This is a genomic window from Novosphingobium sp. NFX11, assembly GCF_057376415.1.
Map to the genome: position 1 here is coordinate 1,192,939 of NZ_CP080384.1, position 56,589 is coordinate 1,249,527.

Below are 56,589 nucleotides of genomic sequence, written 5' to 3' on the forward strand. Positions count from 1 at the left end.
GACGCGATCGACAAAGCCGAGGATCGCCAGCGCTTCCGCGACGCGATGGACAAAATCGGCCTCAACTCGGCGCGTTCGGGCGTGGCGCATACCTTGGACGAGGCTTTCGCGGTGCTTGAGCGCACCGGTCTGCCCTCGATCATCCGCCCCAGCTTCACGATGGGTGGCACCGGCGGCGGCATCGCCTACAACAAGGCCGAGTTCGAGGCGATCGTGCGCTCGGGTCTCGATGCCTCGCCGACCACCGAAGTGCTGATCGAGGAATCGCTGCTCGGCTGGAAGGAATACGAGATGGAGGTCGTGCGCGACCGCCATGACAACTGCATCATCATCTGCTCGATTGAGAACGTCGATCCGATGGGCGTCCACACGGGCGACTCGATCACCGTCGCCCCGGCGCTGACGCTGACCGACAAGGAATACCAGATCATGCGCAACGCCTCGATCGAGGTGCTGCGCGAGATCGGCGTCGAGACTGGCGGTTCCAACGTCCAGTTCGCGGTGAACCCCAAGGACGGCCGCCTGATCGTCATCGAGATGAACCCGCGCGTGTCGCGTTCCTCGGCGCTGGCCTCGAAGGCCACCGGCTTCCCGATCGCGCGCGTCGCCGCCAAGCTGGCGGTCGGCTACACGCTCGACGAGATCATGAACGAGATCACCGGCGCGACGCCCGCCGCGTTCGAGCCGACCATCGACTACGTCGTCACCAAGATCCCGCGCTTCGCCTTCGAGAAGTTCAAGGGCGCCAAGAACGACCTCACCACCGCGATGAAGTCGGTCGGCGAAGTCATGGCGATCGGCCGCAACATCAAGGAATCGATGCAGAAGGCCCTGCGCGGCCTCGAAACCGGCCTTGACGGCTTCAACCGCGTGCCCGCGCTGGAAGGCGCTGGCCGTGACGTCATCACCGCCGCTCTTTCGCGCGCCACGCCGGAACGCCTGCTGCACGCCGCGCAGGCGTTCCGCGAAGGCTTCACCGTGGACGAGATCCACGCGATCGCCCACTACGACAAGTGGTTCCTGCGCCACATCGAGGAGATCATCGCCGAGGAAACCAAGATCCTCGCCGAAGGTCTGCCCAACGATGCGGCGGGCATGCGCAAGCTCAAGGCCATGGGCTTCTCCGACAAGCGCCTTGCCACGCTGGCGGTGCGTTCGGTCGGCGTCGCGGGCGGTCTGGGCGAGACCCAGGCCAAGCGCTCGGGCCTGCTGCATGACGCGCTGCGCGCCATGGCGGGTGCCACCAGCGAGAAGGAAGTGCGCCAGCTTCGCCGCAAGCTGGGCGTCGTCCCCGTTTTCAAGCGCATCGACAGCTGCGCCGCCGAGTTCGAGGCGGTGACGCCCTACATGTACTCGACCTACGAGGCCCCGATCTTCGGCGAGCCCGAGGACGAGGCCATGCCGTCCGACCGCAAGAAGATCGTGATCCTCGGCGGCGGTCCGAACCGGATCGGGCAGGGCATCGAGTTCGACTACTGCTGCGTCCACGCCTGCTTCGCCTTGTCCGAAGCCGGGTACGAGACCATCATGGTCAACTGCAACCCCGAGACGGTTTCGACCGACTACGACACCTCGGACCGTCTCTACTTCGAGCCGCTGACTGCCGAGGACGTGCTGGAAATCCTGCGCGTGGAACAGCAGAGCGGCGAACTCGTCGGCGTGCTGGTGCAGTTCGGCGGCCAGACCCCGCTCAAGCTGGCGCAGGCGCTGGAAGACGAGGGCATTCCGATCCTGGGCACCTCGCCCGACGCGATCGACCTTGCCGAAGACCGCGAGCGGTTCTCGGCGCTCGTCGACAAGCTGGGCCTCAAGCAGCCCGCCAACGGCATCGCCCGCAGCCGCGACGAGGCGGTGAACGTCGCCAATCGCATCGGCTACCCGGTGCTGATGCGCCCCAGCTACGTGCTGGGCGGCCGCGCGATGGAGATCGTCGACAGCGAGCAGCAGCTCGACGACTACATCACCACCGCCGTGCAGGTCTCGGGCGACAGCCCGGTCCTCATCGACCAGTACCTGCGCGACGCCATCGAGTGCGACGTCGATGCCCTGTGCGACGGCGAGCGCGTCGTCGTGGCAGGCGTCATGCAGCACATCGAGGAAGCGGGCATCCACTCGGGCGACAGCGCCTGTACCCTGCCGCCTTACAGCCTGCCGCCCGAGATCATCGCCGAGATGGAGCGTCAGGCCGAAAAGCTGGCGTTCGGCCTCAACGTCAAGGGCCTGATGAACATCCAGTTCGCGGTGAAGGACGGCGAGGTCTACCTCATCGAGGTCAACCCGCGGGCCTCGCGCACGGTGCCGTTCGTCGCCAAGGCGCTGGGCCAGCCGGTCGCCAAGATCGCTGCGCGCGTCATGGCGGGCGAGAAGCTGGACACCTTCCCGCCGTTCAAGCGCGACCTGCCGTACATGGCGGTCAAGGAAGCCGTGTTCCCCTTCAACCGCTTCCCCGGCGTCGATCCGGTGCTCAGCCCCGAGATGAAGTCCACCGGCGAAGTCATGGGAATCGATAGCGATTTTGCCCGCGCCTTCGGCAAGGCGCAGCTTGGCGCCGGCATGAAGCTGCCGGTGGAGGGCACCGTGTTCGTCTCGGTCAAGGACAGCGACAAGCCGGTGATCCTGCCTGCGGTGAAGACGCTGATCGAGCAGGGCTTCCGCATCCTTGCCACCAGTGGCACGCAGAAGTACCTGGCCGAAGCGGGCCTGCAGGTCGATCTCGTCAACAAGGTAGCCGAGGGCCGTCCGCATATCGTCGACAAGATCGTCGATGGCGAGATCGCGCTGATCTTCAACACCACCGAAGGCTGGCAAAGCCTGGTGGACTCCCAGTCGATCCGCGCCTCGGCGCTGACCGGCAAGGTTTCGATCTTCACCACGGCGGCGGCCAGTGTCGCTGCGGCGGAGGCGATCGCGACAATTCGCGGGAGCAAACTTGAAGTGCGATCGTTGCAGGACTACTATAGCTGAAATCGATTTGCCTTCCCCCACATCGCAGCAGATCGGCCCCGCCCGCCTAGGGCGGGGACAGGAAATTAGTCGCAAGACCTTTGGGGGAAGGCCGCAGGAGGAAATGAATTAGAATGGCAAGTGTCGAAAAGCTGCCGATGCTCGCGGAAGGTTACGAGCGGATGACCGCGGACCTCAAGGCGCTGCGCGATGAGCGTCCGCTCATCGTCGACGCCATCGAGGAAGCGCGTGCCCACGGCGATCTTTCGGAAAACGCCGAGTACCACGCCGCCAAGGAGCGCCAGGGCCAGGTCGAGGCGACCATCGCCGACCTCGAGGATAAGATCACGCGCGCGCAGATCATCGATCCCGCGACGTTGTCGGGCGACAAGATCATCTTTGGCGCCACCATCACCCTTCTCGACGATGATGAGAAGCCGGTGAAGTACCAGATCGTCGGCCCTTACGAAGCGGACGCGAAGGTCGGCCGCATCAGCTACAACTCGCCGCTCGGCAAGGCGCTGATCGGCCGCAAGGTCGAGGAAGAGATCGAAGTGACCGTCCCCTCGGGTGACAAGTTCTACTTGGTGCAGAAGATCGAATTCATCTGATCCTCTCCGCTTCAGGATAAAGAAAAAGGCCGGCGTTTCCGCCGGCCTTTTTCGTTTCCGCTGCTCAGGCTGCCGGCAGTTCCGGCTCGAGCAGGCGATGAAGATGCACGATCACGTACTTCATCTCGGCATCGTCGACGGTGCGCTGCGCTGCCGATTTCCAGGCATTCTGGGCCTCGGCGAAATCGGGATAGACACCGACAAGGTCGAGAGCCTTGAGGTCGGTGAATTCGAGGCTGCGCGGATCCTTGACCCGGCCGCCCATTACAAGGTGAAGCTTCTGCATGGGAGAGTGCCGCTTTCCTGCTGGTTGGGAGATAAGCGGCCTATAATTTTGGAGAGGTCAAGGAGCAAGTGCACAAGACGCACCTTGATCGCGCAGTAAGCGAAAAGGTGCGCCGTTAGCTGAAATTCACGAGCCGTTTACGATCTGACACGCTTCTTGAGGTCTTCGGCCATGTGCAGCACCTTAGTCGAGCGGACAGCCGCTGCGTCTCCAAGGCGGTTGGCGGTGTCGGCAGCCGCATCGCCAAGCCTGCTGGCTCGGCGGGCAGTCGCACGGCCGAGGGCACTTGCGGCGCCTACTGCAGCCAGGCCGTACTTTTCGAGATTGAGAATGGCCAGATCGCCGGCCTTTTCAGCGCTGTCCGCGAACTTCGAGGCCTGCTTGCGCGCATCGATGCCGATGTCGTGCGCCTTGTCGCCCGCCTTGCGGCCGAGTACGACGCTGGCGGTGCCGGCTGCCTCCGCGAGGTCCAGCGTGCGCGCGACGATCCGCCTGCTGACGCGGCGCGGCAGGAGGGCGCTCACCGCGACGCCGACGGCGACACCGCCTGCGACGGTCAGTACCGGGTGCCTCTTGACGAAGGCGATGACTTTGTCAGACGGCGTAGGCTCGGCGATCTTCGCGGGCAGGGCGACGACGTTTGCGCCTTTACCGGCAGCGATCGGGGTGGACGACTCGGTCTTGCTCACCTGGCGTTCCTTCTTTGGTCAAGAGACCCGGTCGCGCACGCTGTCCAACAGGCGCTGCGCCAGGTCGATAATGGGATTACGCAAAAACCAAAGCACGAGCGCTGCCAAGGTTCCGCCGATTGCGGCGGGATGCTCCTCGACCACGGCAACGGCCTCATCGAACATCAGCTTCGCCTGATCGAGCGCTTCATCAGCGATCCGGCCGCCGATCCCGCGCTCGTCCATGTCGGCCTTGAAGGCCTGGTAATGTCCGTCGAACTTCGCCTTCGCGGCGTCGCGCGCGGCCCGGTCCGCCAGAACCTGCGCTGCCTGATTGCCCATTCGAGCCCCCGTTTTAGATCAATGGTCCTGAGAACCGCCCGCGATACGCAGCATTCGGCGCAGCCGTGCGTGCGCACTCCAGGCCCCGAATGCGGCAAGCGCAAGCAATACCAGCGTGACGACCGCCATCGCGCCCCACAATCCGAGCAGCGGCCCGAGGGCAATCACCGTGCCGACCACGAAGGCCATCGCGGCAAAGAACACCAGCACCGCCGCCACCACGAGCAGCATGACGATAGTGCGCGTTTCCGACCCGACATATGCAGCGCGCGACTTTTGAAACGCGAGTTCAGCCTGCGCAAAAACCTTCGCTTCATCCGCCAACTGACGCAGATCCTGCGCCAGCGACAGATTCTCGTAATCCTCGGCCGCAGGGGCGAGGGTGGGTGTGGTGTCCTGCATTCTCTCAGGAGGTCAGCTCAGGCGCCGAAGCGCCTTCACTTGCCCCTGAACAGGCGGGAAAGCACGAAGCCGGTCGCGGCCGCGATGCCGAGTGCCTGCCACGGGCTGTTGCGCACGAACGTCTTGGCATCCTCGCCAATATCTTCGATCGACTTCTCGTCCAGCTTGGCTCCGGCGTCGGCCAGCGACTTCGATGCGCTGCGGGCGTAATCGCCGTACTTCACGCCGACCTTCTCGTCGATCAGGGCGGCATTGTCGTCGATCAGCTTGGAGACGCCGACGATCGCCTGACTGGCCTTGGCCTTGCCTTCCTCGGCATAGCCGGCGGCCTTGATCTTGGCATCGGCCGCGAAGGCGCTGGCCTTGTCCTTGGCTTCACCGCTGCGGGTCTTGCATTCGCTCGACACTTCACCGGCGAAAGCCTGTGCACCGGCCTTGGCTTCCTCGACCGCCTTGGAGAAGTGATTCTTGGCGCTTTCGGTGCCGTTTCCGGCGGAGATGGTGGGTTCGACCATGCGATTATCCTTCCTTGTCTATCCTTGGCGCGAATTGGCATCATAAGCCATGTGCGGACAGAGTAACACAACTTGTCGTTCCTTGCTGCAACGCAACTTGTCACGCGAAGTTCCCCTGCTAAGACCGCCTCCGGACGGATGGCGCGTAATGCGCCCGCTTGAGGAGAACCGCAGACATGACCGCGATCATCGACATTCACGGACGGGAAATCCTGGACAGCCGCGGCAACCCCACCGTGGAGGTGGACGTCCTGCTGGAAGACGGCAGCTTCGGCCGCGCGGCAGTGCCCTCGGGCGCATCGACCGGCGCCCACGAAGCGGTGGAACTGCGTGACGGCGACAAGAGCCGTTATCTCGGCAAGGGCGTGCTCAAGGCCGTGGATTCGGTCAACGGTGAGATCGCCGAGGCGCTCGTCGGGCTCGACGCCGAAGACCAGCGCGACCTCGACCTCGCCATGATCGAACTCGACGGCACGCCGAACAAGGCGCGCCTCGGTGCCAACGCCATCCTCGGCGTCAGCATGGCCGCCGCGAAGGCCGCCGCCAATGCGCGCGGCCTGCCGCTCTACTCCTACGTCGGCGGCGTTTCGGCGCATGTCCTGCCGGTGCCGATGATGAACATCATCAATGGCGGCGAGCATGCCGACAACCCGATCGACTTCCAGGAATTCATGGTCATGCCGGTCGGCGCCTCGTCGCTGGCGGAAGCCGCGCGCTGGGGTGCGGAAATCTTCCACACGCTCAAGAAGGGCCTGCACGAGAAGGGCCTCGCCACCGCCGTGGGCGACGAGGGCGGCTTCGCGCCGAACCTTGCCAGCACCCGCGATGCGCTGGACTTCATCATGGCCTCGATCGAGAAGGCAGGCTTCAAGCCGGGCACCGACATCAAGCTCGCGCTCGACTGCGCCTCGACCGAGTTCTTCAAGAACGGCAAGTACGAGATCAGCGGCGAGGGCCTGAGCCTGTCGCCGGTGGCCTTCGCGGACTACCTTGCCGACCTTACCGAAGCCTATCCGATCATCTCGATCGAGGACGGCATGAGCGAGGACGACTTCGAGGGCTGGAAGGCGCTGACCGACAAGATCGGCCACAAGGTGCAGCTGGTGGGCGACGACCTGTTCGTCACCAATCCTGCGCGCCTGACCATGGGCATCGAGAAGGGCCTGGCGAACTCGCTGCTCGTCAAGGTCAACCAGATCGGCACCCTGACCGAGACGCTCGAAGCCGTCTCGATCGCCAACCGCAACGGCTACACCGCCGTCATGTCGCACCGCTCGGGCGAGACCGAGGACGCGACCATCGCCGACCTCGCCGTCGCCACCAATTGCGGCCAGATCAAGACCGGCTCGCTGGCCCGTTCGGACCGGCTCGCCAAGTACAACCAGCTCATCCGCATCGAGGAAGAACTGGGCAAGGCTGCGCGCTATGCGGGCCTGAGCGCGTTCGGTCGCCTGAGCGCCTGAACCTGAAGTGTCGCGGGTGATCGGCGCCGGGGAAATGGCGCCGATCACCCGCTTCCTCCGCACGGCGACCAGCCTGTCCCCCATGGGGCGAAGAGGTGGCTGGAGGCCGATCGCCTCAGCGTGCGGCGACGCTGTCCCTTGCGGTATCGTCGATCAACACGACGGAGCGGGATGCGGAGGCGAAGTATTCGAGCATCGCGGCATAGCCCCGCGCGCTCAGTTTGACGTAGACCCGGCGCGCGTCCCCGGGATCGGCCTCCCGTACGAGGTGCCCCTGCTTTTCGAGAATCGCGATCCAGCGCAGCGCCGTCGTCGAAGGGACGGCGGAGCCGATGCATGCGCTCGTCACCGAGACGCGGCGGCGCTCCTTGGCAGCGATGAACAGATCGAGCAGTATATCCCAGGCGGGTTCGCCGAACAGTTCTTCCGAGCGGAAAATCTTGGTGCGCCGCCGCCGGTCGTCGTAAGTCTGGCGGGCGAGTTCCACCCAGATCGGGTGATCCTGACTCGCCGTGCCCTTGGGTTCACGGGCTTCCCCGGTGATGGCGAGGCTTTCCAGTATCGCCGAGGGACTCTCTCCGATCTCCAGTTCCCGCGCCATTGCCAGAAGTTCATTGGCGATTCCGATCAGCCGGATCGCTTTCGCCCGATTGCGCATCAACTGGTCCGTGTTCTCCATCGAATAGGATCGCCTGATGCGGGCCGCGCGACTTCCTTCGCGAAAGTCATCGCGGCAATTGTGCCCATCGTTGCGAGAAAAGCAGCAGCGCTCAGCAGGTTATGATCTGCAGTCGCCGCTGTGTTGCTTGATCCGCCACGGACAAATCATAGGCAAACTTCCGAGGAAACGTCTCGCGCAGCTTAATCCGTATCGGACGCTTTACGCGGAATGCCGAATTCCCGGCATAAGGATTCGATGGCAGCTTCGAGGTGGGCGGCAGCGACCATTGCACCGATCTCTTCCAGTTGGCCGAGGTGCATCTCCAGATCGGCGGCCAGCGACTTCGCGATTGCGTCCTTGTTCACCCAAGCGTTCTCCAGCGGGAGGAACCAGTGCGTTCTCCCGGACCCGATACCACGAGCCATGGTTTGCGACCCGCCGGTTTGCCCGGCGTCAGTTGTTTCAGGTTATACATCCGTTTTCGAGCAAAATCGGAGCGACCTGCTCACGAACTACACGACGGACGATAATTGAAAACCGCGAATTCGATGATGTCCTGTAAGTGAACATTATAAAATTGGCGATTAACCGCAGGAGAATTGCGCTGATATGAATGATTTTGAAAGGACTTAAGTGTAATTACTTATTCAATCGGTCACGCGATGCCCTCGGATTATCCGTCGCAGGCATCGCGTGACGATTGGTTTTCAGGCGCCGAAGCGGCCCTTGAGGTCGTAAAGGGCGATAGCTGCCTTGGCTGCCTCGCCGCCCTTGTCCTTCTGTGCTGCATCGGCGCGGACGAGGGCCTGTTCTTCGTTCTCGACAGTCAAAATGCCGTTGCCGATGGCGATGCCGTCCATGGTCAGCGCCATGATGCCGCGGGCCGATTCGCCGGCGACGATCTCGAAGTGATAGGTTTCCCCGCGGATGACGACGCCGATAGCGACGTAACCGTCATAGTCCCCGGTGGCATCGGCCAGCGAGATGGCGGCGGGAATTTCCAGCGCGCCCGGCACCGTGATGACTTCGGCTTGATGGCCTGCTGCCTTGAGCGCGGCCTTGGCGCCCGCGATCAGCATGTCGTTGAGATGGTCGTAGAAACGCGCCTCGATGATGAGGAAACGGGCCATGTCAGTTCGATCCTTCGCTGGTCGGGGCGATGATGGGCCGCTCGCCGACGATGTTGAGTCCGTATCCTTCGAGCGCAACCAGCGAATGGTGCGTGTTGGTCAGCAGGACCATGTCGTGAATGCCCAGTTCCGCCAGGATCTGCGCGCCCACGCCGTAGTCCCTCAATTCCTCGAGGTCCGGGGTGCCGCCATTGCGGAACTCCTGCTTGATGTCCATCACGCGCGACATCAACTTGTTCATCGGACGGTTGATGACCACGATCACGCCCGAACCCTCCTCGCCGATCATTTCCATCGAGCGATGCAGGAGGTCGCCGCGATCGCCGGTGTCCTCGCCGAAGATGTCGGCGAAGAAGGATAGCGTGTGCATGCGCACAAGGGTCGGCTTCGACGGGTCAATGCGACCCTTGACAAGCGCCACGGTCTCATCGCCGGTCGCGCGGTTGAAGTACGAGCGGGCCACCCAGTCGCCGCCATGGCGCGAGTGGAAGCTGATCTCGTTACGCTTCTCGATCATGCGGTCGTGCTTGCGGCGATAGGCGATGAGGTCGCGGATCGTGCCGATCTTCAGGTCGTGCAGGCGTGCGAAGCCGATGAGGTCGTCCATGCGGGCCATGGTGCCGTCCTCCTTCATGATCTCGCAGATCACGCCGGAAGGGTTGAGCCCGGCGAGGCGCGAAATATCGACCGCCGCCTCGGTGTGCCCGGTGCGGACGAGCACGCCGCCGTCGCGGGCGCGCAGCGGGAAGACGTGGCCGGGCGTGACGATGTCGTCGCGCGTCTTAGTGCCGTCGATGGCAACCGAGATGGTGCGCGCACGGTCGCCTGCCGAGATACCGGTGGTAACGCCTTCGCGCGCCTCGATCGAGATGGTGAAGGCGGTCTCATGACGCGTGCCGTTATGGCTGCTCATCAGGTTGAGGCCGAGTTCGTCGACGCGCTGGCTGGTGATCGCGAGGCAGATCAGGCCGCGTCCATGCGTCGCCATGAAGTTGATCGCGGCCGGAGTCGCCATCTGCGCGGGGATGATGAGGTCGCCCTCGTTCTCGCGGTCCTCATCGTCGACGAGGATGAACATGCGGCCGTTGCGGGCCTCGTCGATGATTTCCTCGATCGGTACGAGCACTTCGCGCTCGTCGTTCGAGAAAAGGACGCGCTCCAGCTTGCCAAGGGTTTCGGCAGTGGGGTTCCAGTCATCCTCGGTGCAATCGCGCAGCGTATTGGCGTGGAGGCCGGCGGCGCGCGCCAGGCTGGACTTGCTCATTCCGCCCTCGGTTACGAGCTTGCGGACCTTGTCGATCACATCGGTAGCCATTGTGGTGTTCAATCTCACATTTCAGTGTGATCGAAATAGGCGCGCCTCACATTCGGATCAAGAGCCTTTGAATTGCGGTGGCCGCTTTGCGAGAAAAGCGGCGACGGCTTCCTCGTGGTCGGCCGTGGCGTGGGCGGCGGCCTGCATGGCCGAGGCCATCTCCAGCAGCGTGGCAAGGTCCGCACGGCGGCCTTCCCAAAGCAGTCGCTTGGTCATCCGTACCGCGTGCGGTGGATTGGCAGCGATGCGGCGGGCGAGGGCGCGGGCGGCGTCGAGAAGTTCGGCATCGGGCACCACGCGGCTGACAAGGCCGCAAGCCAGCGCCTCGGCGGCGTCGATCAGATCGCCGGTGAGCGCCATCTCGGCGGCTTTCGACCAGCCGATCACACGCGGCAACAACCATGAGCCGCCGTCGCCAGCAATGAGGCCAAGCTTGACGAAGCTCTCCGCGAACTTCGCGCTCTCGCCGGCGATGCGCAAGTCGCACATGCAGGTGAGGTCGCAGCCCGCGCCCATGGCAGCACCGTTGACGGCGGCTATGATCGGCACTTCCAGCGCCGCGAAGGCGAGCGGGAGCCGCTGGATGCCGCGCTTGTAGGAAAGACGCGTGGCGGCGGGAGACCCGGCGTTGAGGGTGCCGCCGGGCTTCATCTCGTTGATGTTGCCGCCGGAGGAAAAGCCCTTGCCCGCGCCGGTCAGGATGGCGACACGGGCCTGCGGGTCCGTCTCGAGCCGGGCGAGGGCGGCGAGCAGGGCCTCGATGACCTCGGCGTCGGAGATCGGGTTGCGCAGTTCGGGGCGGTTGAGCGTGAGGAGGACGATGCCCTCCTCGTCGATTTCGTACAGCACCGCATCGCTCATCGCCTGTCTTCTTCCGTCCTGTCGCGTCGAAAGCTCAACCTAAAGACCGGCAGCGGTCCCGGATCAAGTCCGGGACGACGACGAGCCATGCATCCTGCTTATGCATCCTGCTTTCGGGCCATCATCTTCGTGATATCGACCTGACCAGTGGCCAAGCCGCCCATGAAGCCGCCGTCCACCGGCAGCACGACGCCATTGACCACGCCTGCGAGGTCGGAGTTGATCAGGACCAGCGGCCCCGCCTGTTCTTCCGGCGTGGTGTAGCGGCCGAGCGGCTCGGCGGCGGCATCGACGACTTCCTTGCCCGAGACGGCGTGGAAGGTCGCCATCATCGGCGTCTGCGTGGGCGAGGGGAGCGAGCAGTTGATGCGGATGCCCTGCTTGATCAGGCGGGCACCCATGAACTGCGTCCAGACGATGACGGCTTCCTTCGAGAACGCATAGCCCTCGCCGACCTGGTCCATGTTCGCCTCGCACCAGTCGAGACCGGCCTGGAAGCCCTGCGTCGCCAGCAGTTGCATGTGGACCGGGATACGGCGGCTCCAGCCGAGGCCGCCCGTCGAGGCGATCGAGACGATCGCGCCCTTGTTCCCCATCAGCGGTACGACCTGCTCGGTCAGGTGACGGGTGCCGAGGAAATTGACCTTCATCGTGTCCATGGACGGAAAACCACCGCCGCCCGGGAGCCCTGCGCAGTTGAACAGCGCGTCGATCTTGCCTCCTACGCCGCTGACGGCGGCCTCGAGGCTGGCCGGATCGCGCAGATCGATCTGCGTGAACGAGGCCATCGGCACGGCGCTTTCCTTGAAGTCGAAGCCGTGGACCTCGGCGCCGAGCGATACCAGCAGCTTCGCGGCGGCCTCGCCCATGCCGGAGAAGCAGCCGCTGACGATTACGCGCTTGCCCTTGTAGCCCAGAACATCACTCATTGGTCGTTCCTTCCTCTCACGGGCGTGGTGCTGGCCGGGGCCGGACCTGCCGTTTCCTTTGCCCGTAGCTATGCGCTGTCGGCGGGTGGGTTCAACCGCCCCGGCGGGTCATCGCGCACACGATGGCAGCCCCTACCTCGCCATCGGCCGCACGTCTTGCTAGGCGTCTTACGAGAACAAACGGCAAAGGCGGCAAGAGTGGCATCGAAAGCGGTGAGAGGGCGAAGGCCAAGCCATCCGGACCGGCGCGAGGAAATCCTTGCAGCGGCCGCTCGCCGCTTTGCCGAGTTCGGCTTCGAGGCGACCACCGTGCGGCAGATTGCCGACGACGTGAACATCCTGTCGGGCAGCCTCTATCACCATTTCGCCACGAAGGAGGAAATGCTCGATTCCATAGTTCGCGATGCGGTTCTCGACCAGAGGGGACGGGCACTGCGCATCGCGGCGCTCGATATCGACGCTGAAGTGCGCTTCGTCACCCTCATTGCAGAGGAACTTGCGGCTCTGGCGGATCGCCTCGAGGCTTATGCCATCATTTTCAGCGAGCGAAAATTCTTCCGTCGCAGCCCGGATTTTCTCTACCTCATGAAAGCCCGCAAGGAAGCGTTCGAAGCCTGGCGCTTCGTTCTGGACGAGGGCGTGTCCTCGGGACAGTTCCATGGCGGAATCGACAGCTATCTGACCGTGTCTACCATCATGCGCATGCTCAATTCCGGTGCCGACTGGTATCGGCATGAGGACGGCTCGCCGCTGGATGCGATGGCAAATTATTCGCTGAAGGCGCTTATCGCGTTCTACTCAGGATTTGCGCTGCGTTCAGTTCGTGCAGCGGGGCGCGGGGAAGCGCCGATCCCTGCGCCCCTCACGCTTCCGGGCTAGCACCGTCCGCGCGTCGCCGCTCGGCCTCGGCGCGATGGTGCTTTCGCCGTTCGAGTTGCCTTGCTGAAGGCACGCCGTCGTCGATCAGATCGGCAAGGACTGCTCCCCTTTCCCCGGCAGGACGCGGGGGCCGACGGTAGTGTCGCAAAAGGTCTGGCGCTCGATCTCCGCGTTGAGCAGGGCACCGAGAAGTACGCCATATGCGGAAAGGAACAGCCACATCAGGAACACGACAATGGCCGAAAGCGAGCCGTACGTCGCGTTGTAGTCGCTGATGTAGGCTACGTAGAGCGAGAAGCCGAACGAGACTGCCAGCCAGAGCAGCGTCGCCAGCAGTGAGCCGGGTGCGAGCCAGCGCCACTTGGCAGGGCGGCGGTCGGGGCCGTAGCGCATGATCAAGGCGAAGCCGGCGCTGCCAAGCGAGATCGCGGCTACCCAGGTCAGGATCTTGAAGGTCAGTTGGGTGGCGCTCCCGAGGTATACGCTTGTCTCCGTCTGCAGCCACGCGAAGACGCCGCCGGATAGCACGCCGGTCAACGCCAACAGAATCGCCGCGAGCGTTAGTCCACCGGTGCGCAAGGTTCGGGCGACGACGCTGCGCGTCTCGCGCTCTTCGTTGATGATGTTGAGCGCGCTGACCATTCCGCCTGCCGCGCGCATGCCTCCATAGATCGCGAAGAACAACGCGATGACGAGCGCGAGGCCGGTCACTCCGGAGTTGGTGGAGATGATCCGCAGCAACTGCTCTTCCAGAAGGCGGGCGACCTCCGGCGGCACCACGTCGACGATGCTGTCCATTTGCTCACGCACCATGCTGACGTCGGCAACAAGTCCGTAAACCATCACGGTTGCCGCGATCAGCGGGGTCAGGGCAAGAAATGTGTAGAACGCGAGGCCTGCCGAAAGAAGGCCCAGTTCATGGAAGCCAATCATCACGTAGACCCGCTTCACTACCCTGAACCACGCCGCACGCGGCATGGCCAGGGGGACAGGGCATCCGATCCGGGGACGATTTCCGTTGCGGCGTTGCTTGCCGGCGTTCCGACGCTATTCACTACGAGCCTGTGTGAACGAGGGAACTTTCGCTGTTGCAATGCGATAGGCATTCTCAGGAGGGGCCGGATGTACCGGTTCGGCAAAGGGGTGATTCGTCGCGGTGTCCATGTTCAGGCTAATCGATCATCGGCCGGATCGTTCCCTGTCCCTGCGCCATGGATGTGCCGGCGGTGCGGTTGCCTTGGTCCTTGCACTTGGCATCGCCGTGCCTTCGGGCAGTGCATCGGCGCAAGCGCAACCTTCGGAAGAGGCGGCACCGGCGAACCAGCCCTCCTCGCAGCCTGAAGGCAAGGCAGTCGACCTCGAGGCGGGTCAGGTAAAGGTGCCGGCGCCACCTGCCGACTCTACTTTGCCGCAAGTCGATCCGATCATCCCTGACGGCGAGTTCAATTCCTCCATACCTGCGCTCGACGCCTCAGATGACCTCGAACTCGACAAGCCGCTCGAGATCGATCGACGCGTTCGAGCGTCGCATGGCGGAGCAGCAGAGCGGAGCGAAGCCGGCAGAAGGTACCTCCCTCCCGCTGGAGATCCGGCGCTTGCGGATGGCCAGGCTGTCGAAGAGATCGGCGATGCTCCTGTGCGCGATGCTGAACTGACTGCCCCCTTGCCGCCCATCGACCAGTTCGAGGTTACCCCGGTACAGATCGCCGAAGGAGAGGAAGGTGATAAGGATGTCGAAGTCGGGTATCGCATCGACATCAAGGGGCTCGATCTCGCCGACAAGGAAACGGGTGCCGACCTTGAAAGCCAGTTCAATTCCGCGTCGGCTCTCAAGAAGGGCGATGGCAAGGCGGCCAATTCTGCGATGGTCGCGGCACGGCTGACCGAAGACAGCCAGTTGATGCAGACGGTGCTCGCTTCCGAGGGCTGGTACAGCCCGCAAGTGCGTACACGCATGGACCCGTCGTCCGATCAAGCCGATCCAGGTCTGATCGCAGTCATCCAGGTTAATCCCGGCAAGCGTTACGTGTTCTCCGATATTCAGGTGAAGGCCGACCCGACAGTTCCTTCCGGTCTGATCGCGGACAACTTTCCTCTCAAGGTCGGCGAGCCTATCGTTGCGGAGCGCGTGCAAGGTGCCGAGGCGCGTGTCGCGGTAGCGCTGCCCGAGAATGGCTACCCCTTCGCTGAAGTGGGCCAGCGCGACATCCTGCTGGATCAGGACGCGGGCGACGGCGTCTATACGCTCCCGGTCACGGTCGGGCCGCGCGGCCGCTTTGGCGGTTTCACGACTGATGGCGACATGGCCTTTGATGCCGATCACATTCAAGTGCTCGCACGGTTCAAGCGCGGCGAGCTTTACGACAGCCGCAAGGTCGACGATCTGCGCAAGGCGCTCGTCGCCACGAGCCTTTTCTCGACTGTAGCGGTTGAGCCGCAAAAGACCGGCGAACAGGTCGGCGATGGCACCGAATACGTTACGCTGCACGTCAAGCAGGATGCAGGGCCTCCGCGCACCATCGCCGGATCGCTCGGCTATGCGGCGGGTGAGGGCATCACCGCCCAGGCGACCTGGACCCACCGCAACATGTTCCCGCCCGAGGGTGCCCTGATCGCCCATGCCATCGCCGGTACGCGCCAGCAGGGTGCAGGCGTGACCTTCCGGCGCTCCAACGCGGGCAAGCGTGATCGGACGTTCGAACTCGTCGCCGAGGCCTTCCACAACGATTACGACGCCTACAGCGCCTACACCGGCCGCATCGCGGCGCGCATCGCCCGCGATTCTACACCGATCTGGCAGAAGCGCTATACTTATGCCTTCGGCGTCGAGATGCTCGGTACTGCGGAAACCGATTATGACGCGGCAAGCGGTGGACGCAAACGGCGCACCTACTACGTGGCCGGGCTCAACGGACAAGTCGGGTTCGACACCTCGGATAATCTGCTCAACCCGACCAAGGGTTACCGCCTCACTACGCTCGTGCAGCCCGAGGCGACGGTGCGCGGAGGGTTCGACCCGTACGTCCGCGCCCGGCTGGACGCCTCAACCTACTACCCCTTCAGCGACAGCTTCGTCCTTGCCGGAAGGATGCGCCTCGGCACGATCCAAGGCGCGGGGCTGTTCGATATTGCGCCATCGCGCAGACTCTATGCAGGTGGCGGCGGCTCGGTTCGCGGTTTCGCCTATCAGGCTCTTGGCGAACAGGCGCCTGACGGCAATCCGGTCGGCGGTCGCAGCCTCAACGAAGCTTCGGTCGAGGCGCGCTATCGTTTCGGCAACTACGGAGTCGTCGCCTTCGTCGATGCGGGGCAGGCATATCGCGAGACAATGCCGCAGTTCAATGACTTGCGCTACGGCGTCGGCATTGGCGGCCGCTTCTACACCAACTTCGGACCGATGCGGCTAGACGTGGCTACGCCGATCAACCGGCGCCCGGGCGAGTCGCGCTTCAACCTTTACGTATCGATTGGGCAGGCATTCTGATGGCCGGCCCCGAGGAGAACAACGAAGGCATGCCGCCGCAGCCGGAAACCGAAACCACCGAAGTCGTGGTGCAACAGCCATCCCGCTGGCACCGCGTCCGTGTGAGGGCACTCAAGACTGTTGCCTTCGTGGTGCTGGGCGTCGTCGCCTTCCTTCTCGCGGTGGTTCTCGGGATCAATACGGGGCCGGGACGTCGCTTCGTCGCGGACCAGATCGCCGCGCTCGAGTTCGAGAACGGCATGAAGATCTCCGTCGCAAGGATCGACGGGTCGCTCTACGGCAAGATGATTCTGCGCGGGCTCTCCGTGCGCGACCCGCGTGGCGAGTTTCTATACTCTCCGGAAATCCGCATCGACTGGCGCCCTTTCGCCTACCTTGATAACCACGTGGACGTGCGCAGTGCTACGGCGCAACGGGTGATACTGCGCCGCACGCCGCATTTCCGCGCCACGCCGCCCAGCGACGCGCCTTTGCTGCCCGATCTCGACATCGACTTGGGCGAGCTGCGTATCGACCGCTTCATCGCCGAGCCCCCTGTCTCCGGCCAGAGGCGCATCATGACCGTCGCGGGGCGCGCGCACATCGCCGACGGCCGTGCGCAGGTCAGTGCGAAGGGCGGCACCATCGCCATTGATGGCAAGGGTGGCGGGGACCGGTTCAACGCCGTGCTCGACGCTGTGCCTGAGCGCAATCGTCTTGGTCTCGACGTCGATTTCGACGCACCGAAGGGCGGCCTCATCGCGGGTCTTGCCGGCTTTACGCAGCCGGTCACTCTCAAGCTTGCGGGCAAGGGCGACTGGGCGGCATGGAACGGCAAGCTCGATGCGAACCTAGGCAGCGGCGAACTGGCAAGATTGGCGCTGACGGCGCGGAACGGCACGTTCGTTATCAAGGGGCCGACGCGCTTCGCCCAGATGTTCGCAGGGCCGACCGCCAGCCTTCTCGGGCCGGTCACCAGCGTCGATCTGACCGCAGCGTTCGAGAAGCGCCGCGCCAGACTGTCGGGCATGATTTCCAGCGATGCCTTCACCCTGACTCCGAACGGTCTCGTTGATCTCGGAGAAAACCGGTTCGAGAGCCTCAAGCTCGCATTCGTCCTCCTTAAGCCTGCCGCTCTGGCCGAGAACCTGAGCGGGGCGGGTCTGACCGCCGAGCTAGCCCTTGATGGCGCGTTCACTACGCCCTCGGTCAATTACCAGCTCGCTGCAAGGCGACTGGTGATGAATGACATGGGGCTGGAGAGCCTGACCGCGCGCGGTGCGGCCAAAGTCGATGCAGGGCATATCATGATCCCGGCGGCGGCGAGGGTCGGTCGCATTACCGGCCTCGATACCGTCGCGGGAGGCAAGCTCGACAACGTCACGCTCAATGGTGACCTTGCAATCGAGGGCACGCGCATCCTGTCCGACAACATGCGCCTGCGTTCAGATCGCATCGATGCGGGGCTGATACTCGTCGCCGACGTGAGCAAGGGTCTCTATACCGGTGCAATCGATGGCAAGATCGACAACTATCGTGTCGATAGTGTCGGTATCTTCAATATCCGCACCAACATGGACCTCAAGACCGAGGGACAGGGTTTCGCCTTGCAGGGCACAGTGCGGGCACGGTCTACGAAGCTGCTGAACGAAAGCCTGCAGACCTATCTCGGCGGTAATTTCTCGGCTTCTTCCAACCTGAAGTACGGTTCCGACGGCATCGTGCGCTTTTCCAGTGTACGCATGAATGCGCCTCTTCTGCGGGTTACCGGAGGGCAGGGCAGTTGGTCACCCGATGGACGCATCGCGCTCGCTGCGAATGGTTCGTCGCGCCAGTACGGTGCTCTCGGTGTTCGGGTGACCGGGACCATCCGCAATCCCGATGCACATTTGACGGCGGAGCGACCGGGGCTGGGCATTGGTCTCGCAAATCTGGATGCACGGATCAAAGGTGCACCGGGTGGCTATCGCCTCGACGCCAAGGGAGATACCGATTACGGCCCGTTGCGAGCCGACGTGACGCTCGGGCTCGGCAAGCAGACTTCGGTGCAGATCAACAGTGCCAATCTTTCCGGCGTCGATTTCGCGGGTCGTATCGTCCAAACGCCTGCCGGTCCCTTCGCGGGGCAATTGACGGCCAATGGTAACGGTATAGGCGGGCTCGTGCGGCTGGATGCCGACGGCAAGTACCAAGCGGCCGACTTCAACCTGCGCGCCAAGAACGCGATCTTCGACGGGCCAGCCAAGCTATCCGTCGGCTCTGCCATCGTAGACGGTCGTGCGGTGCTCTACGACCAGCCCTACGTCGTCGCCGACGCGCAGATCGCCGGCACCAGCATCGGCGCGCTCGACCTAGCGGCGGCGCGCGTGCTTGTCGATTATCGCGATGGGCGAGGCAAGGCGAAGGGCCTCATCGAAGGCGTCAGCGGTGTGCCGTTCCGTCTCGGCCTCAACGCCGACATGCAGCCAGAAATGTGGCGGGTGGCGCTGCAGGGCAGGGTCCGCGGCTTGGACGTCAAGACGACCACGCCCGCCCGCATCGTTCCCAAGGATGGCACTTACGAGCTGTTGCCTACCAACATCGCGTTCGGAGGCGGCAGCCTCAAGCTGGCCGGCTCGTACGGCGAAGGCATGAAGGTGCAGAGCCGGATGGAGGGCGTCGATCTCGCCATCCTCAACGCCTTCGCCCCTGGTTACGGTATTGGCGGCAAGGTCAGCGGCAGCCTCGACTTCGAACAGGCGAGCGCAACCGCGTTCCCCGTGCGGATGCGCGCCTGACGCTCGACAACTTCACCCGTACCAGTTCATCGACCGTAAGCCAGGGTGTCGATATCAGCTTCGTCGGCAAGTTGCTGCCGGACGGAGGTGAAGGTCGCGCAGTGTTCCGTCGTCGAGGTACCGTGATCGGCCGAATGGCGGCGAGCCTGAAGCCGCTGCCGTCGGGTGATGGTCCCTGGATGACGCGCCTGATGGATGCCCCGCTGGGCGGTGGTATTCGCTACAACGGTCCGGCCGAGACCCTGTTCTCGTTCGCGGGGCTGTCCGGGCAGACGCTCACCGGCTCTGTCGGGCTGGCGGCGGACTTTACCTGCCGTGTGTCCAGTCCATGCATCAATGGCGTCGTGCAGGGGCGCGACATGGTCTATGAAAACATCGCCTACGGCACGCGCCTCAGCCGCATGGCGCTGGCAGGCAGGTTCACCGGGGATTCGCTGGAGCTGACCTCGCTGACGGCAAAGGCCGGTGACGGTAACGTCAGCGCCATCGGCCGTGTAAGCCTCGCCGCCGACGCCGGTTATCCGATGGATCTCACCGTAAAGCTCGACCGCGCGCGGCTGGCGCGTAGCGACGCCCTTTCGGCGACCGCAACGGGAAATCTGAGGCTGACCAAAGCGGCGGGCGAGCCTGCGCTACTGGCGGGTGAGATCAAGTTGCCGGAAACCCGTTACCAGATCGTGCGTGAGGGGGCCGCGCAGATTCCGCGCCTTACGGGCGTGCGCTTCAAGCCGCCGGTCGGGCCGCAGCGCATCACCGGCGACGAGTCTGCGCCTGCGGCTGCCAGCGCCTTCGCACTGATCCGTCTCGACTTGCACTTGCGCGCGCCTGAAAAGCTCTACGTGTCCGGAATGGGGTTGGAATCTGAATGGAGTGCGGATTTCAACGTCACCGGTACCAGCGCGGCGCCATCGCTCTCCGGCGACGTCAAGCTGGTGCGTGGTACGCTGGGCTTCGCAGGGCGCTCGTTCCAGTTGAGCGATGGGCTGATCTCGTTCAACGGCGGCTCGACTATCGATCCGACCGTCCAGATCACAGCGACCGACGACATCGAGGACGTCACCGTTAACGTGAACGTCACCGGCCGCGCAATGAACCCACAGATTGACTTCTCCTCCGATCCCAGTCTGCCGGACGACGAAGTGCTTTCCCGCATCCTGTTCGGCAGCTCGATAGCCAACCTTTCGGCCTTGCAGGCGGTGCAACTGGCATCCTCGCTCAATTCCTTGCGCGGCACCGGCGGAGGTTTGAATCCCCTTGGCAAGCTGCGCTCGGCGGCGGGTATCGATCGCCTGCGCATTCTTGGGCCGGATGAACAGTCCGGGCGCGGCACGGCCGTTGCTGCTGGCCAGTATCTGACTGACGACATCTACGTCGAACTTATCACCGACGCGCGTGGCTTTACGGCAACGCAGTTGGAAGTCAGTGTCACGAAGTGGCTGTCGGTGTTGAGCCAGGCTGGCGGCTCTGGCGTGAACAGCCTGAACGTGCGCATCAAGAAGGACTACTGATGCGCGTCGGCCTGATTACTGCGCTTGTGCTTGCGGCCATTCTGGGAGGCTGCAAGCGCGAGCCGACGTTCGAGGAGCGGTATAAGGCGGCGAACAAGACGATCGTGGATCGCGCTAGGCAGATCGATGCGCAGATTGCCGCCACAGGTTCGCCGCCCCTCGAAGAAGACGGTGTCTCGCCAGAGCACTGAAACGTCGGGTTTACTTCTGATTGCTAGGGACGCCTGGGCAAGCAGAAGAGGTCACCATGCTCCCTGAAGTGAACGATCGACTGGCAGGGCGCCGCGCGGTGCTTATGCAGGCGCGCTGCCGCAAGTCGAGCTGGCATGTCTTCCCGGTCGAACTGAGTGACATCTCGCAGGGGGCTGCAGCATCGTCGGCAGCGCCGAAATTTTTGTCCGCGATGAACCGATCCAGCTGCGAATTGCGAACTTCAAACCCATCGCAGCACACGTGCGTTGGCTGAAAGGCAACAAGGTCGGTGTCGAGTTTCGCAGTGCGCTTGCCGGCAAATTGATCGAAGAATTGGGGCGAGCTTACGGGATCCCGATCCGCACGGGATAGTGTGCGGATCCGGCAGGAGCAGTCAGTTGCCCGCGGGTCTTGCTGCCAAGCGTAGCTAGCCTTGGCGCATCCATGGCCTCTTGGTTATGGGGTGCGTTAGCTGCGTTCCTCGTGAGAAAACGATGGTTGCATCAGTTTGGAGTGGAGGGTGGTGGACGCACTTGGGCTCGAACCAAGGACCCGCTGATTAAGAGTCAGCTGCTCTACCAACTGAGCTATGCGTCCCCACGGGTGTCCGCAGGATTGGTATATGGTGGACGCACTTGGGCTCGAACCAAGGACCCGCTGATTAAGAGTCAGCTGCTCTACCAACTGAGCTATGCGTCCCCACATGGTCTTCGCGGAAACAGGATGGTGGACGCACTTGGGCTCGAACCAAGGACCCGCTGATTAAGAGTCAGCTGCTCTACCAACTGAGCTATGCGTCCACGCTACCTGTCCTCGAAGGGCCTTGCGGCCCCGCCGGTCGGCGGCGGAGAGGTCCCTATAACGGCAGATTTTTACATTGGAAGCGAAAACTTGAAAAAGTTTCAGCCGAGTGAGCCTCTGCCCTGATTCCAACGGTTTACCGCCATGATCGTGCCCAGGCAGATCATGTTGGTGAGCATGGAGGTGCCGCCGTGGCTCATGAAGGGCAGGGGAATTCCGACCACCGGCGCAAGGCCCATGACCATCATCAGGTTGATCATCACGTAGAAGAACATCGTCGCGGTCATGCCCGCCGCCAGCAGGCTGGAGAAGCGGTCGGGCGCGCGACGGGCGACGCCCATGCCCCAGCCGATCACGACGGTGAACACGAAGAGGACGAACAGCCCGCCCATCAGACCCCACTCTTCCGACATGGTCGCGAAGACGAAGTCGGTGTGGGGTTCGGGCAGGTACTGCAGGTGGCTCTGCGTGCCGTTGCCGAAGCCCTTGCCGAAGATGCCGCCCGAGCCGATCGCGATCTTGGACTGCGTGATGTGATAGCCGGTGCCGAGCGGGTCGCCCTCCGGATCCATGAACACCAGCACGCGGTTACGCTGGTAATCGTGGAGCAGCGTGAAGAATGCGATCGGGGCGATGACCATCATGGCACCGCCCGCGCCCAGGAACCACCACAAGGGAAGCCCCGCGAGGAACATCGTCACCACGCCGCCGAAGCATACGGCGGTGGCGGTGCCCAGGTCGGGCTGGATCAGCACGAACAGCGCCGGAACGCCGATCAGCACGCCCGCCGGGACGAGCCCGCGCCAGCTGGCGGTCATGGCGTGCGGCAGCGTCTCGTAGAAGCGCGCGAGCACGAGGACGATCGCGGGTTTCATCAGCTCCGACGGTTGCAACGACATGAAGCCGAGGTTGAGCCAGCGCTGGCTGCCGCCGCCGACCGCGCCGATCAGTTCGACGAGGACCAGCAGGATCAGGATCGCGCCGTAGATGGGATAGGCAGCCATCCGGAACAGGTTGCGGCTCATCCGGGCGATGACCATGGCCATGACCAGGAACACGCAGAAGCGTACCACATGGCTGAGCGCATAAGGCTGCAGGCTGCCGCCGGCTGCCGAGTAGAGCACCGCCGCGCCGAGTCCGACGAGCCCGCAGAGCGGGATGATCATCTGCCAGGGCTGGCGCGAGATCGCCTCGGGAACGATGGAGCGGCTCATTGCGGCGATCCTCCGGCCCCGGGCGAAGTCGCGGGCGTAGCGGTAGGCGAGGGCGCCGGTGCCGGTCGATCGGCCTCGTCGGCAGGCTCGGGCGCGGGCGACTGCGCCTCGCTGATGGGCTGGCGTGGGTCGTCGGGCTGGTCGGCGCCCTGCAGCTTGCGGCGCTCCTCTTCCGGCGAAACCTTGGGAGCGCCGACCCCGTACTGCGCGGAATAGGCGCGGAAGCGGGCGTCGAGGCGCTCCTTGGCGGTGCCGCCCCACTTCGTCTCGAGTTCGGTGAGGACTTCCATGCCCTTCTCCTTGTCGAAGATGTAGGTCAGCACGTCGCGCGCGATCGGATAGGCCGCGCCGGAACCGCCGCCGTGCTCGACGACCACGGAGCAGGCATAGCGCGGGTTATCGGCAGGGGCGAAGCAGATGAAGTGCCCGTGGTCGCGGTGCTTCCACAAGCCGCCTTTGCCGTTGCCGACGTTGAGGCCGACGACCTGCGCCGTACCGGTCTTTCCCGCCAGCTTGATGTCGGGGAACGGCAGGCGTGCGTGAGGGGCCGATCCGGGGCCGTTCGCGACGTCGGACATGGCCTGCCGGATATAGGCGAGATGCTCCTCGGGCACGCCGAGGGATGCCTGCTTCTCATGCTCGTGGCCGTGGATCAGCCTGGGCATGATGATCCGCCCGCTGGCGATGCGCGAGGCCTGGATTGCCTGCTGCAGCGGATTCACGAGGAAGTAGCCCTGTCCGATCGTGGCATTGACCGTGTCGAAGGTCTGCCATTGCTTGTCGTACTTCTTGAGCTTCCAGGCAGGGCTCGGGACCGTACCGTAGGACTGGCCCGCGACCGGCAGCGGGAACTCCTGACCAAGGCCGAGCCGCTTCGCCATGGCCGCGATCGGATCCATGCCGATGCGCTGGGCGAAGTGGTAGAAGTAGACGTCGCAGCTCTGGTAGATGCCCTTGGCCATGTTGACCTGGCCGTGGCCGCGCCGCTGCCAGCAGTGGAACACGCGGTTGCCCACCCGCAGGCCGCCGCCGCAGAAGACGCTTTCGTTTGGATCGAGCCCGGCCTCCATGAACGACAGCGCCACCATCGGCTTGACCGTGGAGCCCGGCGGATAGAGCCCGCGCAGCACCTTGTTGCGCAGAGGCACGTGGTCGTCGTCCGACAGCATCTTCCATTCGAGGCGGCCGATGCCGTCGGAAAAGCTGTTGGGGTCGAAGCTGGGCATCGACGCCATCGCGAGCACGTCGCCGGTCTGGCAGTCCATCACGACGACGGCGGCCGACTCGGGGCCGATGCGCCGGGCCGCGTAGTCCTGGATCGCGGCGTCGATGGTCGTCTTGATGGTCTTGCCCGGAACATCCTCGCGCGTGTCGAGGTCGCGCACGATGCGGCCCGAGGCGGTCACCTCGACGCGCCGCGCGCCGGGAGTGCCGCGCAGATCCTTCTCGTAAAATTTCTCGAGCGCGTCCTTGCCCAGCTTGTAGCCGGGCGTGAGCAGGACGGGGTCGTGGTCCTTCTCGTACTCCTCGGCCGAGGCGGCGCCGACGTAGCCGATGAGGTGGCCCACAGAGGGGCCAGTAGGGTAGAAGCGCGAGTAGCCGCGCTGGGTGACCACGCCGGGAAGGTCCGGCAGGCGCACGCTGACCGAGGCGAAACGCTCCCAATCCAGGCGGGATGCGACCTCGACAGGCGCGAACCCGTGCGAGCGGTCCAGCTTGTCCTGCAGGTCCTGCATCGCGATCGGCGTGAGCGACAGCAGCTTGCCGAGTTCGGCGATGGTGCGCTCGGGATCGCTCATCCGCTCGGGGATCACGTCGACCCGGAAGTCGGCGCGGTTGGAGGCGAGGGGCTGGCCGTGGCGGTCGAGAATCCAGCCGCGACGCGGCGGGATCAGCGACAGGTTGACGCGGTTGCTCTCCGCCTTGAGCTTGTACTTCTCGTTCTCGAAGACCGAGAGGTACGTCATGCGCGCGGCGAGCAGGCAGCCGATGCCGCCCTGGATGCCGCCGACGACGATGGTGCGCCGGTCGAAGCTGTTGCGCAGGGTGCCGTTGGTGACGTGCGGGGCGCGGATCAGACGCCTGAAATTGAACTTCATGAGCTGGACTTCATCGCATGACCACGAAGGGGGTCAGGCGAAGGCGATCCATCAAGGCCACGAAGCGGCCGACGAGCGGGTAGATAATCACGGAAATCACGATCTGGGGCACGATCACATTGAGGGGGCGCAAGCACCGGCGATGTTCGACACGCCGAGGCAGAGCACGATATACGCCACGATGAGGCCGATCGCCACCAGCCACTCGGTCAGGAAGTTGCGCCAGGGCAGACGTGTCTCGACATGGTCCAGAACGATCGTCGACAAGGACCACAGCAGCACGGCGGTGCCGAACGGCGATCCCGAGAACAGGTCGTCGAACAGGCCGAGCGGGAGTCCGGCCCACATCGGCATCAGGCCGGGGCGCAACTGCCGCCAGGCGATGAACATCAGGAAGCCCAGCGGGGGCAGGACGGGCGCCGACGCGATCAGCACCCAGCCCGGCGCCAGCGATCCCAGCATTACCGTCAGCCACGGAACCCCGCCCGCGATCGTACGCGAGGGCTTGCGGTTGATCCTCTGCTTTACGACCGTGTCGTTGCCGGACAGCAGCGGCACGATCACTCGCTCCCGGGCGCGGGTTCGGCGGGAGGCGGCGGGGGCGGCGGTGCCCAGGCGCGCTCGACGACGACGTAATCGGTGTCGGACGGGTTGCTCAGGACCCGCGCCATCGCACCGTCGCGCAGCAGTTCGGTTATGACCGCCAGCGGTGTGCCGGGGCGATAGAGTCCCCCGAGCCGGAGGTGACCATCACGTCACCCTTGCGCAGCGGATTGAGGCCGAGGTTGACGAGTCGGATGCGGATCGTGCCGTCGCCGTGTCCTTGCGCAAAGGCGGGCACGCCGTCGCGCGCGCGGCGCACCGGGACGATGCTTTCGGTATCGGTGATGAGCAGCACGCGCGCGCTCGACATGCCGACTTCGAGGACGCGCCCGACGAGGCCCATCGGCGAACGGACGGGCATGCCCTTTACCACGCCCTTGTCGGTCCCCGCGCCCAGCGTCGCGAAGCGGCGGGTGCTGGCGCCGGTGGAACTGACCAGCCGCGCATAGGCGACCGGTCGCCCATCGTCCTCGCGCAAGTCGAGCAACTGCTTGAGGCGGCGGTTCTCGGTTTCGGTGGCCTGCGCCCGCGCGATGCGCACCTTGGCTTCGGCCAGTTCGCGTTCCAGCCGGGCATGCTCGCGTCCCGAGAGGAAGAAGCCACCGATCTCCGCCATGAAGTCCTTGCCAGCGCGCCGCCCGCCGGCGGTCGCCTGCGCAGGCGACTCCGTCAGGTCCGAAGCGGCACCGCGCAGCGCCGAAAACGCATTCGGATTGACCATGGAGACGACGAGCAGACCCAATCCCACCACCGCGCCGAGCACGCCGGCGGTGTACTGGAAGAACGTCGAATATTGCGCCCTGCGCGAAAAGCCGGAGCGCCGATTGGCTGGCGGTGCCATGCGCCATGCACTCCTGTCATTCCCGCGCGGCGGTCCGGTGCAGGATATCCGCCGCGCTTTTCAAGGAGCCCGCACCTCGCACGGCGCGTTGCTCCCTATTCGATCAGGCGGACATCAGGACGCCGCGATAGATCGGGTCTTCCATCGCGCGGCCGGTGCCGAGCGCGACGCAGGACAGCGGATCTTCCGCGACGCTGACGGGCAGGCCGGTTTCTTCGCGCAGATAATCGTCGAGACCCTGGATCAGGGCGCCGCCGCCGGTCAGGACGATGCCCTGGTCGACGATGTCGGCGGCGAGTTCCGGCGCCGTGTTCTCGAGCGCGATGCGCACGCCTTCGATGATCTGTCCGATCGGTTCGGCCAGAGCCTCGGCGATGTTCGCCTGGCTGATGGTGATTTCTTTCGGCACGCCGTTGACGAGATCGCGGCCCTTGATGTGGATCGTCTCGCCGATGCCGTCGGCCGGCATGATGGCGATACCATAGTCCTTCTTGATGCGCTCTGCCGTGGCGTCGCCGATCAGCAGGTTGTGGTGACGGCGGACATAGGAGACGATCGACTCGTCCATCTTGTCACCGCCCACGCGCACCGAAGTGGTGTAGGCGAGGCCGCGCAGCGAGAGCACCGCGACTTCGGTGGTGCCGCCGCCGATGTCGACGACCATCGAGCCGACCGGTTCGGTGACGGGCATGTCGGCGCCGATCGCCGCGGCCATCGGCTCGAGGATCAGGTAGACTTGGCTGGCACCCGCGTTGCTGGCGGCGTCGCGAATGGCGCGGCGCTCCACCGAGGTCGATCCCGAGGGAACGCAGATCACGATCTCGGGGTAGCGGAACAGGTTCTTCTTGCCGTGCACCTTGCGGATGAAGTGCTTGATCATCTCTTCCGCGATTTCGATGTCGGCGATGACGCCGTCGCGCAGCGGGCGGATGGCCTCGATGTTGTCAGGGGTCTTGCCCATCATCATCTTGGCATCGTCACCGACGGCCTTGACCTTCTTCACGCCGTTCAGGGTTTCGATGGCAACGACGGAAGGTTCGTTCAGCACGATTCCGCGATCTTGTACGTAGACCAGCGTATTAGCTGTGCCGAGGTCGATCGCCATGTTCTGGGAGCCGAGTTTGAAGAATCGCGAGAAGGGGCCGGCCATCTAAAATCCGTTTCTTACCAATCGTTTGCCGAATCACTCTCGACATCGACGACCGGGGGTTGCGGGTAGGAGGGCTCCCCTTAGCCCATCGATTCGCGAAAGGCCAAAATTTTGTTCCCGATTCCGGGGAAACGCTCATCGCCCGTCTCGAATTAGCGCCGTTTCGTCGCTAGTTTGACCTGCTGCCGCACGATGCGTCCATGACGCCTTCAACGTTCGCATTTTGTCGAGAAGCCCCCAATCTTTGTCGAGACCCTGATGCCCACGATCCGCCGCTTGCCCGAACACCTCGTCAACCGCATCGCCGCCGGCGAAGTGGTCGAACGGCCGGCGTCCGCGCTCAAGGAACTGGTCGAGAACGCCATCGATGCGGGCTCCACGCAGATCACCGTGAGGATCGCCTCGGGCGGCCTCGACATGATCGAGGTGACCGACGACGGCTGCGGCATGCGCCCTGACGAGATCGCGCTGGCTCTGGAGCGCCACGCGACCTCCAAGCTGCCCGACGAGGCGATCGAACTGGTGGCGACGCTCGGCTTTCGGGGGAAGCGCTTCCCTCGATCGGGTCGGTCGCGCGGCTGACTATCGAGAGCCGTCCGCACGATGCTGACGAGGGTTGGAAGCGCGTGGTCGATCACGGCATGGTCACCGTGGATGCGCCCGCTGCGCTGCCGCCGGGAACGCGCATCCGGGTCGAGGATCTCTTCGGCAAAGTGCCTGCGCGGCGCAAGTTCCTGCGCTCGCCGCGCTCGGAATACGCGGTCTGCCTCGATGTCGTGCGCCGTCTAGCCATGGCGCGGCCCGATGTCGGCTTCGTGCTGGAGCATGACGGGCGCCGCACCATCTCTGTACAACCGCGCGAGGAACTGGCGGCCCGCGTCGCCCGCCTCGTCGCGCGTGAGCTTGCCGAAGACGGCGTGGTCATCGAGGCCGAGCGCGGAACGGCGCGGCTTACCGGGGTGGCGGGCCTGCCGACCTACAACCGCGGCGTGGCGGATCACCAGTACTTGTTCGTCAATGGGCGTCCGGTGCGCGACAAGCTGCTCGTCGGCGCGGTGCGCGGTGCCTACTCCGATATGCTGGCGCGCGATCGCCATGCGGTGCTGGCCCTGTTTCTTGAGATTCCACCTGAGGAAGTGGACGTAAACGTCCATCCCGCCAAGACCGAGGTGCGCTTTCGCGATCCGGCCTTCGTACGTGGTTTCCTGGTCGGCGCGCTGCGGCATGCGCTGGAGGGGCAGGGCAGAAGAGCGCGCAGCCGCCTCAGGCCGCCGCGATGAACATGTGGCAGGTCGAGCCGGTTGCGCCCGCACCCTCGATCGGCTCGCTGTTCGCGCGCGAATATTCTGCGCCGCGCAGTGACTACCAACCCTCGCGCGTTTCGGAGACGGGCACGGCGTGGCGCTCCTACGAGGCCGAGGTCATGGCCCAGCCCGCCGCGCGCGCCGAAGCGGCCGAAGACGCGAGCGAGGAAGCGCTGCGCTATCCGCTTGGCGTCGCACGCGGGCAGGTGGCGGGGACCTACATCGTCGCCGAAGCGCAAGATGGTCTCGTTATCGTCGACCAGCATGCCGCGCATGAGCGACTCGTGCTGGAAAAGCTCAAGGCAGCGGGCGCCGAAGAGGCGATGAACCGATCGCAGGCGCTGCTGCTGCCCGAAGTCGTCGAAATCGAGGAAGGCGCCTGCGATGCGCTGGAAGACAAGCTCGCAGACCTTGCCCGGCATGGCCTCGTCCTCGAACGCTTCGGACCGGCGGCGATGCTGGTGCGTGCGGTGCCATCAGTGCTGTCTAAAAGCGACGTCGGTGCTTTGGTGCAGGACGTAGCGGACGACCTGGCGCGCAATGGTGATGCTCTGCTGCTGGGGGAGAAGCTCGATCTCGTTCTGGCGACAATGGCCTGCCACGGTTCGGTGCGGGCTGGGCGCTCATTGTCGGTCGCGGAAATGAATGCGTTGTTGCGCGAAATGGAGCGCACGCCGCGCTCCGGCCAATGTAATCATGGCCGCCCTACTTGGGTGAAATTATTGCACGGCGATATAGAAAAGCTGTTCGGCCGGAAGTGAGGCCGCAAGCAATGGCTGCTTTAGCCTCATTGCGCTCGCTCCCGCCATATGGATTTTCTGTTGGCGATGCGAGAACGCCCCCTTCGATTATTAGATCATGGTTGTTAGGGTGTTATCTCGTCTCTGTTACCCAAGGCGTGTTTTAACTGCGCTGACCTTCGGCTTGGCATGCATCGGCCGAAAGGTGCCGAAGGTCAGCGTCTCGATGAGGGGTAGGTCGGTGCAGGAGCCGTTCCTGACCGTCCGCTGCAGTCACGTCACCGGCGCAAACTCGCCGCTAGTTTCGTCCAAAAGATGCAGGACGCCATCGGAAATTGCGAAGAATGCGCCACGCAGCTTGAGATCGCCCCGGGCGACCTTGCTTTTGACGCAGGGGAAAGTCATCAGGTTCTCGAGACTGACCTTGACCGCCGCCTGCTCCATCGCGCGCTCGGCGGTGCGGCCCGTGGTGCCATGCTCGTGCGCGACAGGCACGCGGGCTTCGTCCAGCATCGAGATCCAGTCGGCCACGAAACCACCGTGTCCGATCTCCGCGTCCTTGAGGTCCTGCGTCAACGCCGCCTTACAGCCGCCGCACAGGCCGTGGCCCATCACGACCACTTCCTTGACCTTGAGCACCTGCACCGCGAATTCCAGCGCGGCCGAGACGCCGTGGTGGCCGGGCGTCGTCTCGAACGGCGGCACCAGCGCGGCGACGTTGCGCACCACGAAGATCGTGCCGGGATCGACGTCGAAGATCTGGCTGGGATCGACGCGGCTGTCGGAGCAGGCGATGACCATGACCTCGGGCGACTGCCCCTGGCCCAGTTCGTCCCAGCGCGCGCGGTTGGCGCTCCAGCCGGTGCCGCGGAAACGGCGATAACCCTCGATCAGATGGTTCAGCACGCGGTCGTTGGATTCGGGGCTCTGATTAGTCATGGGGGTGGGCTCCGTTGCTGTTTTTCGAACTGATGGTTCGCCATACGCCGGATATTCGGGCTGGCAAGGTTGCGTGCATATGACTATCTGGACGGCATGAACGATCTCTCCTCCGTACCGGTTCCGGAAGAAGCCCCCGCCCGTCAGCGCAAGCCCGACTGGATTCGCGTCAAGGCGCCGACCAGCAAGGGCTACGGCGAGACGCGCCAGCTGATGCGCGATCTCAAGCTCAACACTGTGTGCGAGGAAGCCGCCTGCCCGAACATCGGCGAGTGCTGGACGAAGAAGCACGCGACCGTGATGATTCTGGGCGACACCTGCACCCGCGCTTGCGCGTTCTGCAACGTCAAGACCGGCATGCCCGGCCGCGTCGATGCGGCGGAGCCGGACAACGTCGCCGAGATGGTGCTGAAGACGGGCCTCGAGCACATCGTCGTCACCTCGGTAGACCGCGACGATCTTCCGGACGGCGGCGCCAGCCAGTTTGTCAAGGTGATCCAGGCGGTGCGCGCGGCCTCGCCCGCAACTACGATCGAAATCCTGACGCCCGACTTCCGCAACAAGATGCAGCGCGCGGTCGAGTCGATCGTCCAGGCGCGCCCGGACGTCTACAACCATAACCTCGAGACGGTGCCCCGCCTCTACCCGACCATCCGCCCCGGCGCGCGCTACTACGCCTCGCTGCGGCTGCTGGAGGAAGTGAAGCGCCACGATCCGTCGATCTTCACCAAGTCCGGCATCATGCTCGGCCTCGGCGAAGAGCGTCTGGAAGTCCATCAGGTGATGGACGACATGCGCTGCGCCGACATCGACTTCCTGACCATGGGTCAGTACCTGCGCCCGACGCCCAAGCATGCCGAGGTGAAGGAATTCGTCACCCCGCAGGCGTTCAACGCCTACGGTGCGATCGCGCGGGCCAAAGGCTTCCTGCAGGTGGCGTCCTCGCCGCTGACGCGTTCGAGCTATCATGCCGGCGATGACTTCGCCCAGATGAAGGCCGCGCGCGACGCCAAGCTGGCCAAGATGCAGCCCGTGACGGCGACCTCCGGGGCCTGAACTCATGCCCGGCATTCATGAGACCAAGCGCCTGCCTTACAGCGCGGAGCAGATGTACGACCTCGTCGCCGACGTCGGCCGCTATCAGGAATTCCTGCCCTGGGTCGTCGCGACGCGGGTGAAGTCCGACGACGGCCGCGAGATGATCGCGGACATGCTGGTCGGCTTCAAGGCTCTGCGCGAAAAGTTCACCTCGCGCGTCGAGAAGGAGCGCCCGCGCGTCATCAAGGTCCACTACGTCGATGGTCCGATGCGCGATCTCGACAACGTCTGGACCTTCCATCCGGTCGACGAGACTTCGTGCGACCTTGAGTTCGACGTGAAGTTCACCTTCCGCAACCCGCTGTTCGAGAAACTGGCGGGGCAGTATTTCGACAAGGCATTCCGCAAGATGGTCGCCGCCTTCGAAACCCGTGCGGCGGAACTCTACGGTGTCGCGCAGGCGGGTGAACCGTCGTCGTCCCGGACTTGATCCGGGACCGCTGGCCGTGAACGACCCCGCTCTCGCTGAAGCGCCCTGACGCGAGTTCCAGCCTGAAGACCGCCAGCGGTCCCGGATCAAGTCCGGGACGACGGGTGACTTACGGCAGCAGCAGTTCCAGAGCCACGATCGCTGCCTGGTGGCGGATTTCCGCCCGGGTCGTACCGTCCAGCAGCTTCTGCTCGGCGTTGACCTCCTCCTCGCCGCGCCGGGCGCAGGCGAAGACCACGGTGCCGACCGGCTTCATCTCGCTGCCGCCATCCGGCCCGGCGATTCCGCTGATCGCGACCGCGACGTCGGCCCGGCTCTTGCCGATCGCGCCCTGAGCCATGGCCCGGGCCGTCGCGGGAGAGACCGCGCCGAACAGATCGATGATGTCGGAGTGGACCCCCAGCATCTCCATCTTGGCTTCGTTCGAATAGGTGACGAAGCCGCGATCAAGCACCGCCGAGGAGCCCGGGATCTCGGTCAGCGCCGCGCAGACGAGGCCGCCTGTGCAGCTTTCGGCCACCGAAACCATGCGGCCGAGTGCCTTGTTCTCCTCGATCACCCTTTGGGCGAGCGCATAGAGGTCTTCCGGGAAGAAGGGATTCGCGGCCATCGTCAGTCCTTGCAAAGCGTCACTTTGCCGAGCTTCGGGTCGGCGCTGCCGGCCACATCCATGCTCAGCGCGATCAGTCCGGCGGTGTTCTCGGGCGGGAGGGGCGAGAGCAGGTCGATCGCGAGGTCCAGCTGCTTGCAGGACTTGGGCGCGATCCGCTGCGAGACGAAGCCCTCCACGAAAACGTCGGCCATCTGGCGCAGCGTGTCGTCGGGAAGGCCGGTCATCATGTTCGAGGACCCGCCGCCGCCCTGCGTATTGAGGGCCTTCAACAACGCGGGCTTGGCCTTGGGCCAGTAGCGGTCCTTCTGCGCGGCGTAGCGGGCGGCAAGGCCCGGTCCCTTGGTGCGCAGGAACGCATCGGCGGGCAGGGAGGGCGCGCAGCGCTTCGCGGTGCCGTTGATCGCCTGCGGCAAGGAATAGGCGATCAGCGAGGTCGCCTCGGCCTTGCTGATGCACATCGGCTCGGCCGCCATCGCGGCGCAGGGCGTCATGGCAAGCGCCAGGGCAAGGGTTCGCGGGCCAAGGATTGAAGACAGTCCACGCATGCAGGAAGTTCCTTTGCGCCCCAACAGTTATACCAGACCGACGCTGACCACCGCCTGCGCCGCGATCCCCTCGCGCCGCCCGGTGAAGCCGAGCTTCTCGGTCGTCGTTGCCTTCACGCTGATCGCGGCGATGTCAACGCCGAGTATGTCCGCAAGCCGTTCGCGCATGGCCTCGCGATGCGGGCCGATCTTAGGCGCTTCGCAGATGATCGTCACGTCGGCGTTGGCGAGGGCGTAGCCCTCATCGGCCACCAGTTTGCCCGCGTGGGCGAGGAAGCGGTCCGAAGCGGCGCCTTTCCACTGTGCGTCGCTGGGGGAAATGCTGGCCGATGTCCCCGGCGCCGATCGCGCCGAGCATCGCATCGACGAGCGCGTGGATCGCCACATCGGCGTCGCTATGGCCGGAGAGCCCATGCGTGTGCTCGATCCGTACGCCGCAGAGCCACAGTTCCTCGCCTTCCTCAAGGCGATGGACGTCGTAACCACTGCCGACGCGCACCAGCGGCTTCGAAGCGCCGAAATCGGCGGCGTAGGTGAGTTTGTGCAAGGTTTCGTCCCCTTCGACGAGTGCCACTTCCATGCCCCATGCCTGCGCGACTTGCGCATCGTCTCCGGCATTGGTGGGGCCGTCCCAGTCCCGGTGTGCGGCGAGCACTTCGGCGAAGTGGAAGGCCTGGGGCGTCTGGACCCGACGCAAGTCCTCGCGCCGGGCAGGGGCGCCCATGAGATCGCCCGCCGCATGCGTCAGGCTGTCGGCCACGGGCAGGACCGGAATCGCGCCTTTGTATGCGTCGAGAGCGATCAGCAGGCGTTCGATCACTTCGGCGGGAAGCAGCGGGCGGGCAGCGTCGTGGATCAGAACGCGGTCCGGTTCGGCGCCAGCCAAAACTTCCAGCCCGAGGCGCACCGATTCCTGCCGCGTTGCGCCGCCGGTGGTGAACTGCACGCCCGCAATTCCGGCCAGTACTTCACGGGCGACGGCTTGCGCGCCATCGGGAATGACCACCAGAATCGGCGCGCATCCGGCTGCCGCCAGCGCCTCGACCGAGTGTCGCACGACCGGCTTGCCGCGCCAGCGCGCGAACTGTTTCGGCACCGGCTGACCGGCGCGCAGGCCCTTGCCTGCGGCCACGACTAGCGCGGCAGTACGAATGCCAGTGCGATCACGGGGCGAATTCTGCGGCTCTGAGACGATTTGCGACATTGCCGATGCCGGTAATCGCTTGCCGCATTGAGGGCAATCCACTATGCGCTGCCTGTTTTTTAGGCAGCACTGCACGCATCATGACTCAATTGCCCAATCCTCCGGCACTCAAGCCAATCCAGGTCGGTCCGGTGACGATCGACTGCCCGGTCGTGCTCGCGCCGATGACGGGTGTTTCGGACCTGCCATTCCGCCGGATGGTGCGCGCCTTCGGGTCGGGCCTCAACGTCACCGAGATGATCGCCAGCCCCGCCGCGATCCGCGAGACGCGCGTGTCGCTGCAGAAGGCGATGTGGGACAAGGTCGAGGACCCGGTCTCAATGCAGCTGGTCGGCTGCGACCCTGAACAGATGGGCGAGGCCGCCAAGCTGGTCGAGGATCGCGGCGCCGCGATCATCGACATCAACATGGGCTGCCCGGTGCGCAAGGTCGTCAACGGCGACGCGGGCTCGGCGCTGATGCGGCAGGTGCCGCTGGCGACCAGGCTGATCGAGGCGACCGTCAAGGCGGTGAAGGTCCCGGTCACCGTCAAGATGCGCATGGGCTGGTGTCACGACAGCCTCAACGCCCCCGAACTCGCGCGGATCGCCGAGGATCTGGGCGCGAAGATGATCACCGTCCACGGCCGCACCCGCAACCAGATGTACAAGGGCGAGGCCGATTGGGCCTTCGTCCGCAAGGTCAAGGACGCGGTGTCGATCCCGGTCATCGTCAACGGCGACATCTGCACCGTGCACGATGCCGCGCAGGCGCTGGAGCAGTCCGGCGCGGACGGCCTGATGATCGGTCGCGGGTCCTACGGGCGTCCGTGGTTTCTCTCGCAAGTCATGCAGTGGTGGCGCGGCGAGGCGGTCTCGGCCGATCCCGACATTGCCGGGCAGTACGACATCATCCGTCGCCATTACGAGGACATGCTCGACCACTACGGCGCGGACACCGGCGTCCGGATGGCTCGCAAGCACCTTGGCTGGTACATCAAGGGCGTGCGCGGCTCGGCCGAGTTCAGGAATAAACTGAACTTCATCGCCGATCCTGCTGAAGTCCTTCGTGAAATCGATGAATTCTATGCTCCCTACCGCGGCACCGACGACAGTCAGCTCCGCGCCGCATGAGCCTGGACACCCGGACCGATTTGCCTGACGCCCGGCGGCTGCTGGCGAGCCTGCCGCATGCCGTGCTGCTGCTGGAGAACGGACGGACGATCGCCTGGCTCAACCCGGCGGCGGAGCAGTTCTTCGGCCAGTCCGCCCGGCGCCTCGTCGGGACGCGGCTGCGCGACATCATGTCGATCTCCGACCGCCGCCTGCTGGATCGGCTATCGGATTCCGAGGCGCCGGTCTCCGCACGCGAAATCGTGGTGCAGATCAAGGGCAAGGGCGCGCGGCGGATCGACATCAACGTCGGTCCGGTGGCTGACAGTCCCGGCTGGCAGGTCGTGTCGCTTCACGACAATTCCGCGTCCGAAGCGCTTGGCGACGACTCCGGTGGCCCTGACAACGCGGTCCTGCGCGGCCCCGAGATCATGGCGCACGAGATCAAGAACCCGCTCGCCGGCATTCGCGGCGCAGCGCAGCTTCTCGCGCGCAAGGTCGACGAACGCGACAAGGCGCTGACGGACCTCATTACCGGCGAGGTCGACCGCGTCGCGGGGCTTATCGAGCGGATGCAGAAGCTGAGCGGCCGCACGACGCCGCCGGTGGAACCGTGCAATCTCCACGAGGCAGCCCGCCGCGCCATCGACGTGCTCAACGCGGCCAAGGCGGAGAAGCCGGCGTTCCGTCTGGTCGAGGAGTTCGATCCCTCGCTGCCATCGGTGCTCGGCAGTCCCGACGGGCTGGTGCAGGTGATGATGAACCTGCTCTCCAACGCCGCCGATGCCTGCAAGCACGTCGCCGAGCCGCGCGTGATCATCCGCACCCGCTTCGCCAGCGGCTTGCAGCTTCACACCGGCGATGACGGTGCCCCGCTGCGCCTGCCGATCGAGGTTCGCGTCAGCGACAACGGCCCCGGCATCGATCCGGCCATGCGCGATCATATCTTCGAACCGTTCGTCACCACCAAGAAGTCGGGGCAGGGCCTCGGCCTGCCGCTGGTCCGCAAGCTGGTGCGCGACATGAACGGTCGCATCACCCACGACCGCGACGACGAGAATGGGCTGACGCACTTCCGCATTCACTTGCCGCTCGCCCGCGAGACGCGCAATCGCCCCCGGAGAAAGACGGCATGACGCAGAACGTGCTGCTGGTCGAGGACGACATGTCCATCGCCATCGTCATCACCGCCGCGCTCGAAGCGGAAGGGTTCGGCGTTTCGCACTGCGTCACCATCGCCGAGCGTGACCGGATGCTGGCGGATCGCGGGTTCGCGGCGCTCGTCACCGACGTGATGCTTCCGGACGGTGACGGGATCGAGACGATCGAGCGGGTCCGCGCGCTGCATCCGCACATGCCGATTGTGATTCTCTCGGCCCAGAACACGCTCGATACCGCCGTGCGCGCCACCGATACCGGCGCCTTCGAGTATTTCCCCAAGCCGTTCGACATCGACGAACTGGCGCGTACCGTGCGCCAGGCAGCCGGCACGGCGCAGGGCCTTGCCGCGGACGGCGAGGAGCCGGTCGCGGACGGTCTGCCTCTGGTCGGCCGCAGCGCCGCGATGCAGTCGGTGTTCCGCATGATCACCCGCGTCCTGCGTAACGACCTGACGGTGCTGATCCTGGGCGAGATCCGGCACCGGCAAGGAACTTGTGGCCGAAGCGATCCATCAACTCGGCAATCGCCGCGAAGGCCCGTTCATCGCCGTCAACACCGCCGCGATCCCCGCCGAACTGATCGAGAGCGAACTGTTCGGGCATGAGAAGGGCGCCTTCACCGGCGCCGTCGCCCGCCATGTCGGCAAGTTCGAGCAGGCAGCGGGCGGCACCCTCTTCCTCGACGAAATCGGCGACATGCCGATGCAGGCGCAGACCCGCCTGCTGCGCGCCCTTCAGTCGGGCACCGTGCGGCGGGTCGGCGGCCGCGAGGAAATCCGCCTTGACACCCGCATCGTCGCCGCGACAAACAAGGACCTCGAGCCCGAAATCGCCGCCGGGCGCTTCCGCGAGGACTTGTATTACCGGCTCAACGTGGTGCCGATCCACATGCCGCCGCTGCGCGACCGCCGCGACGACATCGACGTGCTGGCCCGCCATTTCCTGCAGCACGCCGCCAACGAAGGCCTCCCGCGTCGCCAGTTGACGAAGGAAGCCGCAGATGTGCTGAGCCGCCAGCCCTGGCGCGGCAATGTGCGCGAGTTGAAGAACTTCATCTACCGCCTCGCCCTGCTGGCGCGCGAGGACGTGATCGATGCCGACGCGGTCTTGCCGCTGCTTGCGCAGGAAGCTTCCACGCCGGTCGAGGATGATGGCGCGTCCGGGGTTTTCGACATCGCCAGCGCCGTGGCTCAATGGCTGATCGCCAGTCGCCCGGCCAGCGGTACGATCTACGACAGCGCCATGGCTGCTTTCGAGCGACCGCTTTTTGCCGAGGTGCTCCGCGAGACGGCTGGAAACCAATTGCGTGCGGCGCAAGCGCTGGGGATTAATCGCAACACCTTGCGCAAGCGTCTCGCCGAACTTGCGCTCGATCCCGAGGAATTCGCTCGTCGTCCCTAGAAGGGCCTTCGTGGATTTGCTCTTGCAGCCGGGTTACACTCCTGTTGTAACAGCGCAACGATGAGTGAAGTTTCCGTCCAGAAGCGTGCCTGGCCCCGATGGTGGCGGCGAATGCAGGTTGCTGCGCGCCGGGCGAATTTCTTTGCGGTCATGGAAGTGCTGTCGGTCGTCGCTTTCCTGGCAATGACGGCGACCACATGGTTCGCGCTCAACGGTAGTGGAGACCGTCGCGAACTCCTGCCCTCGAACCTGACCGCGAGCCTGCTGGTTGGGACGTTGGTGCCCGCGATGGCGATCCTCGTGCTGCTCGGGCGACGCATGGCGCTGCGCCGGGCGGCCGAGCACGCGACCGGTGGCACCGGACAGATGCACGTGCGCCTCGTGTTCATCTTCTCCCTGATCGCTGCAATCCCGACCTTGCTGGTAGTGGTCTTCGCATCCTGGCTGTTCCAGTCAGGCGTCGAGTTCTGGTTTTCCGACAGTTCGCGGGGCCTGCTGGAAAATGCCAACAAGCTGGCGCGGGGTTACTATGAACAGACGCTGCGTGACGTGGGCTACGAGTCGGTGGCGATGGCAACCGACTCGCGCGAAGAACTGAGCCGCAGTCCCGTCGCAAGCCGCGAGTTCCAGGCATTTCTCTCTTTTCACGTCATTCGCCGGAACCTGAGCGGCGCCGCGATCATCCAGATCGACGCTAGCGGAGAGCAACGTACGCCGATCATCGTCGATCCGGACGGTGTTGCGGAGAACAACCGTATCAGCAAGGACGGTCTCGAAAGGCTCGACAAGGGCGAGCCTTATGTCGTCAGCGCGAAAGACAACCGCATCGTAGCCGCTGCCCCGATCGAGCGATCATCGGGGGTCTATCTTCTCGTCGTGCGCAGTTCTGACCTCCTTTCATTGAGCCAGGGCGAGCGGGCCGAGAACATCGTCCAGGCATACGAAGTCCTCACCAATCGCGCGCGGGTGCTGCAGTTGCGTTTCAACGTCGCGCTGTTCGTGGCGTCGCTGGCGCTCGTCGGCTTGTCCGTTTGGTTTGCCCTGCGTTTCGCTGATAGGCAGGTCGAGCCGTTGTACCAGCTCGTGGATGCCGCTCGTCGAGTGGGGGCGGGTAACTATGCCCTGCGGATCGAAGGACGGACCGGTGCCGACGAGATCGGCCTGCTCAACCGCGCCTTCAATCGCATGACTGCGCAGATCGACAAGCAGACGCAGGCCTTGCTCGGCGCGAACCGGCAGTTGCACGAGCGCAGCGTCTTCATCGAGGCCGTACTGGAGTCGGTCACCTCTGGTATCATCTCGCTCGACGGTGAGGGACGGATACTGCTGCTGAATTCGACGGCCCAGAAGCTATTGACCAATCGACCGGAAGATGTGCCCGAAGGCATGCCCATAGCGGAACTAGCACCCTCGATTGCCGCCCTGGTGGAGCAGGGCATGACGGGCGGCATCGTCCAGTACAATCGCGGCGGCGACCTCCTGACCCTTACCGTCAAGACGAGCCGCGATGCCACCGGTCACGTCATCACCTTCGAAGATATTACCCGCCAACTTCTCGACCAGCGCACTGCCGCATGGTCGGACGTGGCACGGCGCATCGCCCACGAGATCAAGAACCCGCTCACCCCGATACAGCTGGCGACAGAGCGCCTCAGTCGTCGCTATCGCAAGCAGATTACCGACAATCCCGAGCTGTTCGAGGACCTGACCAGAACGATCATCCGGCAGGTCGGGGACCTTCGCAAGATGGTCGACGAGTTTTCATCGTTCGCTCGCCTCCCAAAGCCGGTATTCCGGACCGAGGATCCTGTCGCGCTTACGCGCCAGGCCCTGTTCCTCCAGGAAGTAGCGCGCCCGGACATCGACTTCCGTTTCGCCTCAGAGCGCGACATTCGGGTCATCGACTGCGACCGGCATCAATTCGGTCAGGCAATGACAAATGTTCTCAAGAATGCGATCGAAGCCACTGAAGCAAAAGCCAAAGAGGCAGACGAAAAGTATCGCGGTGCAATCGCAGTTGAGGTCGTCGAGCAACACGAGTCGATTCTCGTACGGGTCACCGACAATGGCATCGGCCTTTCGCAAGACAAGGAGCGACTGATCGAACCTTACGTGACTACACGGGAGAAGGGCACCGGGCTCGGCTTGGCGATCGTTAACAAGATCATCGAAGAACACGGCGGTGAAATGACCTTCACCGCCGCGCAAGAGGGGCACCACGGTCACCATGCGCTTCGCGCATGACCCGCTGGCCCAGGAAGCAACCAGTTCGGCATCGGTCCGCAAACCGGAAGCCGCGCAATGATCCGTTTTTCCAGCACGAAGAAGATGGCCCATGGCACTTGATATTCTGATCGTCGACGACGAGCGCGACATCCGCGAACTGGTCGCCGGCGTGCTGAGCGACGAAGGTTACGAATGCCGCACGGCAGGCGACAGCGACGCAGCGTTGGCAGCGGTCGATGCCCGGCGGCCGTCACTGGTGCTGCTCGACGTGTGGCTCCACGGCAGCCCGATGGACGGCCTTGAAATCCTGGATGCGATCAAGGCGCGCGAGCCGGAGTTGCCGGTCATCATCTTCTCGGGCCATGGCAACATCGACACCGCCGTCGCGGCGATCAGCCGCGGTGCGGTGGACTTCATCGAAAAGCCTTTCGAGGCGGAGAAGCTCCTTCACCTCGTTGGCCGCGCTACCGAGACCGAGCGCTTGCGCCGAGAGAACGCGCAGCTGCGTCAGGGCGTGTCCATGGGCGAGGAGTTCACCGGTTCCAGCGGCGTCATCAACCAGGTTCGCGCGACGCTCAAGCGCGTTGCCAATACCGGTAGCCGCCTGCTCATTACTGGTCCCGCCGGATCGGGCAAGGAAGTCGCGGCGCGTCTGCTCCACGCCTGGAGCCCGCGCGCGGGCAACGCTTTCGTCAGCGTCAACTCTGCCCGCATCACGCCCGAGCGCTTCGAACAGGAACTGTTTGGCGAGGAAGCGGACGGTACGCTGATTCGTTCGGGCCTGCTCGAAAGCGCCGATGGCGGTACGCTCTATTTCGATGAAGTGGCCGATATGCCGGCTTCGACACAGGCGCGTATCCTGCGGGTTCTGACCGACCAGGCGTTCGTGCGCGTTGGTGGTACCCGCCAGATTCGCGTCGATGTGCGCGTGGTTTCCTCGACTTCGCGCGATCTGGAAAAGGAAATCGCTGAACGCCGATTCCGTGAGGATCTGTTCTACCGCCTCAACGTCGTGCCGATCTCCATCCCGGCGCTGCGTGAACGTCGTGATGACATTCCCGCATTGATCGACCATTTCTTCGCTCGCTATGCCAACGAACAGGGCGTGTCGCCTCCACAGGTGAGCGGCGAGGCGATGACCGCGCTTCAGGCTTACGAGTGGCCCGGCAACGTGCGGCAGCTTCGCAACGTGGTCGAACGCACCGTGATCATGGCCCCGCGTGAGAAACTCGCGAAGATCGAAGCGGACATGCTGCCGCCGGAAATCTTCAACAGTCGGGGCGGGGCTGATGCAGGCGTGACCGTGATGATGAGTGCACCCTTGCGCGAAGCGCGAGAGAGCTTCGAGCGGGAGTATCTGCGTGTCCAGATTCGGCGCTTTTCCGGCAATATCTCCAAGACCGCCGCATTCATCGGGATGGAGCGTTCCGCCCTCCACCGCAAGCTGAAGCTGCTGGGCATGTCCGAGCGTCGCGAGGACGAGACAGACCTCGACGAGACTATCTGATTTGCTGTAACATTTTTGCTACAAAAACCCCGTTTACTGCATTGCAGCAAATGGGTAGTTTCCGATTCGAGAACGGCCCGCGCCAATGGCGGGACCAGATCGCGGACCGCATGCATGGGCGGCCGCCAAAAGAAGGAGAATACAACATGGCTGGTCGTACCCTTTCCGCGCGTCCTAAAGCTACGCCGGAACCTGAGGCTGAAGAGGCTTCGCCGCCCGCTACCACCGCGCCTGCATCCGTCCCGGCTTCCACTGGCGCGTCGACGGGGAAGGGTGGTCAGAATCTGCAGGACCAGTTCCTGAACCTGCTTCGTAAGAACAAGACCCCGGTCACCATGTTTCTCGTCAAGGGCGTGAAACTGCAGGGTATCGTCACCTGGTTCGATAACTTTTCGATCCTGCTGCGCCGTGATGGGCAGTCGCAGCTTGTCTACAAGCACGCGATCTCGACGATCATGCCGTCGACACCGGTCGATGCACGCCAGTTCGGCAATGGTCCGGAAAATGCCAAGAAGCAGCGTGTGCTGCAGGACGTCTTCCTTTCCAGCATCCGCAACGCCGGCGTGCAGGTGACGATGTTCCTCATCAACGGCGTCATGCTGCAGGGCCGTGTTGCCGCTTACGACCTTTTCTGCATGCTGCTCGAGCGCGAAGGCTACGTGCAGCTGGCCTACAAGCATGCGGTTTCAACGATTCAGCCCGTGACTCCTGTCGATCTTCAGGCGCATGAAGAAGCAGACGACTGAGAGAAGCTGAATCAACTTGAACGATGAACTGAAGGGCGAGGTCACGCGCGGTGCGCGTGCCCTCGTCGTCTATCCGCAGATGAAGGGTTTCAGGGGCGATCGGAGCGATCTGGACCCGGCAGCCCGCCTTGAAGAAGCGAAGGGCTTGGCCCTCGCTATCGGTCTCGAGGTGGTCGAGGCGATGGCCATCGTCATACGCGAGGCGCGCCCAGGTACGCTGTTCGGCGAAGGCCAGATCCAGAACATTGCGACCGCATGTACCCTCGAGGAAGCGGAGCTGATAATCGTCGATGGTTCGCTGTCTGCAATCCAGCAGCGCAACCTCGAAGAAAAGCTCAAGCGCAAGGTTATCGACCGCACGGGGCTGATCCTCGAGATCTTCGGTGAGCGTGCGGCAACCGCTGAGGGCCGCCTGCAAGTGGAGCTCGCACACCTCGACTACCAGGCGGGCCGCCTCGTTCGCAGTTGGACTCACCTCGAGCGCCAGCGCGGCGGCTTCGGCTTCCTCGGCGGTCCCGGCGAAACGCAGATCGAGGCCGACCGTCGTATGATTCGCGACCGCATGGCCAAGATCCGCCGCGAACTGGAGCAGGTGCGCCGCACGCGCGGGCTCCACCGGGATCGGCGTGAGAAGGCGCCGTGGCCGGTAATCGCGCTCGTCGGCTATACCAATGCAGGTAAGTCGACGCTGTTCAACCGGCTGACCGGTGCAGGCGTCATGGCCGAGAACCTTCTGTTCGCCACGCTCGATCCGACCATGCGGGCGATCCGCATGCCGGGTCTCGAAAAGGCGATCCTGTCAGATACCGTGGGTTTCATCTCCGACCTTCCGACGGAGTTGATCGCCGCTTTCCGTGCGACGCTGGAGGAAGTGACCGCCGCGGACGTTATTCTGCATGTGCGCGACATCGCCAATCCTGACACGGAGGCGCAGAAGCGCCAGGTGCTCGATGTACTGGCCGACCTCGGCGTGATCCAGCCGCCGCTCGACGATCGCAAGCAGCGTCAGGCTCCCGCCCTCGACTGGTCGGACGACGAACCCGAAGACGAGCCGGAACCGCAAGTGCCGATCATCGAGGTCTGGAACAAGTGGGACTTGCTCGGCCCTGACCAGGCGCACGAACTTCGCGACGTCGCCGTGCACAGGGAAGGGAGGTCATCATCCCCGTCTCGGCGCTGACCGGAGAGGGTTGTGAGGCACTTCTTGAGATCGCGAGCCGCAACCTGACGCGCGATTCGAAGCTCTACAGCTTTATCTTGCCAGTCGCTGACGGCCAACGCTTCGCATTCCTTCACGCGCGCGGCGAAGTGGTGTCCGAAGAAGATGCTGGCGAAGGTGAGCAGGGGCCTCAGATGAGGCTTGAAGTACGCTTGTCGGAGCGGGAATTCGGGCGCTTCATGGCGCTTTGAGTGCCGCTATGGTAGCGTCATGTGCCGTGATGCGCGTTTATTCGGCGCGCTTCACGGCCTGCCAGTAACCTTCCTGTTCTTCCAGGGAAAGTGCGGCGAAATCGCGGTTTTCCTGGGCCGAGAGGGTCTCCATCGCGCGGAACCGGCGCTCGAACTTGGCGTTCGCGGCGCGCAGCGCATCCTCGGGCGCGATTCCGTTCAAACGCACGAGATTAACCGCTGCGAACAGCAGATCGCCGGCTTCCTCCAGCCGTTCCGCAGCCCCGGCTTCAGCGAGTTCCTGCATTTCCTCGCGCACCTTGTCCGCGGCTCCGCTCGGATCGGGCCAGTCGAAACCAACCCGCGCCGCACGCTTCTGGAGCTTTTCGGCCCGCATCAGAGCCGGAAGCGAGAGTGCGACGCCGTCGATTGCGCTGGTCGCTCCCTTGGCGACGCGCTCGCTGGCTTTGAGCTTTTCCCAGCGATCAATCTGCGCATCGTCAGAAACGTCGTCACCGAAGATGTGCGGGTGGCGGGCCTCCAACTTGTCCGAGATTGCGGCGGCGACATCGCCAAAAGCGAAATGCCCGAGTTCTTCTGCCATGCGCGCATGAAACACGACCTGTAGCAGCAGGTCGCCAAGTTCTTCGCGCAGGGACGAAAGATCGTCATGCGCGATGGCTTCGGCGACTTCGTAGGCTTCCTCGATCGTATATGGTGCGATCGTCGCGAAAGTCTGCTCCTTGTCCCATTCGCAGCCGTCCTGCGGATCGCGCAGGCGGGCCATTATGGTCAGAAGGCGATCGATCTGCTGGTGTCGGTTCTGTGTCATACCTGAAATGATAATGATGATTATGTAAAGTAGAGGGTGGCGATCATGAGGTGATCTTCAGACCGGACCATTGGATTACCAGCACGAGGCTAATGATGACGGCTGCCCATATGGCTGCAAGGCGCAACGCCTGCCCGCCGCCGAGCCCGCGAATTTGCGGATTGCGCAATGCCAGGACCAAACAGCCGACGATGGAGATCATCGATACGATCATGGCAGTCAAGGTCATGGCGCGATCACCAGTCCATCATAAGCGACCTGCACGTTTGCAGGCACTGAGGCGCTCAGTGTGGCATAGTCCATGCTCTTGTCGAGATGCGTCAGCACGGCCGTGCTGACGCGGCACACTTCAACGAGTTCCAGCGACATGGCCAGATGTGAATGGGTCGGATGCGGTTCGCGGCGCAGGCAATCTACTATCAAGACGTCGCAACCATAGAACAGGTCTATCATTCCGCGTGTAATCTGATTGAAGTCTGTCGCATAACCGATTGATTTACCGTCGGCATCGAACAAAAATCCGGTCGAGATCCATACCCCCATGTGGCATCTGGGTATGGCCGACGCGAAAACCTTCGCAAAGGCGTAGCGTGTCCAGATTCTCCAGCGAAATCAACGTTGGATAGCCATGCTGGCCGGCAAAGACGTATCCGAAGCGCTGCCGCAGCCGACGAACCGTTTCGGAATCTGCATAACCCGGAATCGGTCCGGCGCGGCCGTAGCGCAGCGGGCGAAGATCATCGATGCCGTGGCAGTGATCGGCGTGATCGTGCGTCCAGAATACTGCGTCTATGCGATGGATGTCATTCGCAAGGAGCTGCGCGCGCAGATCGGTCGGCGTATCGACCAGAATACGGGCTCCGGCATCGCTTTCGAGCAGGATCGCGACGCGCGTGCGCCGGTTTCGGGGCTCCTTGGGATCGCACAGGCCCCAGTCTGCCCCGTTATTCTCGCCGCCGAGCCGCGGTACTCCGGTGGATGTGCCGCTACCAAGGATCGTCACCTTCACGCGTAATGCGCCTTGGTAAACAGAGCGAAGAAATTGCGCGTCGTCACCTCGCCAAGATGCTCCACGCTGATCCCGCGCAAGGTCGCAACGAAAGCGGCGGTATCGGCCGTGAATGCCGGCTCGCACTTGCGGCCGCGATGTGGGACCGGTGCAAGAAACGGCAGATCGGTCTCCACAAGAAGCCGATCTTCAGGAACTGTTTTTACGAAGTCCTGCAAGTCCTTGGCATTCTTGAACGTCACGATGCCGGAAATACTGATCGTGAGGCCCAGATCGAGGACCTTGCGGCCGAAGTCCGCGCTGGCGGTGAAGCAGTGGATCAGCGCAGGGAAAGCGCCCTTCCCCATTTCCTCCTCAAGAATACGCGCGGTATCACCCTCGGCGTCGCGCGTGTGAATGATGATCGGGAGGCCGGTCTCACGCGCGACGGCGATATGCGTGCGGAACAATGCCTGCTGCACGTCGCGGTCGGACTTGTCGTAATAATAGTCGAGCCCGGTTTCGCCTATGCCGATCACGCGGGGATGGGCCGCGGCTTCGCGCAAGGCGCTCTCGCCGAGATCGGCATGCTGGTCCGCCTCATGCGGATGGATGCCGATCGAAGCCCATACGTCCGGTTCGCGCGCGGCGGTATCGACGACGCGGTCCCATTCCCGTTGCCGGGTCGAGATATTGAGGAACCCCTTGATCCCCGCCGCGCGCGCGCGAGCGAGAACGGCCTGCTGATCCTCGACCAGGCCCTCATACTCGAGATGGCAGTGGGAATCGATCAGCATCAGGCTGCCGCTTCCTCGGGCAATTCAAGGCGGGGAACACGCCCTGCGGCTTGTCGACCTTGAACCCGGAAGCGACGAGTTCGTCAAACCACCCGGCCTCCGCTAGCGCCGCATAATTCCGGGCATCCGCGCCCTGTCCCATCTGGTCGAGTAACGCGTCGATTGCGGTGGGCACCACGGGCCTTACGGCAAGGGCAAGATCGCGCACGACGCGGAAGAGGGTCATCAGCACCGTCTCCATGCGTGCGGGATCGCTCTTGCGCAGTGCCCAGGGGGCCTGTTCGTCGACATACTGGTTGCAGGCGAAGACGCCGCGCATCCAGGCTTCCAGACCAGTGCTGAAATCGAGGGCGTCAAAGGCCGTACGCAGACCTGAGATGCCCTCGGCTACGGCGGCGAACAGTGCGGTGTCCGCCTCACTATATTCAAGCCCAGACTTCAAATCCCCATCCATGTTCTTGAAAATCATGGATAGGCTGCGCTGCGCTAGATTGCCGAAGCTATTCGCGAGCTCGGCATTGGTGCGGGTGACGATGGCTTCGGCCGACCACGAACCATCTTGTCCGAACGCGACTTCGCGCAGGAAGAAATAGCGCAGCGTATCGACGCCAAAGGTTGCGGCCAGCCCGATCGGATCGGTGACGTTGCCCAGTGACTTCGATTCCTTCTGCCCGCGATTGAGCAGGAAGCCGTGTCCGAAGACCTGCTTGGGCAGGTCCAGGCCTGCGCTCATCAGGAAGGCGGGCCAGTACACGGTGTGGAAGCGAACGATGTCCTTGCCGATCAGGTGAACGTCGGCAGGCCAGAACTTGGCGAAGTCGCCCTGCTCCTCGGGGAAGCCGAGACCGGTGATGTAGTTGGTCAGCGCATCGACCCACACGTACATGACGTGATTATCGCTCCCGGGAACCTTGATCCCCCAGTCGAAGCTGGTGCGTGAGACCGACAAGTCGCGAAGGCCACCTTCGACGAAGCGCTGGATCTCGTTGCGGCGGCTCTCGGGACGGATGAAGTCACCTGAAGCGTAGAGTTCCAGCAATTTGTCCTGATACCTGGATAAGCGAAAAAACCACGATTCCTCAACGGTCCATTCCACCGGAGTGCCCTGAGGCGACAGCTTCGCGCCACCTTCGCCAGCCTGCAGTTCGCTTTCGTCGTAATAAGCTTCGTCGCGGACCGAGTACCAGCCTTCGTAGCGATCGAGATAGAGGTCGCCGTTCGCTTCCATGCGGCGCCACAGTTCCTGAGTGGCGGCGTGGTGGCGCGGCTCAGTCGTGCGGATGAACACGTCATAACCGATATTCAGAATGTCGCACATTTCCTTGAAATACGACGACATTTCATCTGCCAGAGCAGCCGGCGCGGTATCGAGTTCGCGCGCCTTCTGGGCCATCTTCAGCCCATGCTCGTCCGTGCCGGTCTGGAACCGGACGTCGAAACCTTCCGCCTTCTTGAAACGGGCGATCACGTCCGCGGCGATGGCCTCGTAGGCATGGCCGATGTGTGGGCGTCCATTGGGGTAGCTGATGGCGGTAGTAATGTAATAGGGCTCGCCCATACGGCGTCGCGCTTTCCTGGCTGGTGTTTACAGGTCAATATTCAAACACGTTCCGAACTTCCCGCAGGAGTCCGGCGAACGCGCTAGCGTGCCGCTTCTCTAGGCATCGCGGCCGAGGCCAGCAACCCGCCAATTTCCATTATGAGGAGCCCGGCATCGAAATTGTAGGTCGGAGCCTGCGTCGCCAGCTTCGTAAGCGCGCCATAAGCCTCGATAAAGCCGAGTTGGCGATGGCGTGGCGCTTCGCGCAATTGGTGGACGAGGACCGCTCGGGCCAGTTCCAGCGCCGCCAGTTGGCGGTCGCGTGCCGGTCGCCCGCCCATCTCATCAGCAAGGGCGCCGCGAAGGAGGAAATCCGGGTCGCCGCGCTGGAGGATGCGCATCATCAGTTCGTGAACGGCACCGAGGTCATGCTCGACGATATCGAGCGCTACGCCGGGCGACCCTTGGGCAGCTGCGATCGCGGCGGAGCGCGCGGCGGCATCGGCTTGCGGTGCGTCGCGGCGGATGACAGCTTCGAGCTCCTCCCGGTCCAGCGCTGCGAAGCGCAGAACCCGGCACCGGGAACGGATGGTCGGCAGCAGGCGCCCAGGCTGGTGCGTGACGAGCAGGAAATAGGTTCCCGCCGGCGGTTCCTCTAGGGCCTTCAGAAGTGCGTTGACCGCCCCCTTTTCCATGTCGTCGGCAGGGTCGATGATGATCGCGCGGCGATCGCCCAGCGTCGGCTTGGTCGCGAGGCGGCGGATCATGCCGCGTACCTGGTCCACGGTGATGTTGCGCTTGGTCTGGTAGGGCTTGCCTTCAGCCTTCTTCTTTGCCTCGTCGTCGTTGGCGGGAAGGTGGTCTAGGATGTGGATGTCGGGATGGCTCTCGACATCGAGCACCGGGGCGCCGGGCTGACGGACCAGTTCGGCAGCGGCGGCGCGAGCGAACGCGCGCTTTCCGAGGCCCTTGCCGCCACTCAGCAGCCAGGCGTGGTGCATACGCTCGGACGCGATGGCGGCGAGCCATTCCTGCCACGCGGCATCCTGGCCGATAAAGGGCTTGTCCATGTTCACCCCAGCAACGGCGCCAGTGCAGCGAGGACCTGCGCTTGCGTGTCGTAAGGGTTTCCATCCCCGTCGACCCGGGCGAAGCGGGCGGGCTCTGCGTCGGCGAAGGCAGAAAACGCGCTGGCCACACGGGCATGGTAGGCGGCATCCCGGCCGCCGATACGGTCGCTGCCGTCGGTGTCGCGCAGGGCGAGCCTTTGCACGGCCACCGCCGGGGTTACCTCGATCAGCAGCGTCAGATCGGGCAGCAGGCCGTCGCTACCAATGGCGTGAAGGGCGGCGATGTCGCTGTCAGACAATCCGCCACCACCACCCTGATAGGCGCGGCTCGAGATCGAGATAGCGATCGCAGATGACCCATGCGCCGCGTGCCAGTGCCGGGCGGATCAGGCGGTGGACGTGGTCGGACCGTGCGGCGGCGAACAGCAACGCCTCGGCACGCGGGTTCCAGCTTTCGCCGCCATCGCCCTCGACGCCATTGAGCAACAGGGCGCGGATTGCCTCCGCGCCCGGCGTTCCGCCCGGCTCGCGGGTGGTGACCACCTCCAGGCCAAGCCCACGCAGGGCTTCGGCCAGTAGTCGGGCCTGGGTGGACTTGCCCGCCCCTTCCCCGCCCTCGAGCGCGATGAATCGACCCTGCATCATGTGAACAGGTTGATAAGCCCGTTCAGCAGCCTGTCCAGCCATCCGGCAGTCCCCACGTCACGCCCCGCGTAGAGCGGCACGCGGCCCGGTGCGAGCCCGGCGACGCGGATCTCCAGTTCGCCGACCTGCTCGCCCTTGCGGATCGGCGCCTTGATCGGTCCGCTGTAGTGGACGGCAAGCGTGATGCCCGGCTGAGTGCCGCGCGGGATGGTGGCGTGAACCTCGCGGTTGGCGACGAGCGGCAGCGAGCGGGCGTCGCCGCCTTGAACCTTGGCCTGCGCGATCGTCTGGCCCTGGTCGAAGAGGTGGCGGGTGTCCCACGCGGCAAAGCCCCATTCGAGCAGCGCCTTTGCCGCATCGTCGCGCACCTTGGGCAGCGGCGATCCCGCCAGCACCATGACGAGGCGGCGCCCCCACGCTCGGCCGTGCCGAGAAAGTTGTAGCCAGCCTCGCGGGTATATCCGGTCTTGATGCCGTCCGCGCCGGGCACGACGCCCACCGTCGGGTCGTGGCTGCGCATGTGGACGTCACGCCAGATCCAGTGCTTGTGACCGGAAAACTCGCGGTAAAGATCAGGATAGCGCGTGATCATCGCATCGGCGAGGCGCACCAGATCGCTGGCGGTGACGTAGGTGTTGCCCTCGTCCATCCAGCCGTTGGGCGTGTTGTAGTGACTGCGCGTCATGCCGAGGCGCCGCGCGGCGTCGTTCATCTTCGCCGCCCAGCCCTGCACGCTGCCCGCATAGCCCTCGCCCAGCACGACGGCGGCATCGTTCGCCGAAGCGGTCATGATGCCATGGAGCAGGTCGCGCGTGGTCGGCCTGTCCTTGGTCGTGATGTACATGTTGGTGCCCTTGGCGAACCATTCCTTCTCGGTCTCGGGTCGCTCCTGGAACTGGCGGTCCATGCGGAGACGGCCCGCGCCGATTTCCTCGAAGGCGACGTAAGCGGTCATCACCTTGGTCACCGAGGCGGGCAGGAAGGGCGTATCGGGATGTTTCTGCGCCAGCACCTGGCCGGAGCCGAGATCGACCAGCAGACTTACCGGGATCGGCGCAACCTGCGGCGGCGGGGCCGGGATGGAGGCGGCCGAGGCACTCGCCGGTATGGTCACGGCCAGTGCCAGCTTCACGATATTGGAAAACGACTTCAAGACCCGACTTCTCCCGCGCGCCTGTCGGCGTCTGGCTGCGCGCGGGAGACGTTTCAGGTTCAGTCCGCGCCGAGGATTCGGGCATCCCTATAGCCCGCGCCTTTCGCCTTCTCCAGCGCCGGCGCGGCTTTTGCACGGTTCGCGTAAGGACCGAGCCGCACGCGCCAGAACTTGCCTGCCGGGGACATGCTGCCACCGAGTTGCGCGGCGACCTTGCGAGCCGAGGATTCGGAGGAAAACGCGGCTACCTGTACGTAAGTCGAGCCCTTATCGGCAGGTTTGAGCGCTTCCGGTTTGGGCTTCGCCGCCGGAGCAGCGGGCTTCGGAGCGGGGGCCTTGGGCGGCGAAGGGGGCACCGTTTGCGACGGGCGGGCGGCGGGCCGTACGGCCGGGGCGACGGATGCGGGCCTGGCTACCTTCGGTGCCGCTGCCGGCTTCGCGGCCGGAGCCTTGACTATCGCAGGCGGTTCTCCCGCAGGCATTGCCGGCGGCGTGGAAGGCGGCGGGACCAGCGGCGACTGGTCCGCCAGCTTGCGGCGCAGGACCTTGAGCAGTCCTTCGGGCGTTTCCATGCGCTCCGGCGCCCGGCCGCCGGCCCGAAGGAGCGCGCGCTCCTGCTCCGGCGGATTGACGCGGCGTACCCGCACTTGCGCCCTGGCGCCAGGAGCGAGACCGAGCTGCGCCGAAGCATCGGCCGACAGTTCGATGAGTGCATCGTTTACCATCGGGCCGCGCCTCTCGATCCGCACGAGGATGGTGCGGCCGGTGTCGAGCGCGGTCACTTCTGCATAGCTGGGCAAAGGCAAAGTCTTGTGCGCGGCGGTCACGCCGGTGCCTTCGCCGGTGATGACGCCGCCGACCGCGTCGTAGTTGAGCTGGTCGGTCGGCGTCCAGACGGTGCTGCCGACGGTGAAGGGTTCGCCGACGACGACCGGATAATCGGCGGCAGGCCCCGTAGCAGGAGCAGCGACCTGCGGAGTGCGGGAAGCGGCCAAGGCCCCTCCCGAACCGAGCAGGATCAGCGCCGCAAGCGGCAGGGCATGGTTAACGGGCAATCTCATCTGCAAGCAACCCCACGGACATGGCGTAGTAGTTCGAGCAGTTGTACTGGAGGATCACCCGATAATTACCGGTTAACAGATAAGCCGGAGTGCCCGGACCGTCGGGCTGGAACAGCGAGGCGAGGACATCGCCGCCGATCGCGCCCTGCGGCGCCACGCCAAGGGCGCGCCATTGCGAAACCGGCTTCCACTGCGAATGGCGCGCATGAACTGCGGCGCATGACGGCGACGACAACTTCGTCGCATAGGCGTTTACGTTGAACCCGGACGGCAGGCTGGCCCGCACGCCCCAGGGCTCACCGGTGCGCCAACCGGCGTCGCGGAAATAATTCGCGATCGAGGCCAGCGTGTCGGCCGAACTGGAGAAGATATCCGCCCGCCCGTCCCCGTCGCCATCGACGGCGAGGCGCAAGTAGACGCTCGGCAGGAACTGGGGATACCCGAAGGCCCCTGCCCAGCTGCCCTTGAGTTGCGAACGCGGCACGCCCCGGTCGACCATCTTCATCAGCGCGATAAGCTCGCTCTCGAACAGCTCGCGGCGGCGCCCTTCCCAGGCCAGCGTCGCCAGCGAGCGCGCGAGGTCGAAGTCGCCTGTGTAGCTGCCGAAATTGGTCTCATGCCCCCAGATCGCGAAGAGAATCGGCGCGGGCACGCCATACCGCCGCTCGATCTGCGGCAGGATCGAGGCAAGTGAAGTATAGCGCGACTTGCCGCGCGCCACGATCGAACTGCCCACGTGCTGCGCGATATAAGGCGCCAGTGGCGGCGGCGCCCCGCGGCTGCCGGGCTGCGAGGTATCGAGCGCGATGACCCTCTCGTTGGGCGTGAGGCCGGTCAGCACGCTGGTGATGGCGGCTTCGCTCACACCTTGGGATCGGGCATGCGAGGCGACCGTGCGCAAGTAATCGGGAAAGGACTCCGGCTGCGCGCAGGCCTGCGCGGCGGGAAGCGCAAGCACGATGGCGAAGACGGGAAGACGCAGGGATCGCATGAAGGTTGCAAAGGTCATCGCGAGGAAACTTCGCACAAAGCGGTCCGGTTGCAAATGGCCCGCTGCGCCTCATCGTGGACAGTCGCCGCAAGCCCGATGCCCTTCACCGAGCATCAACCCCTTGCGCCCGCGCCACTTTGGGCTATGCGCAGGAATAGAGCGGACAGGTGGCCGAGTGGTTTAAGGCAGCGGTCTTGAAAGTTGCCGGGCCTTATCCGTTCGACGAAGAGAATAACCTTATAAAACAAGGTGTAACTTGTGAATCTCAAATTGGCGGCGACTTGCCCATAAGCATTTCGTAAGCTACGCGCTGATTCGATGCGGAAGAGTGGCCGAGTGGTTTAAGGCACTGGTCTTGAAAACCAGCGATGGGGCAACCTATCCGTGGGTTCGAGATCCCACCTCTTCCGCCACAATTTTCGATACGTATCGTTGTGGGACAGCGGGCTTTCTGAAGTGCGACACCCTAGTCAGCGTCCTTGAGCAGAACTATCTTGCTCATTGTCCCCGGAATTGGCCGACGGATACGATCGTTGCAACGAGCAACCCGCAAGAGCGACAAGATGATCCAGGCAGCGCCGGGACACTTCGCCTCCGCGAGTGCGAGTAACAGGTTCATGAGCATAGCTCGGACAATCTCCTCGATTACACGATACCACTTAGCGTTTCAGACCCGCACCGACGAGCAGCCTCACAAGGGCCTAACAGGGGGTGGAATGTGGTGTGCGTCCGGGGGCGTCCAGGTTGCTGGGGTCTCGGGTCAAGACTGGCTCCCGGACTCTGCTATTGATAAGGTGGCGCTATGAAGCCACCAATCTGGTTCCGCCCGCGCGGCTAACTTCACTTGGACATGCCGGTTAAACCGGAGTTTGCCATTGGTTTAACGCCCTCTCAGGTATCGAGCCACGTGTGGTCACCTTTGATCCACTACGTGAAGACGGAAAAGCGATACAAAGTAAAGGAGAGGAAGACGGTAGCCAAGGAGCGACCTATTATGTTCGCCTCCCATCGTGATTCTTGCATTTTATCTAAATACTCATCCGAGTTGGTTAGAATTTTGGATGATTGGTACGGCGCGAATGATTTAGACGATACGGTGATTGCCTATCGATCTTTGGGAAAATCTAATTACCATTTTGCCAAGCGCGTCGAGGACTTTGTGCGGGAACACGCATCTTTGACCGTCATGTGCTTCGACGTCACGGGGTTCTTTGACAACCTCGACCATAAGCGTCTCAAAACACGATTGAAATGGGCGTTAGAATGCGATGATCTGCCGCCCGATTGGTTCGCCGTGTTTCGGTCAGTAACAAAATATCGGTACATCAATTTGGATGAGATCAAGCAGCACGAGGATCTCGCCAAGCGCTTGCGCGACCGTAAACGTCATCCTCTGGCTACCGTTGCGGAATTAAAATCGCGCGGCTTATCAATCAATAAAAACCCAAAGGCGGTCGGCATACCCCAGGGTACGCCAATAAGCGCTAGCTTGTCGAGATCTATATATGACGCAATTTGACATTGAAATGCGTCAAGAGGCACTCAAGCGTGGTGCTTTGTATCAGCGATACTCAGACGACATTCTTGTCGCGTGCCCACCTACTAGGCAGAACGTGCTTAAGGCGTTAGTAGAGGAGAAGTTGGAGGAGCATGGATTAGAACTACAGTCGTCTAAAACGGATGTGGTCACTATGCATGCGCCTGCCAGCACCCTAACCTTCCAATATCTTGGTTATCAACTTGGTCATGTGAATGCTCGCCTGCGGCTCAAGTCATTGTCGAAACAATGGCGGACCGCGAGGCGCGCTATTCGCAAGACCGAGCGCATAGGCTTAACTGCGATAAAGGCAGGCAAAGCTGATAAGATTTACACCCGGAAGCTACATCGGCGATTTACTAGTGCAGGAGACAGGAATTTTCTGGCCTACGCAACCAAATCCGCTGAAACGCTCAACTCTCCCGCTATTCGCAAGCAGGCCAAGAAACTGCGCCGCTTTATGCAGCGAGAGCTTACACGCCTTAAGGGAAAGGCGACGCCGCAGCCCTAATTGGCGCTTCCGATTTACTTATGACGAGAACGTGACCTAACTTGTCACCACCGATTTCAGCGCGTTGCGAGGCTTCCTCCACTAAACACGATAACTGTTTGAGCAGCAACGCCCCACATCTTTCGATGCAGGGCGTTGGCGGCGTCAGGAGAAGGAGTGTCCCCGCCGCTGGCTCCGATCAGTTTTACGAGGGTCGGTTGCCTTGACCTCGGCGTGGCCATGACCTCCACGCATAGCGCCGCCCGAGGATGGGAGGCGGCGAAGGTTTATTCCCCCAGCAGGCGACACCCATGGCTACCATTGCAGAGGCGCAGGCGGGACACATCATCGCTGAAAAACGGCTTGCTACAACGCAGGCAGCGAATCCAGCCAACGCGGCCAACAGCCCGAGGCGGATCAAGGTCCATGTCGTAGATCGGCTCCCGTCGTGCGCCGCCGTCCCACAGCCAGGGCAACGGCTCGTTAAACCCTTGCTGGTTGGTGCGCCGGGGAGTGTGGCCACAACCTGCTGGGGGTGCCTGGGGCGCCCGGACAATGCGAGGGCGCGGCTCTCGGGCACGCGGGGCCGGGTTAGCGCTGCGCCACGCCGACAACCACGCCGGAACGGGTTGCAGGTCACTCATCGCCCACGCCAACCTTGCCAAGTGCCGTCCGATTCCCAGCGTCGTAGAGACTGAAGGACCACGGGGAAGTCGCGCCGATCCAAGATGCCGTCGTCCATCTGCTCCGCACACATGGCGGCGAACGCATCGAACGAGCCATAGGCCAAGGCGTATGGGGATTGGCCCGGCGCCCGCACCACTTCGAGCCGCTGAACACGCGCAAGAAGGGAACGGACGCCCGCCATGCTGATTATTCCTTCGCCGTTTCAAGGCTCGCCACCCGCGCTTCGAGCGCAACGACTTTGTCGGCCAGAGAACCGAGCAAAGCATCCACCTGCCCCGGCCATTCCTGCGCGCGCTTTCGTTCCTCGACCGAGCGCATAGCATCCTCCTGCGTCCGTGCGAAAATGTGATCGAGCTGCTCCGGCGTTACGGCGTAGCTCTCCGTTTCGTTGGGGTTTTTCGTCATCATGAGCGGATTACCTTCATCTGCTGTAGAACTTCATGGGCGTCGGCGCGGACGGTCGGATCGTCGGAGTCTCGCATTACGTCCGCTAACATCTTGGCCACATTGGCGCGCAGCTCTCCGCGCTGCTGATCGTCGAGGCGGGCCACCCCATCCGGCAAGTTGCGTTCGTCGAGCACTTCAGCGGCGGTCATGGATACGACATGGATCGGATATGCCATCTGATCGGCAAGCTGCAGCGCCCACTGGACCGCCTCCGCATGATTCTCGATGGGTTCCACCGGGCCGTTGAACTGTTTGGCGAACTCCGTGCCATGCAACGCGCCGCCCGCTAACCACATCACCTGGCA

Annotated in this window: 46 protein-coding genes, 4 tRNA genes and 8 pseudogenes (2 of these 58 cut by a window edge); 21 read left to right on the top strand and 37 right to left on the bottom strand. The window is 63.9% G+C overall.

From position 1 onward, the window contains the following. A protein-coding gene (carB, locus tag KZO24_RS06045) for a carbamoyl-phosphate synthase large subunit (RefSeq protein WP_271183276.1) crosses the window boundary here: on the top strand, positions 1-2,964 show its 3' portion. The gene continues 360 nt to the left of window position 1, outside the view; the window shows 2,964 of its 3,324 coding nt (coding positions 361-3,324); its start codon lies off the left edge, out of view; the stop codon is at positions 2,962-2,964. A 113-nt stretch (positions 2,965-3,077) separates the two neighbouring features. Next, positions 3,078-3,554 (top strand): transcription elongation factor GreA, encoded by a 477-nt coding sequence (gene greA / locus KZO24_RS06050; protein ID WP_008828706.1) that lies wholly within the window; start codon positions 3,078-3,080, stop codon positions 3,552-3,554. A 64-nt stretch (positions 3,555-3,618) separates the two neighbouring features. On the opposite strand, the gene KZO24_RS06055 is transcribed toward greA, so the two are convergent. The 5 genes from KZO24_RS06055 to KZO24_RS06075 all read right to left on the bottom strand — a co-directional run bounded on the left by KZO24_RS06055 (position 3,619) and on the right by KZO24_RS06075 (position 5,767). Next, on the bottom strand, positions 3,619-3,840 hold the full coding sequence (locus tag KZO24_RS06055) for a DUF4170 domain-containing protein (protein WP_008828705.1): 222 nt from the start codon (positions 3,838-3,840) through the stop codon (positions 3,619-3,621). 137 nt (positions 3,841-3,977) lie between these two features. Further along, positions 3,978-4,529 carry a hypothetical protein gene (locus tag KZO24_RS06060; protein ID WP_271183277.1) on the bottom strand — a complete coding sequence of 184 codons (552 nt, stop codon included), beginning with the start codon at positions 4,527-4,529 and terminating at the stop codon, positions 3,978-3,980. A gap of 18 nt (positions 4,530-4,547) precedes the next feature. Then, the gene (locus tag KZO24_RS06065) at positions 4,548-4,850 is read right to left on the bottom strand and encodes a hypothetical protein (RefSeq protein ID WP_271183278.1); all 303 of its coding nucleotides are present in this window, start codon (positions 4,848-4,850) and stop codon (positions 4,548-4,550) included. A gap of 18 nt (positions 4,851-4,868) precedes the next feature. After that, a complete protein-coding gene (locus tag KZO24_RS06070) occupies positions 4,869-5,252 on the bottom strand; it encodes a phage holin family protein (protein WP_271183279.1) in 384 nt (127 codons plus the stop codon). Between the two features lie 35 nt (positions 5,253-5,287). After that, a complete protein-coding gene (locus tag KZO24_RS06075; protein WP_271183280.1) occupies positions 5,288-5,767 on the bottom strand; it encodes a DUF883 C-terminal domain-containing protein in 480 nt (159 codons plus the stop codon). Between the two features lie 176 nt (positions 5,768-5,943). Here KZO24_RS06075 and eno point away from each other — a divergent pair, with 176 nt between their 5' ends. After that, on the top strand, positions 5,944-7,230 hold the full coding sequence (gene eno, locus KZO24_RS06080; protein WP_271183281.1) for a phosphopyruvate hydratase: 1,287 nt from the start codon (positions 5,944-5,946) through the stop codon (positions 7,228-7,230). Between the two features lie 115 nt (positions 7,231-7,345). On the opposite strand, the gene KZO24_RS06085 is transcribed toward eno, so the two are convergent. The 6 genes from KZO24_RS06085 to KZO24_RS06110 form a co-directional block, all read right to left on the bottom strand. Continuing rightward, a complete protein-coding gene (locus tag KZO24_RS06085) occupies positions 7,346-7,909 on the bottom strand; it encodes a helix-turn-helix domain-containing protein (protein WP_008828699.1) in 564 nt (187 codons plus the stop codon). A 182-nt stretch (positions 7,910-8,091) separates the two neighbouring features. Beyond that, on the bottom strand, positions 8,092-8,256 hold the full coding sequence (locus KZO24_RS06090) for a hypothetical protein (protein ID WP_271183282.1): 165 nt from the start codon (positions 8,254-8,256) through the stop codon (positions 8,092-8,094). Positions 8,257-8,598: 342 nt separating this feature from the next. Then, positions 8,599-9,021 (bottom strand): 6,7-dimethyl-8-ribityllumazine synthase, encoded by a 423-nt coding sequence (gene ribH / locus KZO24_RS06095; protein WP_271183283.1) that lies wholly within the window; start codon positions 9,019-9,021, stop codon positions 8,599-8,601. 1 nt (position 9,022) lies between these two features. Further along, the gene (gene ribB, locus KZO24_RS06100) at positions 9,023-10,336 is read right to left on the bottom strand and encodes a 3,4-dihydroxy-2-butanone-4-phosphate synthase (protein ID WP_271183284.1); all 1,314 of its coding nucleotides are present in this window, start codon (positions 10,334-10,336) and stop codon (positions 9,023-9,025) included. A 57-nt stretch (positions 10,337-10,393) separates the two neighbouring features. After that, positions 10,394-11,197 carry a crotonase/enoyl-CoA hydratase family protein gene (locus tag KZO24_RS06105; RefSeq protein ID WP_271183285.1) on the bottom strand — a complete coding sequence of 268 codons (804 nt, stop codon included), beginning with the start codon at positions 11,195-11,197 and terminating at the stop codon, positions 10,394-10,396. A 98-nt stretch (positions 11,198-11,295) separates the two neighbouring features. After that, positions 11,296-12,126, bottom strand: a complete 831-nt coding sequence (locus KZO24_RS06110; RefSeq protein ID WP_271183286.1) for a coniferyl-alcohol dehydrogenase — start codon at positions 12,124-12,126, stop codon at positions 11,296-11,298. A gap of 27 nt (positions 12,127-12,153) precedes the next feature. Here KZO24_RS06110 and KZO24_RS06115 point away from each other — a divergent pair, with 27 nt between their 5' ends. Next, the gene (locus KZO24_RS06115) at positions 12,154-13,005 is read left to right on the top strand and encodes a TetR/AcrR family transcriptional regulator (protein ID WP_486486982.1); all 852 of its coding nucleotides are present in this window, start codon (positions 12,154-12,156) and stop codon (positions 13,003-13,005) included. 84 nt (positions 13,006-13,089) lie between these two features. Here KZO24_RS06115 and KZO24_RS06120 read toward each other — a convergent pair whose 3' ends face one another. After that, positions 13,090-13,956 carry a YihY/virulence factor BrkB family protein gene (locus KZO24_RS06120; protein WP_486486983.1) on the bottom strand — a complete coding sequence of 289 codons (867 nt, stop codon included), beginning with the start codon at positions 13,954-13,956 and terminating at the stop codon, positions 13,090-13,092. A gap of 286 nt (positions 13,957-14,242) precedes the next feature. Here KZO24_RS06120 and KZO24_RS06125 point away from each other — a divergent pair, with 286 nt between their 5' ends. The 4 genes from KZO24_RS06125 (at position 14,243) to KZO24_RS06140 (ending at position 20,944) form a co-directional block, all read left to right on the top strand. Beyond that, positions 14,243-16,489 (top strand): autotransporter assembly complex protein TamA, encoded by a 2,247-nt coding sequence (locus KZO24_RS06125; RefSeq protein ID WP_486486984.1) that lies wholly within the window; start codon positions 14,243-14,245, stop codon positions 16,487-16,489. Then, a complete protein-coding gene (locus KZO24_RS06130) occupies positions 16,489-19,245 on the top strand; it encodes a translocation/assembly module TamB domain-containing protein (RefSeq protein ID WP_486486985.1) in 2,757 nt (918 codons plus the stop codon). Before KZO24_RS06125 ends, KZO24_RS06130 begins: the two co-directional genes overlap by 1 nt. Positions 19,246-19,367: 122 nt before the next feature. Then, entirely contained in the window at positions 19,368-20,753 is a 1,386-nt protein-coding gene (locus tag KZO24_RS06135) for a translocation/assembly module TamB domain-containing protein (RefSeq protein WP_486486986.1), read from the top strand. Continuing rightward, the gene (locus tag KZO24_RS06140) at positions 20,753-20,944 is read left to right on the top strand and encodes a hypothetical protein (RefSeq protein ID WP_271183291.1); all 192 of its coding nucleotides are present in this window, start codon (positions 20,753-20,755) and stop codon (positions 20,942-20,944) included. The genes KZO24_RS06135 and KZO24_RS06140 overlap by 1 nt, the downstream gene beginning before the upstream one ends. A 522-nt stretch (positions 20,945-21,466) precedes the next feature. Here KZO24_RS06140 and KZO24_RS06145 read toward each other — a convergent pair. The 8 genes from KZO24_RS06145 to KZO24_RS06180 form a co-directional block, all read right to left on the bottom strand. Continuing rightward, positions 21,467-21,542, bottom strand: a tRNA-Lys gene (locus tag KZO24_RS06145). Between the two features lie 26 nt (positions 21,543-21,568). Further along, positions 21,569-21,644, bottom strand: a tRNA-Lys gene (locus KZO24_RS06150). 25 nt (positions 21,645-21,669) lie between these two features. Next, positions 21,670-21,745, bottom strand: a tRNA-Lys gene (locus tag KZO24_RS06155). A gap of 102 nt (positions 21,746-21,847) precedes the next feature. After that, positions 21,848-22,960 (bottom strand): rod shape-determining protein RodA, encoded by a 1,113-nt coding sequence (rodA, locus tag KZO24_RS06160; RefSeq protein ID WP_008831883.1) that lies wholly within the window; start codon positions 22,958-22,960, stop codon positions 21,848-21,850. Next, entirely contained in the window at positions 22,957-25,059 is a 2,103-nt protein-coding gene (gene mrdA, locus KZO24_RS06165; RefSeq protein ID WP_271183293.1) for a penicillin-binding protein 2, read from the bottom strand. The genes rodA and mrdA overlap by 4 nt, the downstream gene beginning before the upstream one ends. A gap of 114 nt (positions 25,060-25,173) precedes the next feature. Beyond that, positions 25,174-25,617: a rod shape-determining protein MreD gene (mreD, locus tag KZO24_RS06170; RefSeq protein WP_486486987.1), complete on the bottom strand. Its 444-nt coding sequence runs from the start codon at positions 25,615-25,617 to the stop codon at positions 25,174-25,176. 136 nt (positions 25,618-25,753) lie between these two features. Beyond that, positions 25,754-26,503: a rod shape-determining protein MreC gene (gene mreC / locus KZO24_RS06175; protein ID WP_486486988.1), complete on the bottom strand. Its 750-nt coding sequence runs from the start codon at positions 26,501-26,503 to the stop codon at positions 25,754-25,756. A 103-nt stretch (positions 26,504-26,606) separates the two neighbouring features. Then, the gene (locus KZO24_RS06180) at positions 26,607-27,653 is read right to left on the bottom strand and encodes a rod shape-determining protein (protein WP_008831879.1); all 1,047 of its coding nucleotides are present in this window, start codon (positions 27,651-27,653) and stop codon (positions 26,607-26,609) included. A 258-nt stretch (positions 27,654-27,911) separates the two neighbouring features. Here KZO24_RS06180 and mutL point away from each other — a divergent pair. After that, positions 27,912-29,718: pseudogene (mutL, locus tag KZO24_RS06185) on the top strand (DNA mismatch repair endonuclease MutL). A 252-nt stretch (positions 29,719-29,970) separates the two neighbouring features. Here mutL and KZO24_RS06190 read toward each other — a convergent pair. Then, on the bottom strand, positions 29,971-30,636 hold the full coding sequence (locus tag KZO24_RS06190; RefSeq protein WP_271183296.1) for a carbonic anhydrase: 666 nt from the start codon (positions 30,634-30,636) through the stop codon (positions 29,971-29,973). 96 nt (positions 30,637-30,732) lie between these two features. Here KZO24_RS06190 and lipA point away from each other — a divergent pair, with 96 nt between their 5' ends. Further along, positions 30,733-31,692: a lipoyl synthase gene (gene lipA / locus KZO24_RS06195; RefSeq protein ID WP_271183297.1), complete on the top strand. Its 960-nt coding sequence runs from the start codon at positions 30,733-30,735 to the stop codon at positions 31,690-31,692. A gap of 4 nt (positions 31,693-31,696) precedes the next feature. After that, entirely contained in the window at positions 31,697-32,164 is a 468-nt protein-coding gene (locus KZO24_RS06200; RefSeq protein WP_486486989.1) for a type II toxin-antitoxin system RatA family toxin, read from the top strand. 109 nt (positions 32,165-32,273) lie between these two features. On the opposite strand, the gene KZO24_RS06205 is transcribed toward KZO24_RS06200, so the two are convergent. The 3 genes and pseudogenes from KZO24_RS06205 to KZO24_RS06215 all read right to left on the bottom strand — a co-directional run bounded on the left by KZO24_RS06205 (position 32,274) and on the right by KZO24_RS06215 (position 34,526). Continuing rightward, positions 32,274-32,774, bottom strand: coding sequence for a CinA family protein (locus KZO24_RS06205; RefSeq protein WP_486486990.1), 501 nt, complete (start codon positions 32,772-32,774; stop codon positions 32,274-32,276). Between the two features lie 2 nt (positions 32,775-32,776). Next, complete coding sequence (locus KZO24_RS06210; RefSeq protein WP_271183299.1) at positions 32,777-33,322, bottom strand: hypothetical protein; 546 nt, start codon at positions 33,320-33,322, stop codon at positions 32,777-32,779. 27 nt (positions 33,323-33,349) lie between these two features. Continuing rightward, a pseudogene (locus tag KZO24_RS06215) lies at positions 33,350-34,526 on the bottom strand (bifunctional 2-C-methyl-D-erythritol 4-phosphate cytidylyltransferase/2-C-methyl-D-erythritol 2,4-cyclodiphosphate synthase). A gap of 80 nt (positions 34,527-34,606) precedes the next feature. Here KZO24_RS06215 and dusB point away from each other — a divergent pair. From dusB to hflX, 7 genes and pseudogenes are all read left to right on the top strand, one after another. Then, positions 34,607-35,638 carry a tRNA dihydrouridine synthase DusB gene (gene dusB / locus KZO24_RS06220; protein WP_271183301.1) on the top strand — a complete coding sequence of 344 codons (1,032 nt, stop codon included), beginning with the start codon at positions 34,607-34,609 and terminating at the stop codon, positions 35,636-35,638. Further along, a complete protein-coding gene (locus KZO24_RS06225; RefSeq protein ID WP_271183302.1) occupies positions 35,635-36,753 on the top strand; it encodes a two-component system sensor histidine kinase NtrB in 1,119 nt (372 codons plus the stop codon). Before dusB ends, KZO24_RS06225 begins: the two co-directional genes overlap by 4 nt. Then, positions 36,750-38,178 (top strand): annotated as a pseudogene (locus KZO24_RS06230) (sigma-54-dependent transcriptional regulator). Before KZO24_RS06225 ends, KZO24_RS06230 begins: the two are co-directional and overlap by 4 nt. 111 nt (positions 38,179-38,289) lie before the next feature. Further along, positions 38,290-40,483 (top strand): annotated as a pseudogene (locus tag KZO24_RS06235) (sensor histidine kinase). Positions 40,484-40,513: 30 nt separating this feature from the next. Then, positions 40,514-41,911, top strand: coding sequence for a nitrogen assimilation response regulator NtrX (gene ntrX / locus KZO24_RS06240; RefSeq protein WP_271183304.1), 1,398 nt, complete (start codon positions 40,514-40,516; stop codon positions 41,909-41,911). Positions 41,912-42,057: 146 nt separating this feature from the next. Beyond that, the gene (gene hfq, locus KZO24_RS06245) at positions 42,058-42,657 is read left to right on the top strand and encodes an RNA chaperone Hfq (protein ID WP_271183305.1); all 600 of its coding nucleotides are present in this window, start codon (positions 42,058-42,060) and stop codon (positions 42,655-42,657) included. A gap of 16 nt (positions 42,658-42,673) precedes the next feature. Further along, a pseudogene (hflX, locus tag KZO24_RS06250) lies at positions 42,674-44,067 on the top strand (GTPase HflX). A gap of 37 nt (positions 44,068-44,104) precedes the next feature. Here hflX and mazG read toward each other — a convergent pair. The 11 genes and pseudogenes from mazG to KZO24_RS06305 all read right to left on the bottom strand — a co-directional run bounded on the left by mazG (position 44,105) and on the right by KZO24_RS06305 (position 53,123). Further along, a complete protein-coding gene (mazG, locus tag KZO24_RS06255) occupies positions 44,105-44,878 on the bottom strand; it encodes a nucleoside triphosphate pyrophosphohydrolase (protein ID WP_271183307.1) in 774 nt (257 codons plus the stop codon). Between the two features lie 43 nt (positions 44,879-44,921). Continuing rightward, positions 44,922-45,107, bottom strand: coding sequence for a hypothetical protein (locus tag KZO24_RS06260; RefSeq protein WP_271183308.1), 186 nt, complete (start codon positions 45,105-45,107; stop codon positions 44,922-44,924). After that, positions 45,104-45,887, bottom strand: a pseudogene (locus KZO24_RS06265) (MBL fold metallo-hydrolase). Before KZO24_RS06265 ends, KZO24_RS06260 begins: the two are co-directional and overlap by 4 nt. Then, on the bottom strand, positions 45,884-46,663 hold the full coding sequence (locus KZO24_RS06270) for a TatD family hydrolase (protein ID WP_486486991.1): 780 nt from the start codon (positions 46,661-46,663) through the stop codon (positions 45,884-45,886). The pseudogene KZO24_RS06265 and the gene KZO24_RS06270 overlap by 4 nt, the downstream one beginning before the upstream one ends. Continuing rightward, the gene (metG, locus tag KZO24_RS06275) at positions 46,629-48,221 is read right to left on the bottom strand and encodes a methionine--tRNA ligase (protein ID WP_486486992.1); all 1,593 of its coding nucleotides are present in this window, start codon (positions 48,219-48,221) and stop codon (positions 46,629-46,631) included. Before metG ends, KZO24_RS06270 begins: the two co-directional genes overlap by 35 nt. Before the next feature lie 83 nt (positions 48,222-48,304). Next, on the bottom strand, positions 48,305-49,279 hold the full coding sequence (locus KZO24_RS06280) for an AAA family ATPase (RefSeq protein ID WP_271183312.1): 975 nt from the start codon (positions 49,277-49,279) through the stop codon (positions 48,305-48,307). Then, positions 49,276-49,918, bottom strand: a pseudogene (gene tmk / locus KZO24_RS06285) (dTMP kinase). Before tmk ends, KZO24_RS06280 begins: the two are co-directional and overlap by 4 nt. Beyond that, positions 49,915-50,316 (bottom strand): hypothetical protein, encoded by a 402-nt coding sequence (locus KZO24_RS06290; protein WP_486487147.1) that lies wholly within the window; start codon positions 50,314-50,316, stop codon positions 49,915-49,917. Before KZO24_RS06290 ends, tmk begins: the two are co-directional and overlap by 4 nt. 71 nt (positions 50,317-50,387) lie before the next feature. Beyond that, positions 50,388-51,050 (bottom strand): annotated as a pseudogene (locus KZO24_RS06295) (D-alanyl-D-alanine carboxypeptidase family protein); the annotation flags it as partial. An 80-nt stretch (positions 51,051-51,130) separates the two neighbouring features. Then, positions 51,131-52,132 carry an SPOR domain-containing protein gene (locus KZO24_RS06300; protein ID WP_271183314.1) on the bottom strand — a complete coding sequence of 334 codons (1,002 nt, stop codon included), beginning with the start codon at positions 52,130-52,132 and terminating at the stop codon, positions 51,131-51,133. Beyond that, positions 52,116-53,123, bottom strand: a complete 1,008-nt coding sequence (locus KZO24_RS06305; protein WP_271183524.1) for a lytic murein transglycosylase — start codon at positions 53,121-53,123, stop codon at positions 52,116-52,118. The genes KZO24_RS06300 and KZO24_RS06305 overlap by 17 nt, the downstream gene beginning before the upstream one ends. 322 nt (positions 53,124-53,445) lie before the next feature. On the opposite strand from KZO24_RS06305, the gene KZO24_RS06310 reads away from it, so the two are divergent. The 3 genes from KZO24_RS06310 to KZO24_RS06320 all read left to right on the top strand — a co-directional run bounded on the left by KZO24_RS06310 (position 53,446) and on the right by KZO24_RS06320 (position 55,171). After that, positions 53,446-53,536: transfer RNA gene (locus KZO24_RS06310), tRNA-Ser, on the top strand. Positions 53,537-54,117: 581 nt separating this feature from the next. Continuing rightward, complete coding sequence (locus KZO24_RS06315) at positions 54,118-54,642, top strand: RNA-dependent RNA polymerase family protein (RefSeq protein WP_486486993.1); 525 nt, start codon at positions 54,118-54,120, stop codon at positions 54,640-54,642. Continuing rightward, complete coding sequence (locus KZO24_RS06320; protein ID WP_486486994.1) at positions 54,629-55,171, top strand: hypothetical protein; 543 nt, start codon at positions 54,629-54,631, stop codon at positions 55,169-55,171. The genes KZO24_RS06315 and KZO24_RS06320 overlap by 14 nt, the downstream gene beginning before the upstream one ends. 852 nt (positions 55,172-56,023) lie before the next feature. Here the strand turns inward: KZO24_RS06320 and KZO24_RS06325 are convergent. Then, a complete protein-coding gene (locus tag KZO24_RS06325; protein ID WP_486486995.1) occupies positions 56,024-56,245 on the bottom strand; it encodes a hypothetical protein in 222 nt (73 codons plus the stop codon). Further along, on the bottom strand, positions 56,242-56,589 hold the 3' portion of the coding sequence (locus KZO24_RS06330) for a hypothetical protein (RefSeq protein ID WP_486486996.1). It continues 69 nt past the right edge of the window; 348 of the gene's 417 nt are visible here — the last part of the coding sequence; its start codon lies off the right edge, out of view; the stop codon is at positions 56,242-56,244. Before KZO24_RS06330 ends, KZO24_RS06325 begins: the two co-directional genes overlap by 4 nt.

Excerpts from the sequence above, each read along its gene's own strand:
- greA (WP_008828706.1), top strand. The coding sequence starts at position 3,078 with ATGGCAAGTGTCGAAAAGCTGCCGATGCTCGCGGAAGGTTACGAGCGG.
- KZO24_RS06055 (WP_008828705.1), bottom strand. The coding sequence starts at position 3,840 with ATGCAGAAGCTTCACCTTGTAATGGGCGGCCGGGTCAAGGATCCGCGC.
- KZO24_RS06065 (WP_271183278.1), bottom strand. The coding sequence starts at position 4,850 with ATGGGCAATCAGGCAGCGCAGGTTCTGGCGGACCGGGCCGCGCGCGAC.
- KZO24_RS06070 (WP_271183279.1), bottom strand. The coding sequence starts at position 5,252 with ATGCAGGACACCACACCCACCCTCGCCCCTGCGGCCGAGGATTACGAG.
- KZO24_RS06075 (WP_271183280.1), bottom strand. The coding sequence starts at position 5,767 with ATGGTCGAACCCACCATCTCCGCCGGAAACGGCACCGAAAGCGCCAAG.
- eno (WP_271183281.1), top strand. The coding sequence starts at position 5,944 with ATGACCGCGATCATCGACATTCACGGACGGGAAATCCTGGACAGCCGC.
- KZO24_RS06085 (WP_008828699.1), bottom strand. The coding sequence starts at position 7,909 with ATGGAGAACACGGACCAGTTGATGCGCAATCGGGCGAAAGCGATCCGG.
- ribH (WP_271183283.1), bottom strand. The coding sequence starts at position 9,021 with ATGGCCCGTTTCCTCATCATCGAGGCGCGTTTCTACGACCATCTCAAC.
- ribB (WP_271183284.1), bottom strand. The coding sequence starts at position 10,336 with ATGGCTACCGATGTGATCGACAAGGTCCGCAAGCTCGTAACCGAGGGC.
- KZO24_RS06105 (WP_271183285.1), bottom strand. The coding sequence starts at position 11,197 with ATGAGCGATGCGGTGCTGTACGAAATCGACGAGGAGGGCATCGTCCTC.
- KZO24_RS06110 (WP_271183286.1), bottom strand. The coding sequence starts at position 12,126 with ATGAGTGATGTTCTGGGCTACAAGGGCAAGCGCGTAATCGTCAGCGGC.
- KZO24_RS06130 (WP_486486985.1), top strand. The coding sequence starts at position 16,489 with ATGGCCGGCCCCGAGGAGAACAACGAAGGCATGCCGCCGCAGCCGGAA.
- KZO24_RS06140 (WP_271183291.1), top strand. The coding sequence starts at position 20,753 with ATGCGCGTCGGCCTGATTACTGCGCTTGTGCTTGCGGCCATTCTGGGA.
- rodA (WP_008831883.1), bottom strand. The coding sequence starts at position 22,960 with ATGAGCCGCTCCATCGTTCCCGAGGCGATCTCGCGCCAGCCCTGGCAG.
- mrdA (WP_271183293.1), bottom strand. The coding sequence starts at position 25,059 with ATGAAGTTCAATTTCAGGCGTCTGATCCGCGCCCCGCACGTCACCAAC.
- mreC (WP_486486988.1), bottom strand. The coding sequence starts at position 26,503 with ATGGCACCGCCAGCCAATCGGCGCTCCGGCTTTTCGCGCAGGGCGCAA.
- KZO24_RS06180 (WP_008831879.1), bottom strand. The coding sequence starts at position 27,653 with ATGGCCGGCCCCTTCTCGCGATTCTTCAAACTCGGCTCCCAGAACATG.
- KZO24_RS06190 (WP_271183296.1), bottom strand. The coding sequence starts at position 30,636 with ATGACTAATCAGAGCCCCGAATCCAACGACCGCGTGCTGAACCATCTG.
- lipA (WP_271183297.1), top strand. The coding sequence starts at position 30,733 with ATGAACGATCTCTCCTCCGTACCGGTTCCGGAAGAAGCCCCCGCCCGT.
- KZO24_RS06200 (WP_486486989.1), top strand. The coding sequence starts at position 31,697 with ATGCCCGGCATTCATGAGACCAAGCGCCTGCCTTACAGCGCGGAGCAG.
- KZO24_RS06205 (WP_486486990.1), bottom strand. The coding sequence starts at position 32,774 with ATGGCCGCGAATCCCTTCTTCCCGGAAGACCTCTATGCGCTCGCCCAA.
- KZO24_RS06210 (WP_271183299.1), bottom strand. The coding sequence starts at position 33,322 with ATGCGTGGACTGTCTTCAATCCTTGGCCCGCGAACCCTTGCCCTGGCG.
- dusB (WP_271183301.1), top strand. The coding sequence starts at position 34,607 with ATGACTCAATTGCCCAATCCTCCGGCACTCAAGCCAATCCAGGTCGGT.
- KZO24_RS06225 (WP_271183302.1), top strand. The coding sequence starts at position 35,635 with ATGAGCCTGGACACCCGGACCGATTTGCCTGACGCCCGGCGGCTGCTG.
- ntrX (WP_271183304.1), top strand. The coding sequence starts at position 40,514 with ATGGCACTTGATATTCTGATCGTCGACGACGAGCGCGACATCCGCGAA.
- hfq (WP_271183305.1), top strand. The coding sequence starts at position 42,058 with ATGGCTGGTCGTACCCTTTCCGCGCGTCCTAAAGCTACGCCGGAACCT.
- mazG (WP_271183307.1), bottom strand. The coding sequence starts at position 44,878 with ATGACACAGAACCGACACCAGCAGATCGATCGCCTTCTGACCATAATG.
- KZO24_RS06260 (WP_271183308.1), bottom strand. The coding sequence starts at position 45,107 with ATGACCTTGACTGCCATGATCGTATCGATGATCTCCATCGTCGGCTGT.
- KZO24_RS06270 (WP_486486991.1), bottom strand. The coding sequence starts at position 46,663 with ATGCTGATCGATTCCCACTGCCATCTCGAGTATGAGGGCCTGGTCGAG.
- metG (WP_486486992.1), bottom strand. The coding sequence starts at position 48,221 with ATGGGCGAGCCCTATTACATTACTACCGCCATCAGCTACCCCAATGGA.
- KZO24_RS06290 (WP_486487147.1), bottom strand. The coding sequence starts at position 50,316 with ATGGTGCTGGCGGGATCGCCGCTGCCCAAGGTGCGCGACGATGCGGCA.
- KZO24_RS06300 (WP_271183314.1), bottom strand. The coding sequence starts at position 52,132 with ATGAGATTGCCCGTTAACCATGCCCTGCCGCTTGCGGCGCTGATCCTG.
- KZO24_RS06305 (WP_271183524.1), bottom strand. The coding sequence starts at position 53,123 with ATGCGATCCCTGCGTCTTCCCGTCTTCGCCATCGTGCTTGCGCTTCCC.
- KZO24_RS06315 (WP_486486993.1), top strand. The coding sequence starts at position 54,118 with ATGTTCGCCTCCCATCGTGATTCTTGCATTTTATCTAAATACTCATCC.
- KZO24_RS06320 (WP_486486994.1), top strand. The coding sequence starts at position 54,629 with ATGACGCAATTTGACATTGAAATGCGTCAAGAGGCACTCAAGCGTGGT.
- KZO24_RS06325 (WP_486486995.1), bottom strand. The coding sequence starts at position 56,245 with ATGATGACGAAAAACCCCAACGAAACGGAGAGCTACGCCGTAACGCCG.